Genomic DNA, 57671 nt, shown 5'->3' on the forward strand with positions numbered 1-57671 from the left:
GAGTGAGCGAACGCTCACCCTCGGCGGCATTGGCCTCGATGTAGAGCACGTCGCCGCCCAGGCCGGTGACGGCCAGCCCGGTCGCCACGCCGGGGACCGCGGTGCGTTCCACCGAATCCGGGGTGAAGCGGGGACGGCCCAGGTAGTCCTTCAGGTTGGGCAGGTCGATGGTCAGCGATGCCCCGTCGGCGTCCTCGTAGCCCAGCGATGGGTCGTAACCCAGTCCAGCACTGACGATTTCGACGAAGCCGTGCTGGGACAGCTTGGTCGCTGCCTTGCGCAGTGCCTTCGCGATCAACCGTTCCATCTGCCGCACACCGGCTTCGCGGGTGTAGTTCGCCGCGATCTCGCGCAGGGCCGCGTCGGTGATCGAGACCTCGTGCGGGGTCAGGGCATTGCGCTCCAACTGCCGCGGGATGAGGAAGTCCCGGGCGATGGCCACCTTGTCGTCCTCGGTGTAGCCGTCGACCGTGATCAGCTCCATGCGGTCCAGCAGCGGGCCGGGAATGGTCTCCATGACATTCGCGGTCGCGATGAACAGCACGTCGGACAGGTCCAGATCCAGATCCAGGTAGTGGTCGCGGAAGGTGTGGTTCTGCGCCGGATCCAGCACCTCCAGCAGCGCCGCCGCCGGATCGCCGCGGAAGTCGGAGCCGACCTTGTCGATCTCGTCCAACAGGACGACCGGGTTCATCGAACCCGCCTCCTTCATGGCGCGCACGATCCGGCCGGGCAGTGCGCCCACATAGGTGCGGCGGTGACCGCGGATCTCGGCCTCGTCGCGCACCCCGCCCAGGGCGACGCGCACGAACTTGCGGCCCAGCGCCCGAGCCACGGACTCACCCAGCGAGGTTTTGCCCACGCCGGGCGGTCCGACCAGCACCAGCACCGCGCCGGAACCGCGACCGCCCACGACCTCCAGGCCGCGCGCGGCCCGCCGGGCACGCACCGCCAGGTACTCGACCATGCGGTCCTTCACCTCGTCCAAGCCGTGGTGGTCGGCGTCCAGTACGGCCCGCGCGGCCGCCACATCGGTGCTGTCGGTGGTCTTCTCGTTCCAGGGCAGCTCCAGGACGGTGTCCAGCCAGGTGCGGATCCAGCCCGATTCGGGGCTCTGGTCGCTGGCGCGCTCCAGGCGGCCCACCTCACGCAGAGCGGCCTCGCGCACGTCTTCGGGCAGGTCGGCGTTCTCCACCCGGGTGCGGTAGTCGTCCGCGCCGTCGGGTTCGTCCTCGCCCAGCTCCTTGCGAATGGCGTTGAGCTGCTGGCGCAGCAGGAATTCGCGCTGGGTCTTCTCGACGCCCTCGCGCACGTCCTCGCTGATCTTCTCGCTGACCTCGGTTTCGGCGATATGCGCCTTGGTCCAGGCGATCAGACTGGTCAGACGGGTTGCGGTATCCGGTGTTTCGAGCAATTCGCGTTTCTGCTCATTGCTCAGCCACGACGCCCACCCGGCCGCGTCGGCCAGGGCGGACGGATCGGTCAGCTGGTTGACCGCGTCGATGACCTGCCACGCCTCACGACGTTGCAGCACGGCGACGACCAGCTTCTTGTACTCGTCGGCCAGTTCGGTGGTGCGACCGTCGACGGCGGGCGTCTCGACCTCCTCGGCCTCCACCCACAGCGCCGCCCCCGGCCCGGTCACGCCGTGTCCGATCTTGGCGCGCCGCTCGGCCTTCAGCACCGCGGCGGGCGCACCCCCACGCATCCGGCCGACCTGTTCGATGGTCGCGACCACACCGTAGGTGGCGTACCCCTCCTCCAGCCGAGGCGCGAGCAGCACCTGTTCGACCTTGCCGGCCCGCGCGGCATCGATGGCGGCCTGCGCGGATTCGTCCAGCTCGATCGGCACGACCATGCCGGGCAGCACGATCGGATCGGTCAGGAACAGGACCGGCAGGTTCTGTGCAGTACTCACGTCTTCGACCCCTTCCAAGGTTGAGCGTTACCTACTCAACCCGGCACCTCCCGGTCTTGTTCCGACCGACCGGTTCGCCCCTGGCGAACACGGGACGAGCTAGGAGACAGACGCCGAGCGCCCGGTCCGCAGCCGGGCAGTCCGATCCCGATCGCTCCGGCCACCGGGGCCGTCGAATCCGCCTGGTCCACCGCACCGATTGTCTGGTTCGCCCAGCCGAAATGGGGGGATTCGTGGCAGCATGGCTTGGCATCCACGTCCTCCACCGTTCGGGGAGATCGACTATGAGCAACAGTCCCAATACTTCCGGTGAAGTGGTGTTCGATTACACCGCTTCGGCCGCCTATACCGCTGCTGCCGCCCAGGCTGCCGAGCTGCTGACCGCGGCGTCGGGCGGGGCCGCGCGGGCTGCCGCGTTCGACCTGTCCGGGTTGGGGGCGCTCGGCGAGGATTTCGCCGTGGCGTGGGCGGCGGCCTGGGGGAATCTGGGGAAGACCGTGGGGACGGCGGCGGTGCTCACCGATGCCTACGGGCAGGCCGTCAAGGCTTGGGGGGAGGTCATGGCGGCCACGGACGCGCACAATGCCGGAGCGATCGGGGGCGCGGTGGCCGATACGACGGTGCGAGAGGTGTAGTCGTGGTCAGGAGCGACGCGGATACCACCACGGTGGTCACCGAGCCCACCATCGTCTCCACGCTGGTCGGACCGCTGCTGCGACTACGGGCGGCGCTCGGTGACGGGGCGCGGCCGGACGCGGTCACCCTGGCGGCGCTCGGGGCCGTGCCCGCCGCCATTCGGGATTCCGACGAACCGCATCGAGTGGGGGCCACCGGACTGGAATCGGCGCGGACGGCCGTGGCGGCGGTGCCCGCCATCACCCGCACGCGCGACGAGGTGTCGGCGCTGGCGGACACCTCGACGGGGCTGGGGGCGACCCTGGCCGCCGCCTACGCCACCCGCGACACCGCCGCGGCCGAACTCGATCAGCTCATCGCCGACTTCCGGGCCAAGGCAACCGTGTTGGCGAACAACGCGCGCTCGCAGGCCGACGCCGACCAGATCGTGGAACTCGCCACCGACTACATCCGCGACGGGGTGCGGGTGGTGCAGACCGCCAACGGCGAGATGGACTCGCACACCGCCACCGTCAACGCGCTCGGGCTGGGTGAGCACGCACCCCGGGTCAGCGTGCCCACCGGTTTTCATCCCGGCGCGCCCACCTGGAACGGCATCGGCGGCACCGGCGGCGGTTACTACGGCACCCCGACATACGGAACCCCGACGCTGACCTACCGCCCCGACACCGCCACGACCTCCGATCCCGTACTGGCCGCGCAGCACGCGCTGCAACTGGCACTGATCAACGGCGGAGTGACCCTGGGCTCGAGCCTCATCGACGCGGGCGTCTCGGTCGGCACCCATCTGATCGACACCGTGGCCGGCGTGATCACCCACGCCATGGACAAGGGCGTGGAGGTGGCGACCACCGGCATCGACGCCCTCGCCACGGTCGGCACCACCGCCGTCACCCAGGCCGTCAACCCCGCCGCCGCCAACCAGAACAACAACGGCACCGGCACCACGCCCGGCGGCGAACTGTTCCCCGGCCTGGCACCCGCGGAGCCCGAGATACCCGACGATACACCGGATCTGAGCTTCAACCTCGGCGACGAACCGGTGGAACTCGCCCCGTACCCGACCGCGCCGGATACCGGAAACAGTGTGCCGCAGCAGGATTCGGCCCCCTCGGCGGGACTGCCGGAGGAAGACGCCGGTCCCGGCCCCGGCGGGGTGCTGCCGCCCCCGATCGTCGCCCAACCCGCACCCCAGGAGGAACGCCCACCCCGGCGCGACGGCCAGCTCGGCGTGACACCGGCGGCCCGCACCAGCTGAACCGCCCGCGGACCCCAGGGGGAATCACGTGACCAAGGATCAGACCCCGAACCCATTCGTCCTGGGCGGCGGGACGGGCCTGCCCGCCTACGCCGGAATGCCCGACCTCGCACCGGCTCCCGCACCCGAACCGGAGCCCGCGAAATCCGAGGAGCCGGAACCGGATTACGGCGGCCCTGCCGCCAGCGTCACCGACAACGGCGACAGCTGGGGGCAACCCACCAACGCCCACTACGCGGACCACGACCACGAGGACGGTCCCGCCGCGAGCGTGACCGACCGGGGTGAGAGCTGGAACGTGCCCACCGGCCGCGGGCGGCACGCCATACCCGACCCCGAGGACGAGGAATTCGTCTACGGCGCACCGAACCGCGCCGTCGATCCCGTGCTCGGAGCCGACACCACCGGCGTGGATCCGCCCGCGCCGATACCGGCCAAAGTCGCCGCCCACACCGGCAATTGGGATGAATGGCTCGCCGGACCCGCCCGGGGCCGCGGCGCGGAACACCTGCCGCGTGACACCACCGCGCGCGCCGACGACGAGCAGGACACCACCGACGACGACACCGGCTACTCCGGTTACAGCGCCACCGCGCGCCGCAGCGTCGTCGACCGGACCGGCCGCATCAAACCGGTACTCGGCCGACTGACCCCCCGCCGCGACCACGACGACTACGAGGGCACCCGGACGCGCGGCACCCTGGTGGCCGTCGCCACGGTGGGCGCCGCCGCCCTGCTGATCGGTGTCATCGTGGCGGTCAACGTGAACCTCGGCGGCACCGCCGACACCGCGGCCGTCACCAGCACGGTCACGCTGGTGCCCGCCACCACCGACAGCGTCGCGCCCGTACCGGAGAACTATCCGCACGCCACCGCCAACTGCTTCGCCACCCGCACCGAGACCACCGTCGTCGGTGCGGGACCCGGCGACCCAGCCACCGCGCCCGGCGCGATCCTGGCCTTCGAATGGGCGTACTACGTCGATCGCAATGCCGCCCGCGCCCGCGAACACGTGGCCGCCGACGCCACCGTGCCCGACGCCGCCACCATCCAGGCCGGAATCGACGAGGTGCCCGACGGCACCCGCTACTGCGTATTCCTCACCCGCGCCGACGCCGACGGCAACACCTGGCAGGTCGAACTGCACGAGCAGTACCCCACCGATCCCAGCCCGCAGAGGTTCGCGCAGATCGTCACCACCCGCACCGACGGGGAGCGGGCCCTGATCACCGCCATCTCGAAACGCTGACCGGGCGAATCTCACTCCCAGACGGCGGTTTCCGGGTCGATGCCGTGCGCACGGGCATTGCTCTCGACGATGGCGCGCAGCCAGGCGGCCAGACCGGGCGCCATGGCGTCGTAGTAGGCCGCGAAGCCCGGATCCTCGGTGTAGCCGCGCGCCAGCAGCACATGCATGGAGTGGGTGCAGTGGAAGTACGCGCACAGGGAATCGCGATGGCGTTCGGCAAGTTCGGCGGCCGCGGCGCTGCCGGGGGCGACGCCCGCGCGGAACGCTTCGACCAACTCGGCGTGCAGCGCTTCCACGGACGCGACTATGTTTCGCCACTGTTCGGGCGAGCGTTGCGCCGACTGTTCGGCGTACTGCGCCCACTGCGGCGTATCGCCCCAGCGTTCCCGCGCCTCGCCCACCCAGGCCGGTTTCCAGTCGCCGCCGAATATCGCCACCTGCTCTTCGGGGGAGAGCAGCAGCCCGGACTCGCGGGCTTCGATCAGCCGGTCCAGGGCCGTGCTCATGCGCTGTAGTTCGGCAATGCGCTCACGCAGATGATCCCGTTGGCGCAGGAGCGATTCCAGGGCGTCGTCGGCGTCGGCCTCCAGTAGCGCCGCGATCTCGGTGAGGGGGACGCCGAGCTCCCGGTAGACCAGCACGCGGTGCAGGCGGGCCAGATCGGCGGGCGTGTAGAGGCGATAGCCGGAACCGCTGCGGTCGGAGGGGCGGACCAGGCCGATGGAATCCCAGTGGTGCAGGGTGCGGACGGTGACGCCGACCAGGGTGGCGACGGCACCGACCGGGAGAGCCCGCGGGGGTTCGGTCACTCGGAAGGCCCTTCGATTCCGACGGAGCGCAGATATTCGGCGGATGCGCCGTTCGGATCGTACGGGCGCGCGGCGGTCATGACGACGCGGGCGCGCTCGGGGGTGACGATCTCGAGTTCGACCGAGTTCCAGGGCATGACGCGCGGTCCCGTGGTGCAGCCGGGCGACAGCCGCTCACACGCCTGGGCGATCCCGTCGAGCTGCCCGAGCACACAGGAGAACGTGACGCTCTGCACCGGTGCCGCGGCCGGTGGTTCGCCCGGAACCAAAAGCACGTCCTGGAACATCCAGCGCCGCAGGTGAGTGACCTGCCCGGGCACGGTGAACAGGTCGAAGAAGCCGAGGCCACGCTCCCAGAAATCCACCGACGCGGACAGGTCCGAGGTCGGCAGGGTGACGAACATGGGCATGCCGTAGATACCGCGGAACAGTTCCGGCGGCTGGGCGTCCGGACCGGGCACGGGCACGGGGCTGACGTCGAAGGCGGGGTAGGTGTCTGTCATGACCACAGCGTCGGGCCTGACGTCGCGTGAGGGTCAAATCACGTCGTTTCCTGAGAGAAACCGTAGGAAACGCACAGGCTATGTCCAGACGCGCCGGGCACCCTGGGCAGTGATGGAACGTGCCGATGTGAGCTAGGGGTGCCGAATGGTCGAGCTGGAGATCGAGGGAACCACCGCGACGGTGCATGTCACCGGTACCCACCGGGTGCTGGCCCTGCGCGAACACGTGCGCTTCGACTTGGCCCACGTCACCGGGATCGGACCCGCGCCGGTGGATATGCGGCCGCCGTGGCTGCGCGCACCCGGCACCTTCTTCCCGGGTGTGATCGCCGCGGGCATCTTCCGGGGCAAGGGCCGCAAGGAATTCTGGGACACCCGCTTCGACGGCCGCGCCGTGCTCGTCGAACTGGCGGGCACCGACTTCACCCGCCTGGTCGTGGACGTGGAGGATCCGGAGGCGACCCTGCGCACGCTGACCCGCGCCGCCCGGGCCGCCTGAGGCTCGCCGGTCCGCCGATGCCGAGCAGATCGGATCAGGCCGGTGCGGCCCGGTGCAGCTCCAAGGTGCAGCATTTGACGCTGCCCCCGGCCTTGAGCAGCTCCGACAGGTCGATGCCCACCGGGTGGTAGCCGCGCTCGCGCAGCTGATCCGGCAGCGTCGTGGCGCGATCGGTCAGGAATACGTGGTAGCCGTCGCAGACTCCGTTGAGCCCCAGCACATCCGCGTCGGCCTCGGTGGCGATCAGGGCGTCGGGGAACATGGCGTGCAGCAGGCGCGCACTGTCCGCCGAGAAGGCCGGGGGATGGAAGGCGATGGTGTCGCCGAGCGGCATGAGCGCCGTATCCAGGTGGTAGAAGCGGGGATCCACCAACTCCAGCGAAATCACCGGACGACCGAAGAACCGCTCGGCCTCCCGGTGCGCGGCCGGTGCCGTACGGAAACCCGTGCCCGCCAGGATGCGCCCGCCGACGACCGCGAAATCGCCTTCGCCCTCGTTGATTTCGGTCGCGGCGCGCACCCGGGTCAGGCCGCGGGCGCTGAACCAGCGGTGATAGGCCGGGCCCTCGGGCACCCGTTCGGCATTGGCGAAGCGGGCCGAGAGCGCCGCGCCGCCGACCACCAGGCCGCCATTGGCGGCGAAGACCATATCGGGCAGCCCCGGTTCCGCGGCGATGACGTCCACCCGATGGCCGCACCGCTCGTAGGCGGCGCGCAGGGCGTCCCACTGGGCCAGGGCCAGCGCCCGGTCCACGGGGGCGGAGACGTCCATCCACGGGTTGATGGCGTAGGTGACGTCGAAATGCTCGGGGCGGCACATCAGGTAGTGCCGGGAGATCGGGCGACGCGCGCCGGGGGGTTCGGGGGCGCGCAGCGTGGCTATCGAGGTCATCGACACTCCGTCCGAATCGGTGACACAGCAGTGATCACGACGGTATTGGGCGTATCGTTGCGTAGAAAACACTGATCTGTTGCGCAGATTCGGACAAGAACAGCGAATCATTGCGCACCGACGAAACGGACGGCGCCCGTGGACGAGATCGACCGCCGCATCCTCGCCCATCTGCTGCGGCACGCCCGCGCGTCCTTCCAGGAGATCGGCGCGACCGTCGGACTTTCGGCCCCGGCGGTGAAGCGGCGGGTGGACAAGCTGGTGGCGGGCGGCCAGATCACCGGATTCACCGCCCTGGTCAACCCGTCGGCTCTGGGTTGGCGCACCGAGGCGTACGTCGAGGTCTACTACCGCGACAACATCACCCCGGCCGAACTCAAACGCAGTCTCGAACCCATCCCGCAGGTGGTGGGCGTGTGGACCATCGCGGGCGAGGCCGACGCGCTGGTGCACGTCATGGCGACCGATATGGCCGAGATCGAGCGGACCGTGGAACGCATCCGGGAGAACACCCGCGTCGGACGCACCCGCAGCAGCATCGTCATGTCCCGCATCCTGGAACGACCGCGCACCTGACCGCGTCGCGCATACGCTGGGCCCGGCGGGGGACGACCGTCGGAAGGAGCCGATGACCATGCTGGCCGCGCGACTACACCTGGGACCGCAGCGACGACTGGAACTCGACGAGGTGCCGGTTCCGGAGCCTGGCCCCGATCACGTGCTGATCAAGGTGGAGGCCGCGGGCGTATGCCTGTCCGACGTGCATCTCATCGACGGCACGCTGACCCCGCTGTTCCTGCAGGGCGATGTGGTGACCCTCGGGCACGAGGTCGCGGGCACCGTGCACGCGCTCGGCCCCGGCGTCACCACCGCCCGGGTCGGTGACCGAGTGGTGTTGCAGGCCGGGGAACTTCGCGACGGAGCCACCTTCACGCGGGGCGTGGACTACGACGGCGGCTGGGCCGAGTACACCCTCGCCCGCATCGACACGCTGGTGCCGATCCCGGACGATCTGCCGTTCGAGCAGGCATGCTTCATCCCCGATGCGGTCTCCACGCCGTGGGCCGCCATCACCGCCACCGCCGAGGTGAAACCGGCCGAGCCGGTGGGTGTCTGGGGCGTGGGCGGGCTGGGCGTGCACGGGGTGCAACTGCTGCGCATGATCGGTGCCGCGCCCATCATCGCCGTCGATCCGCTGCCCGCGGCGCGGGAACGGGCGCTCGAACTCGGCGCGGACCTGGCTCTCGACCCAGCCGATCCGGAACTGCGGCAGCGGATCTGGGCGGCGAGCGAGACCGGACTGGCGGCCGCCTTCGACTTCGCCGGGGTCGCGGCGGTTCGCGAACAGGCCGTGACCTGCCTGGCGCCGCAGGGGCGGCTGGTGCTGGTCGGACTCACCGACAAGCCGATCACCATCAAGGGCGGCACCGCGTTCAGCTTCTTCCAACAGCAGTTGCGCGGGCATTACGGTTCCCGGCCGGAGCATGTGACCGAGCTGGTGCGGTTGCGGCGACTGCACCGGATCGACTTCGCGCGCTCGGTCAGCGCGGTGCTGCCGCTCGCGGACGCCCCGAAGGCCGTGCACGCGCTGGAGGCCAAGGAGGGCAATCCGATTCGGCTCGTCCTGAAGCCGTGATCGGGCTAGGACAGGCGGCGCCGGAAGGCGGTGGTGCCCGCACCCGTGGCGAGGTCCACCGTCACCACGCTCAGGTCGGCGGCGGCGCGGTTCAGGTCCAGCACCATGAAGCCCAGGTCGTCGTAGTTCTCGTAGAGCGCGGGCGTCGGCTGCTGTCCACGCGCGCGGTCGCCGTGCACGGATTTGGCGGCCGCGCCGGAGATGAGCTGGCGGGTGCCCTTCGAGGCCGTGGTCGGGTCGAGGACCTGGAGCGAATGATCGTGGCCGGACAGGATGAACTGGCAGCGGCCCAGCACATGGTTCTCGAAGAAGCGCTGAACGTGGATTCCGTTGATGGGATCGATATTCAGGCCCTCGTAGTTCCCGGCGTTCCCGTGCGGGCCGTTGTTCAGGTACGGGTGGTGGGTGCAGGCGATCTTCCACGTGGCCGGTGAGGCGGCGAGGGCGCTGTCCAGCCACGCGGCCTGTTCGGTCATGAACTGGCCGTCGGCCGCCCAGTAGGGCGCGAACAGCGGCGGCAGGTAGGCCGCGATGGGATTCAGGTCCAGCACGAAGAATTCGACGACCGGATTCTCTTCGGGGACGCGCACCGAGTAGTAGCGGGCGGGCATGTACCAGCGGGCCGATCGCGCGTGATAGGCCACCTCGTGGTCGCCGCGCAGCAGCCAGCCGCCGTCGCCGGGCAGAATCGAACTGTTGTCGTGATTGCCCTGCACCATGAGCCAGGGGAAGTCGAGCCCGTGATTGGGATCCTCGAATTTGGCGGCGAACTGGGCGTCCTCGTCCGACCAGGGGCCGTTCTCGTACACATTGTCGCCGAGCGCCAGGGCCAGCGAGAACGGAGTGCGGGCGTGCAGGGCGCGAGCGGCGTCGGCGACCTGCCATTGCGGGCGGGCACCCGTTCCCGCATCGCCGGTGACCAGAACGCGCAGCGAATCGCCGGTGGGGAAGGCGGCCTTGGTCACCACGGGAACCGGTGCGGCCTGCGCGGTCGCGGTTCCGGCCAATGTGGCGATTCCGGCGGCTGCGGTAGCTCCGGTGAGGAAGCCGCGGCGGTCCAGACTCATCCTGTTCACCCCTACCTCTCATAGCTTTGACACCACCCCGGCCCGGTGAGAGTGTTATGCGCACTATTTCTCACCCACCGGCACCGTAGGGGGACGCTGCGATGACCATACTGGCCTCGGGGCTCTTCATCGATTGGGAGCACCTCACCGGCCAGTCCAAGCTCGTGGTCGATCTGGTGAGTTTCCCCCTGTTCAGCGCCGTGGCCGGCTGGCTCACCAACTGGACCGGCGTGCTCATGCTCTTCTGGCCGGTCTACTTCCGCGGCTTCCGGGTGCCGGGCCTGGATGTGCTCTACCCCTACTTCCCGCGCCGGGTGCAGGTGCTGCCCACCTTCTCCGGTGACGGCAGACAGCTCGGCTTCCAGGGCTTCATTCCCGCCCGCGCCGAGAAGATGGCCAGTATCTGCGTGGACAAGGCGCTCATGCGGATCGGCAGTCCACGCGACTTCATCCACGAACTCGATCTGGACGGCATCGCCGACTACATCGCCGAGATCGCCCGCAAACAGGTGCAGCCCATCGTGGACGAGATCATGGTGCGGGAGAACCCGGATCTGTGGGCCACCGTGCCGCGCGCGGTGAAGCAGATCATCTATCAGCGGGTGGAACGCGAGCTGCCGCTGCTGTCCCGGCGGGCCTTCGATCACCTCGGTGACAATGTCGAACAGCTCATCGACATCAAGGATTTCGTCATCCGCTACCTGCGGGACAATCCGACCATCCTCAAGGATCTGACCACCACCATCGCCGCGCCGGAACTGCGCTTCATGGTGCGGATCGGCCTGCTCGGCGCGCCCTTCGGCCTGCTGCTGGCGCTGTACCTGCATGTGCACCACGACATTCCGGTCGTCGGCTGGCTGCCCAGCTGGTTCGTGGTGCTGGTCGCCACGGCGGCCATCGGCGTGATCGTCAATGTGATCGCGGTGAAAATGGTCTTCGAACCCGGCGATCCGCAGCCGCGATACAAGTACCTGTGGAAACAGGCGCTGCTGGCCAAGCGGCAGCCCGAGGCGGCGCAGGATCTGGCCAAGATCCTGGCCTACCAGGTGCTGACCCTGCCGAATCTGGCGAAGGAGCTGCTGGACGGACCCAATGGGGACAAGACCCGGCGGCTGCTGGAGCGGCTCATCTCCGATTCCATCCATCGACAGCTGGGACCCACCCGGTCGGTGGTGCGGGCGGCCTTCGGGCGGCGGCAGTTCGACAATCTGAAGGTCGGGGCGGTCGGCGCGGCGGTGGGGCTGGCCCCGAGCCTGGTCGAGGACGAAGCCTTCGCGGCCGAACAGGCCGAGAAGATCGACGAGTTCGCGGCCCGCAAACTCCAGCAGCTCACCCCCGGCGAGTTCATGGAGATGTTCTACGCCTCGGTGGAACAGGACGCCTGGCTGCTGTACCTGCACGGCGCAGTCCTCGGCCTGGGCGTCGGCGCGATCCACCTGATTCTGTTCGGCTGGTAGGGACGGCCGCACAAATACAAGCACGCGTGCTTGCATTTTTCTCGCCGCACTGCGATGCTGACCGACATGGCCGACGTGGAGGCGCTGCTCGACGATTTCGCCGCCGAGTGCGCGGAGCTGGATGCACTGGTGGCGGATCTCGATCCCGCCGAGTGGGGGCGGGACACGCCCGCGCCCGGGTGGAGTATCGCGCATCAGATCGCGCATCTGACCTGGACCGACGAGGTGGCAGCAGTCGCCGCCACCGACCCCGAGCGGTTCGGGAAGCTGGTCGAGGAGGCCGGACCGCGCGCGCTGACCTTCGTGGACGAGGCGGCGGCGGCGAAGGCCCGCACTCCGGCGCCGGAACTGCTGGCCGAATGGCGTTCGCGCCGAACGGCACTGATCGACGCGCTGCGACAGGTGCCCGCCGGGACCAAGCTGCCCTGGTTCGGGCCGCCCATGAGTCCGGCGTCCATGGTGACCGCGCGCCTCATGGAGACCTGGGCACACGGGCAGGATGTGGCCGATGCGCTCGGTGTGGTGCGCACACCCACCGCCCGGCTGCGGCATATCGCCCATCTCGGCGTGCGCACCCGGAATTACGCGTATCTGGTACACGGCCGCACCGCACCCGCCGAGGAATTCCGGGTGGAACTCACCGCCCCCGACGGCAGCCCGTGGACCTGGGGTCCGGCGGACGCTAGGCAGCGCATCAGCGGTTCGGCTCTGGACTTCTGCCAGCTGGTGACCCAACGCCGCCACCTCGACGATCTGGATCTCGCGGTGGTCGGTGACGATGCGGCCGAATGGCTGAGCCTCGCACAGGCTTTCGCCGGTCCCCCCGGAGCCGGTCGTACGGCGGGCCAGTTCGCCTGACCCGCCCTACGTTTCGACCTCCGACCTCGGCGTAGACGAGAGCGGGCGAGCGTCACTGTAGATGCGCCGTGCCTGGTGCCGACCGGACGCCGTTGGCCGGGGGTCTTCGTGGCAGTCGAGATGACGCTCGCCAGCTACCCGAATATTTACCCCGCCGTCAGACGGCGGAAACGCACTAATGCGTTCGGTTGTCGAGCTGTGATCCTACTCTCACGAGGGACATGTGTAACCCGACGGCACCGTAACCTGGACGGGCGTACGACTTTCAACGGTGCGGGTCGTACGCCGCAGGGGAGCAGGGGGACGAGGGGAGATGGAAAGGACCGCACCAGATGTCGCACGATCCGGCGACGCGGGGCGCGGCTACCAGTAACACTCGGCGCGCCGCACAGTTCCTCCGCCACACCGCCGTCGTCGGCGCGGGCATGGCCAGCATCGGCCTCACCGTCGCCGCGGGCACCTATATCGCCAACGAGCTACCCGGGGCACAGCGTCCCGACCCCGTCATCGCCGCACCGCCCGCACCGCCGCACCCGCGCGGGGGCACCGGGAACGTCCCGGGACTGCCGGAACGCCCGGTCGTCACACCCATTGCCGAAAAGATCGAACTCACTTCGCTTTTCGGTCCGCTGACCGACTCGCCGACCCAGTCGGCCGTGACGGCCGCGCGCCCCAGCATCCTGACCTCCGGCCAGCAGCCCGCGGATGGGCCCGGCCTGGCCGGACGCATTCGCGTGGGCGACACCTTCGTGGGTGCGCAGGTCGTCCCGGACCCACGTAATTCGGTCGCCATCACGGTGGACACCAATGTCTTCGGCACCGTCGCCGATCTGGTGCTGCCCGCCACCCGCGGCGACGGGATCGACCTCGGACCGGCCGGTACCACCCGACTGCACACCGAGCTCGACACCAGGAGCGGTGAGCTCACCCTCACGCTCTCCGACACCGAACTCGGCGAGGTCGGCGTGCGGCTCACCCGCTATCCCGCACCCGCCGCGGCGACCGCGCCGGAACCGGCCGAGATATCCCCGGGCACGGCGAACACATCGACATCGGACGAGCCGGACACCGCGCTCGGGCGCACCGGCGCACCCCAGCAACCCGTCACGGCCGAGGCTCCCGCTCCGCGACCGGTCGCGCCCGTGGAAACCCAGGCCGAGCGGCCGCGCACCCCTGTCGCACCGGAGGTCGGCGACCTCACCACTGTGTGACACTTGCTGCGTGTACGACTACTGCGTGATCGGTGGCGGCATCGTCGGCGTGGCCACGGCCCACCGGCTGCTGTCCCGCCACCCCGGGGCGAGTCTGCTACTGGTGGAGAAGGCTGCCGCGCTGGGCACCCATCAGACCGGGCACAACAGCGGCGTCATCCACTCCGGCATCTACTACGCGCCGGGCAGCCTGAAGGCGCGGCTGTGCCGAGAGGGGGCGCGGCGCACCAAGGAATTCGCGGCGGCACACGACATTCCGTTCCAGGTATGCGGAAAAATGCTGGTGGCGACCGATTCCGCCGAGCATGCCCGGATGCTGGCGCTGTACGAGCGGTCGGTCACCAACGGCGTGGACGTGGAACTACTCGACGCCGCCGAACTGCGGCGGCGCGAGCCCCGGGTGACCGGGGTGGGCGCGCTGTTCGTCCCCGACACCGGGATCATCGACTACTCCCGGGTGACGGCCGCGCTGGCGGCGCAGGTGCGGGCCGCGGGCGGCACCGTGGTACTCGGCGCGGAGATCACCGCCATCGACGAAACCGGCGACGCGGTCACCGTTTCCGGCCCGGCCGGAAGTTGGCGGGCCCGGCGGCTGGTGGTGTGCGCGGGTCTGCAGGCAGATCGGCTGGCACGGCTGGCGGGCCTGCGGACCCAGCTGCGCATCGTGCCGTTCCGGGGCGAGTACTACCAGCTGCCGCCGGCCCGCAAAGATCTGGTGCGCACCCTCATCTATCCCATCCCGGACCCCGAATTGCCCTTCCTGGGTGTGCATTTGAGCCCCACCATCGACGGCAACCTGACCGTCGGGCCGAACGCGGTACTGGGCCTGGCCCGCGAGGGCTACCGCAAGGGCAGCGTCGATCTGCGTGATGTGCGGGAGATCCTGGGATTCCGGGGTTTTCACCGGGTGGCGGCGGCCAATGTGCGGACCGGCGTTCGGGAGCTGCGCAATTCGCTGTTCAAGCGCGGCTACCTGGCCGAATGTCGGCGCTACTGCCCGGAGCTCACTCTCGACGACCTGCTGCCGCGCGAGGCAGGCATCCGGGCGCAGGCGGTGCTGCGCGACGGCACGCTCGTCCACGATTTCCTGCTCGAGAGAACGGAGCGGTCGGTTCACGTCCTGAACGCCCCCTCGCCCGCCGCGACATCGGCGCTGCCCATCGCGGCTCACATCGTCAAAGAATTGGACGGTTGATCACATATCGGGAATGCGGCAAAGGCTCGGTAACCCTGACAATAAAGAGGACGGATGTAGTACTTTTAACCGCAGCCGTGGGACAGGGAGCACCTATGGGCCATATCAAACTCGCGAGCGACGTCGGAGCGCCCGTGGAGGTCGCGTTCAGATACACGGACAACCATCAGTTCGTGCCGGACTGGGCCTTCGCCGTCGCCGCCTTCGAACCCGTCGGGGAGACCGACCACGGTGCGGGGGCGACGTTCGCGTGCACCCTCCGGGTGGGCCCGTGGCATCCGACGGTCGAGTGTGAGATCACCGAGTACCGCCGCAACGCGGTCATCGAGTACACACTCCGCAGGCGCCGACCGGGGAAGGCGGCGCCTGCGGACTCCCCGCTCGCGGTGATCAGCCTGCGATTCGATCCGCTGGGCTACGGTCGTTCGGTGATCACCTCCGAGGCGGAGTATTTCAAACCGCCAGGTCTTCTAGGCCGCCTGTGCTCGCGAATGCTGCATCCGGCCGTACAATCGGCGGTGCGACGGACCGAATCGCAATTGCGAAGGGAGATAGAGGGATTCCACGGAACGGATCTTGTCGGCCGGATTGCGTAGGGTGCCAAGCATGATCATCGTGAGCACCGACGGATCGTGCCTGCGTAACCCGGGTGGCGCCATCGGGTGGGCCTGGGTCAATCACGCGGGCGGATCGGCCAGTGGCGGGGCTCCCACCGGCACCAATCAGATCGCCGAGCTACGCGCGCTACTCGAGGCGGTACGCGCCCATCACGGATCCGAACCCCTGCTCATCGAGAGCGATTCCCTCTACGCCATCAAATGCGCCTCGGAGTGGATCAACGGCTGGCGACGCAATGGCTGGCGCACCTCCACCGGTGGCGCGGTCAAGAATGTCGAACTCATCCGCCTGATCGACGAGGCCATCTCCACTCGCCCCGGGCCCGTGCGCTTCCGCTGGGTACGCGGACATGTGGGCAACTACTTCAACGAACAGGCCGACACGCTGGCGGGCCAGGCCGCGCGCAAGGTCGCCGCGGGCGCGCTGCCCGATCCGGATCTTCCCGAACCGGACCTCACCGAACCCGCCGCGGCGGAGTCCGCGAGACCGCCCCAGACCCGCGCCGCCGACGCCACCCCGCCGACCACCCCGATTCCGGTGGTGCCCGCCCATGCGGCGGCCACGGCCGCGACCGTGGCCGATCCGGCGGCATTGCAGGACACCATTCCCGCCCCGCCGCCGATGCGCCGCCGACCGGCCACCGCGGCACCCGACCCGGACGCCCTGACGCTGTTCTGAGGCGACCGCCCCCGGACGACGGACGCCCCACCCGCCTGGTTGCGAGTGGGGCGTCCGCTTTCAGGTGTGGTCAGTTACCGGGTGCCGGGGTCTCGGCGTCGGGGGCGGGCTGCTCGGGCTCGGTCTGGTCGGGCTGCGGGCCGGTGGGGGCGACCGGGTTCAGGCCCTTGAGCGTGGGGGAGTCGAAGTTGGCCACCAGCCACTTGCCGTCCTTCTTCTCCATCTCCGCCACACCGGGCACGGTCAGCATGTCCGGCTGCGGCACCACCGAATTGGAGCGGACCTGGGTGATGATCAGCACGATGGACGCCTTGTTCTCGTCGCCGGACTCGTAGGCGCAGTGGATCTCGTCCAGGGTGGAGCGGGCGTTGACGCTCTTCATGGCCGTTTCGAGGGTGTCGGCCGCACCGCTGAAGAACTGGCCCCACTGTCCGGTGGACCGCGACTTCACATTGTCGAAGTAGTCGCCCAGATTCGCGGCGTCATAGCTGGAGACCGCCTTGCCGAATTCGCAGGCGGCCGCGGTGGCCTCGTCGCGGGCGGCGAGTTCGTTCTCGTGCGTGCGGTTCTGCAGGAAGAACCACACGCCGGTGGCGATGGCGGCGACCAGCAGCACACCCGCGGTGAACGCGGCGATGAGCGGTAGCGATCCACCACCCGATCCGGCACCGGCGGCGACGGGGGCCTGCGGAGTCCGCGGCGGAGTCGGCTGGGCGCTCTTGGCTGTCGAGACCTTCGCCTCGGGGGTCTTGGGCTCGCCCGCATCGGCCTTGCTCGGATCGGCCTTCGACTCGGCGGCGGGCTCGGCGGCGGCCTCGATCTTCTCCGTAGCAGCAGTGTCGGCGCTGCCCACGGCATCGGCCCCGGCCGTCGAATCGTCTTCGTTTGTCTTCTTCTGGGCAGCGTCATCCGACATGGAAATTGCTCTCACTTTTCCCGGTGCGCTGCGGACGCACCGTCTAGGTTCTGCTCGGCGAGTAAGCCCGGCCCGGTGACCCACACCACCGTACCGGGATACGCGCGCTCACTTCACAGGCGGCAGGGTGCGCTCGTTCAGGTCGACATCCGTGGGCGGATTGGCGCCGTTGTTCGGCACATCCGGCCGCGGTGCGTTGGCGGAACCGCGAATCTGCTGATCCGCCGGGGGGTTCAGGCAGGTGCCCGTCCACCGGGGGAAGGTGTTCTCGGTGGCGACCTCGGGCCGCACCGTCTTGGCCGGGTACTGGCAGTACGGGCGCGGCCAGATATCCACGATGGTATAGAACTCGCCGTCGTGCGCGGGTACGCCCATGGCCGAGGTGCCCACCACGAGCGAGGGGAACAGCGCCCGCAACGCGGGAACCCGCAACTGCGCGGCCTTGGTGATGGCCGCGAAGTTCTGGGCCAGGCTGGTCATCGGATCGGCGGTCTTGTCGAGCACCGCACCGAGGGTCTCCATCTGGCCCGGCGCCTGCTCCAGGATCCGCTGGAGTTCGGCGTTGGCATCGTTGAACTGCTGGAACAGCACACTCGAATTCGCGGTCAGCGTACCCAGATCCGGCTGGGCGAGCGACGTGGTCTGGGTGATGGTGCGCAGATTCGCGATGAGATTCGTGGTCTGCGGCAGCAGTCCGTCCAGGCCGGCGGCGGCCAGGCTGATGCCGTTGATCATGGCGCGCAGCTGGTCCTGGCCACCGGACAGGGCGATATCCAGCTCGTTGAGGATGACGCTGAACTTGTCCGGATCGACCTGGGCGATCAGCTCGCTGGAATTGTCCAGCACCGCCCACACGGGCGTGGGGGTCCGCACGGCCTCCGGATCGAAGGCCACCACCGAACCGTCGCGCAGGTACGGGCCCTGATCGGTATTCGGCCGGAAGTCGATGTACTGCTCACCGGCGCCCGAGAGCGCCTGCACGGCGATCCGGGTGTCGGAGGAGATCTTGTACTTGGTGTCGATCTCCGCGATGGCGGCGATCCCCGCGCCATTGTCGACCAGCGAGATCTCGGCGACCTTGCCGACGCGGTAGCCACGCAGGGTCACGTCGTTGCCCGGTTGCAGACCACCGGAGCGGTCCAGGTTGACCGTCACCCGGTAGGTATCGCGCAGCGGGTTCACCCGCATGACGCTCACCGCCAGGTAGGACGCGCCCACCAGCAGAATGAGCACCAGCGCGGCGTTCGACACCAGATTCTTGTGCGCCTTCACCCAACTCATCGGTGGCCCCCCGAGATCCGGCCCTGGACGATCTGCAACACCTGGATGAGGCTGCCCGCGAAATCGCTGAAGTCCTTCAGATCCGGGAACTTGCTGTTGGCCGGATCGGTGAGCAGGCCGATGTCGAGCATGGTCAGGGTGGCGGCCACGGCGAGGGTGTTGCCCTTGAAGGACGCGTCGGCCATGGGCCGGATCTCGCGCAGGGCGTCGAGCGCCGGTCCGAGATTCGGTTCCGTCTGCGCCAGTGCGTCCATGAGCTGCTGCACGTTGTCGAGCAGGCTGGCCAGTTCGGCGGAGGTGGTGTCGGCGTAGTCGCCCAGGGCCGCACTGGTTGTCGAGACCTTGGTGAGCAGTTCGCCGAGGGCCTGGTTGTTCTCGGCGATGGCGCCGATCATGTTCGGCAGGCTGTCGGCCACCTGGCCCAGTTCGTTGTGATTGGCCTCGAGGGTGGTGGCCAGCGCGCTGAATCCCGCGAGGGTCTGGTCCACCCGGGCGCTGTTGTCGTTGAGGCTGGCGGTGATGCCGGTCATCTGGGTGATGAGGTGGGCCAGCTGCGGGCCCCGCCCGCCCACAATGGATTCCAGCTCGTTGGTGATCTTGGTCAGGCTGGCGATGCCGCCGCCGTTGAACAGCAGCGAGACCGACAGCAGCAGTTCCTCGACCGTCGCGCCCGCCGAGGTCTGCTCGCGGCTGAGGGTGTCGCCGTCCTCCAGGACCTGCTGCCCCGGTTCGTCCTTGGGCTTGGACACCGCCACGAACACATCGCCGAGCGGAGTGGCCTGGCGAAGTTCGGCGGTGCTGTTGGCCGGAAGTTCGATATCGGTGCGGATCGCCAGATCCACATGCGCTTCGAAGTTCTTGGTCTCGATCTTGGTGACCACGCCGACGTCGGAGCCGCCGATCTTGACCTTGGCCTGGTCCGGCAGATTCAGCGCGTTGTCGAAGACCGCGTGGATCGTGTAGGTGTCGCGCCCAGCGCCGGGTTTCGGCAGCGGCAGGTTCTCGACCGTGACGCCGCAGCCGGAGACCGCCAGCGTCGAGACAGCGGCCGCCAGCGCCACGACCGAATGGCGGCCTCTCCTATGTTCGCGGCCCGCCCCGGTTCTGGACTGAGTGGAGCGGGGGAGCGAAGCGGAGGAGCGGAGGGAGGGAAGAACCGGGGTCACGAGGGCCGCGAACCGCCGGAGCGGAGCGGAGGCAGAAAACACCGTCAGTCGGTTGCTCATCGTGTCAGTCCCAACATTGCCGCGGTGAGCCCGAGATCGGGTCCGAAATCTTCAATCTTGCCGGTGCGGCAGCCGTCTGCCCGCATCTGGATGCGCTCGCAGAACAGGCTGACGATCTCACCGGAGAGCGCGGTGCCGAGCACGGCGTGCAGGCGGATGAACCGGCCCTGACGGTTGACCGAGCGGTCCAGGTTCTGCATGAGCAGCGGTGCCACGTCCACGATCTCGACCACGCCGGCCGCGTTGTCGCGCAACTGCTGGGTGACATTGGTGAGACCGGTGAGAGTGCCGTTGAGTTCGTTCTGGTACTCCGCGAACGCACCGCTGGTATTGGCCAGAAAGGCATTGAGCTGATCCAGCGTGGCCTGCAGGCCGGGCGCCTGCTCGGCCAGCAGCGTGGACATCTGGGTCATCTTGTCGCTGAAATCCCGGACCGCCTGGTCGTTCTCGGCCAGCATGGTGGTCAGCTCATTGAGCTTGATGATGATGCTGGAGACCGCGTCCTTGTTGTCCACGCCCACCTTCAGCGCACCGGAGAGGGCGTTGAGGGTGTCGCGCATCTTCTCGCCCTGGCCGTTGAGCATCGGGTAGAGCACCCGACCGGACAGCGGGCCGATGCCCTCCTGTCCCTCCTGCGGTTTGAGCGCCTCGGCGAAGGCGTCGATGGTCTTGATCATCTGGTCCAGCTCGACCGGCGTCCGGGTCTGCTGGGTGGTCAGGTGCGCGTCCTCGGGCAAGGTCTCACCGCCGGTGTACACCGGGGTCAGCTCGATGTGCCGGTCGGTGACGATGGAGGGTGAGATGAGCGCCGCCGTCACGTCCTTCGGGATCTTGATGCCCTTGTCCACGGTCATGTGGACCTCGACGTACTCACCCTTGGGCACGATCTTGTCGACCTTGCCGACCTCGAGGCCGAGCACGGTGATCGGGTTGCCCTCGAACATGCCCGCGATATTGAGGAAGTCGGCGGTGAAGTGTTGGGTCTGTCCGACGGCGTCCTTCACCCCGATCGGCACGACGGAACAGCTGCCGACGGCCAGGGCGGCCGCGCCGATCATGACGGCCTTGGCGATTCGCGTGAACTTGGTCATTACTGGCACCCCTCTGCCACATGCGCGAAGCACAGCCAGTTGTCCGGGAACAGCCACGGCAGACCGACCTCGCCGTAATTGCCGTTGCCGAACACATTGTTGAACTGCCGAACCGACGGCGGCATGATCGACAGCAGCCGGTCCAGGTTGTCCTTGTTCTTCTGCAGACCCTCGGCCATGGTGTTGAGCTGCTGGAGTGTCGGGCCGAACTGGTTGTCGTTCTGCGCGCCGATCTCCTGCAGCTGGCGGCTGAGGGTGGCGATGTTGTCCAGCAGCGAGCGCAGCAGGCCCTGGCGTTCCATCACCCGATTGGCGATGGCCTCACCCTGGGTGATCACCAGCAGCACGCTGTTGCGGTTGTCGGCCAGAATCCTGGTGACCTTGTCCAGATCCTTCAGCAGCTGGTCGACGTCGTTCTTGCGGTCGTTCATGGTCTTGGCCAGCGCGCCGACCGCGTCCAGGGCCTGCACCGTGAGCTGCGGGGTGTCGCCGAGCTGCTGGTTGATCAGGTTCAGCGATTCGGCCAGCTTCTGGGTGTCGAGGGCCGCGAACTTGGGCGTGCCCTCCTGCACCACATCGGCCAGGTTGTAGGGGACATCGGTGTTGTTCAGGGGGATTCGGTCGTCCGGCAGCCCGGAGCCGTCACCCGGATCGAGATCGATGTAGCGCGCGCCCAGCAGGGTGGCCATCTTGACGGCCGCGCGCGCGTCGGGTCCGAGCTTCACGTCATTGCTGATCTGGAGGGTGATCAGCACGTGACTGCCCTCGAGTTCCATACCGGCCACCCGGCCCACCGGAACGCCGGAGACATCCACCTTGTCGCCGACCTTCACACCGGCGGTCTGGGCGAACTCGGCCTCGATGGACTGCTCACCCACGCCGATCAGGCGAAAGGCATTGGAGGCCAGCAGCAGCGCCACGATGACCAGTGCACCGATCAGGCCGAGCCAGAAATTGCGATTGCTGTTGAAACGGTTCTTGATTGTCTCGATCATGGCCGGCACACCGCCGAGTGGGAGTTGCCACCGATCTGGTTGAACAGACCGCGCGGGAAGAGGACGCCGTACAGGGATACGTCCAGGGAGCACACGTACGCGTTGGCGTAGGTGCCGTTCTGGGTGAACTTGCCGACGTTGGACAGGATGGCGGGCAGATCGATCGCGGCCTGGTCCAACTTCGCGCCATTGGCGAGCAGCAGGGTCAGGGCGTCGCGCGTGGAGCTCTGCGCCAGCGCCAGTTTCGGCTGGATCACGCCGAGCATGTTCACCAGCGAGCCGGTGGCGTCGGCGATCTGCACGGTGGACGCCTGCAGCGACTGACCCTGCGCGTACAGCCCGCCGATCAGCGCCCGGGTCTGGGCGACCAGGGTCTCCAGTTCGCCGCCGCGCCGGGCCAGGCCGGACATCACGCCGGACAGATTCGTGATCACGTCCGACAGGATGGCGTCGCGGCGCTGGAAGTCGGTGGCCAGGGCCGCGGCCTGGGTGATGAAGGCGCTCAACGAGACTCCGTCACCCTGCAGCGCCAGGATGAAGGTCTCCGACAGGTTGTTCACCTGCTCCGGGGACAGCACCTGGAACAGCGGCTGGAAGCCGTTGAGCAGACCCGAGATGTCGAAGGACGGCTCGGTGCGCTCGATCGGGATGGACCCGTTGTTCTTCAGCTGCGAGGTGTCGCCGCCCTCGCCCGGTGCCAGCGCGATGTAGCGCTGGCCGATCAGGTTCTGGTAGCGCACCAGCGCCTTGGTGTTGTTGAACAGCGACTGGTCGCGCTGCACGATGAAGCTCACCCGGGCGTTGTTGTCGGAGTCCAGCTCGATCGACTCGACCTTGCCGACCCGCACGCCCGCCATGCGCACGTCGTCCCCTTCGCGCAGCCCGAGGACATCGGAGAAGGTGGCGTTGTAGGTGTTGGTGGAGCCTTCCACGGTGCGCGCGAGGGTGTTCCAGATGACCGTGGTCACCAGGATCGCGACGACCGCGAAGAGACTGAACCCGATCAGCGGTTTGCGAATGCTCATCGGCCGCCTCCGGTTTCGGTCACTTGCAAGGTTCCACCCCTCAGGATCGAGCTCAACAGCAGGTACTCGGCGATGGTCGGCTTGCGACCCAGCAGGGCCACGATGGCGTCGTCACCGGCGTAGGAGATCGGCCCGGCCGCGGCCGGCGTCGTCTGCGGCTGCGCTGCGGGATCCGGCGCGGGCGCGGGCGCGGGGGCCGGTGCGGCGCCGAACAGGTTCGGGAACAGCCCTTCCAGCGGCGTGCCACTCAGCGGGTTGCCCGGCTGCGTGCCCGGTGCACCGGGCACGCCCGGCTCGGTGGTCTCGGCGGTGGTCAGCCCCGGAATGCCCGGGAAACCCTCCGGCAGCTGCACCGGCGGCAGTCCGGCCGCCGACTCCAGGGCCCTGGGCCGCAACGACTCCGGCAGCTCGCCCGGACTCGACTCCACCGGCGCGGTGGCGCAGCTGGGCGCGGCCAGCTCGCCGTAGCGCGGGCAGTCGGCCTGGGTGTAGGGCTTGTACGGCGTGAAGGTGAGGCCCATGTTCCACACCATCTGCCGCTGCGGACCCCAGTGGAAGGTGCTGGCCAGCGCGCGCACCGAGTTGTTCAGATTCTCGATGGCCTGCGGAATGGCGCCGGGATCGTCGGACATCGCGCCGAACAGCGCACTGGTGCCGACGGTGACCTCCTTGCCCACATCGGGGTTGCGGGCGAACAGGTCGTTGACCTTGTCGACGGTGCCGCCCGTGCCCGTGATGAGCGCGGCCAGTTCGCTGCGCCGGTCGGAGATGGTCTGCGCGGTCTGCACCGAGTCCGCCAGCACGTTCATGAGTTCGGGCGCCGACTGGTTCAGCGCCCGGAACGACTGCGAGAAGTCGTCCAGCATGATGCCGAGGTCCGGAATGGACTCGTCCACCGCCAGCAGCCAGCGGTCCACCCGCTCGACGGTGGAGCCGGGCACGCGCCCGCTGCCGTCCAGGGCGTAGGACAGGGTGCCCAGCACTCGGCCGAACTGGATCGGATCGATCTTGCTGAGAATGTCGCGCACCGTGGTGAGGGTGTCCTGCAGCGCGATGGTGCCCTTGGAGCGATCCTCCGGGATCTCCGAACCCTCCTTCAGGTGCGCATCGGCGGGATCGGGTCCGTTGTAGACCAATTCGACCGAGGTCACGGCGAACAGGTTGGAGGGCACCACCCGGGCGGTGACATTGGCCGGGATGCCGGAGACGTACTCCGGCTTCATCTCGATGTGCACCTTCTGCAGCTCGCCCTTGGCGGCCACCGACACCTCGTCGACCACGCCGACCAGCACACCGCGGAACTTCACGTCGGCGTTCTGCGGCAGGCCGTCACCGGTGGTGGTGAGATTGGCCGTGACATTGACCTTCTCGACGAAATAGCCCTGATAGCGCGCCATCAGGAAGCCCAGGATCAAGGCGAAGACGGCCAGCCCGCAGATGCCCGCGATGAGCAGCTGGCGCATGGTCGGACCACGCCCGCTCGGATCGATGATCATGCTCGCCCCCTATCCCGAGATCCGAATGCCGGGGTCGACGCCCCAGATGGCCAATGTCATGAACAGGTCGGCGAACACCACCGCGATGATGCAGAGCTTGATCGCGCGACCGGCCGCCACGCCCACGCCCTCGGGACCGCCGGAGGCGAAGAAGCCGTAGTAGCACTGGATGAAGGTGGTGATGGCGACGAACAGGATCGCCTTCAGCATCGAATACAGTACGTCCTGCGGTACCAGGAACTGGTAGAAGTAGTGCTGGAACGTGCCCGCGGCGGTGCCGCCGATCAGCTGCACGGTGATCGAACAGGAGATGTAGGCCACCGGCAGCGCCAGGCAGTACAACGGCACGATGGCGATCATGGCCGCGATCATGCGGGTGCTCACCAGATACGGCAGCGGCCGAATGGCGACCGACTCCAGTGCGTCGATCTCCTCGGAGATGCGCATGGCGCCCAGTTGCGCGGTGAAGCGGCAGCCCGCCTGGGCCGCGAAGGCCAGCGCCGCCAGCAGCGGGCCCAGTTCGCGGGTGGTGGCGAAGGCCGAGATCGCGCCCGTGATCGGGCTCAGGCCCAGCAGGTTCAGGGAGGTGTGCCCCTGGATGCCGACGGTCATACCGCCGAAGGCCGACAGGATGATCACCACGCCGATGGTGCCGCCGCCCACGACGAGATTGCCGTTGCCCCAGGTGACGTCGGACAGCAGCCGCCAAACCTCCTTGGGGTACTGCTTGAAGGCCAACGGGATGGAGGCGAGCGAGCGCAGGAAGAAGAAGACCTGGTGGCCCACCCGCGCGATGAAGTCGACCGGGGCCCGCCCGGTGCTCCTGATCTTCTGGAACGGCCGCAGCAGCGGCGGAACATACGTTGCTGACACGACTCAGACCATCTGTGGGGGGAAGAGGGTGTTGTAGACCTGGGTGAGGATCAGGTTCACGCCGAAGAGCATCACCGCGGACATGACGACCGCGGTGTTCACCGAGTTCGCGACACCGCCCGGGCCGCCCCGGGTGTTCAGGCCGGTGTCGCAGGCGATGATAGCTGCGAGCAGGCCGAAGATGAGCGACTTGATCAGCGCGACAAGCAGATCCAGGGTCACCGCGAAGGATGAGAAGGTGCCGACGTAGGAACCCGGCGTACCGCCCTGGGCGAAGATGTTGAACACGTAGCCGGTGAGGAAGCCGACGAAGACCACGAAACCGCACAGCAGCACCGACACCAGCATGGCCGCGCCCAGGCGCGGGGCGACCAGGCGGCGCATGGGGTCGACGCCCATCACCTTCATGGCGTCGATCTCCTCACGGATGGTGCGCGAACCGAGATCGGCGGTGATGGCCGAGCCGACCGCGCCCGCGATCATGAGCGAGGTGACCAGTGGCGCGCCCTGTTGAATGATGCCGAGGCCGTTGGCCGCGCCGATGAACGAGGTCGCACCGACCTGTCCGGCCACCGAACCGACCTGGATCGACACGATGACGCCGATGGGAATGGCGACCAGCAGGGTGGGCGCCGCGGCGACATTGGCCATGAAGGCGCACTGCCGGACGAACTCACCGAACGGAAAACGTTTGCGGAAGATGGCGATGAAGAGTTCGGCAACGGCCGAGACCCCCATGGCCATCATGCGGCCGCCGGTCTCCAGGGACCGCTTCGGATGGTCTTCCCAGTACCTCTTGGTCCAGTCAACCGCTGTGTTCAGACGTGATTCCGTTGATGACCCCGCCCCGCCCGGACTCTTGGTCAACTGCACCACTGGCTACCCCTCTCGACGCCGGTGACCTGCCTCCGGCGACTGTTGCTTGACGCACCTTACTACGGAGTTAGGAAAAACACATCACGCTCTTGTGCCGTCCGTCATAGAGCCGGATCACTTTCCGTGAACTGATGTGAACAGCGACAACATGGTTGGGAAATATCACAAAGAACCAGGCAGCAGTCTGGAACCGGTTCTAGTTTCTGAATAATTGTTCACCGATCTCAACACAATCACGAACCCCGCCCTGCAATTAATCGGAAAGAATTTATCTGAAATCCACCCGGTGTGCGTAATGATTCCGCGCGTTGATGTCGAGTCGGCAACATCCGACCGGTCCGCAGCGATGAGTCCGGACACGGCTACGCAACATGTGGCAGTACAAGCGGCGATCGGGGACGAATACTGACAGGATGTGCTGACACCGTTGACAGATCGGCATCCGACGTCTGGAGGGACATGATCAGGAAACTCGCCAAGGTGGCCCAGGCCACCTTCGCCGTCGCCATGAGCGCGGCGCTGCTCGGGTCGGGAGCCGGGACCGCACTAGCAGACCCCGCACCCCCCGTGTTGGGCGGCGGCTCCGGAATCGTCATCGACAACGAGTACGAATGCACCCTCACGACGATCGGGCACGACGCCGCCGGCCGACTGGTCGGACTGACCGCCGGACACTGCGGTGACCCCGGCGCGCAGGTGTACGCCGAGGCGGCCCGCGGCTACGGCGTGATCGGGAAGTTCGTGTACTCCGATCACGCGCTCGACTACGCCGTCATCGAATTCCAGCCCGGTCGGGTCATCCCGGTCAACCGGATCGGCAACGTGACCATCACCGATCTCGGCGCACCGCCGCAGTTCCCGATGATCGTCTGCAAGGAGGGCCGGACCACCGGCAACACCTGCGGTGTCGCCTGGGGCGACGTCTTCGCCACCAACTACGAGACCTGGACCCAGATGTGCGTGGTCGAGGGCGATTCCGGTGCGCCCGTCGTGGTGGGCAGCACCCTCGTGGGCATGGTGAACGCCTACCTGGCCATCGCCTGCTTCGGCCCCGAGGTGGGCACCAATATGGACGCCATCATGGCGGATATCAATGCCCGCGGCGGCGCGGGCGCCGGCTACCACCCGATCTGAGCGGCGGGCGGCAGCACCGACGAAAGCCGAGCGGGGCGGTGATCCATCCGGATCACCGCCCCGCTGCTGTGTCGACCCACCCGGCCCGACGCAAGCCCTGTCTCAGAGCGGCGTCACGCAGACGACGAAGCGCCGCTCGTCGTAGACGTAGCCCTGGTCGCCCTGGGTGCAGTCGTCGACGCTGGTGGTGTTGCGCTCGATGGCCAGCACCTGCACGCCCTCGATGGCGGTGGTCGAGGAGCAGTCGATGCGCTCGGGATCCTCGCCGCCGAGTTCCAGGCAGCCGCCGATGACCCAGTCGATGTCCAGGCACAGCGCGCCGGTCTCGATGCCGTTCAGCGTCTCGTAGTACGCCTGGTCGACGTCGGTGGGGCACTGGTCGTTGGTGCGGGCCTTGCCGACCACCTTGTAGTTGGAGCTCTGCGAACCGCAGGACGCCCGCTCGATGGTGGCGTTGTCGGTGGTGCCGCCCAACTGCACGCAATCACCGATATTGGCCTGGAAGTCGGTGGACCCGCCCTTGTTCACACCGGTGGTGGGCGCGGCACCGGTGGTGGTCGGAGAACCGGCCGAGGTGGTGGGCGCGGTGCTGGCGGGTCCGGCGTTGTCGGCCGCCAGCGGAGTGCCGGTCACGGTGGACCCACAGCCCGCGAGGACCAGGGCGGCCGCTGCTGCGAACGCGGAAACGGCGACCCGGAGAGAGAACGACTGTCGCGACACGATGAGTCCTGTATTTCCTTAGTAACGTCAAGGTTCTGCTTCCTGGAATGCATACACCACTTGCCGGGGAACCGTCACCCCGAGAATCTCGGGGCAGGCGAACATCCCGCGACCGGTGGCGGACCCGCGGTTCTCGATCGAGAACCGCGGACCACTCGGTAATCGGGCGCGGCCGGGCGGATGTGAACACCGCGGCGGAGAACGTGCCCGGCGTGGTCCGGATTCGAACCCGCGCGGGGCCCACAACGTAGTGGAGGACATGAGCGCTGGAGCCGGGACCCGAGGGACCCCGTCGGTCGCACCGTTGCGGGGGCCGCGGCCGGTGCTGTGGCACGCGCTGCGGGCCGGTGTGGATTTCGAGGGGTACTTCCGGTGGCGGCGCGGCCGCGACGGAGATCCGTTCGCGGTGGGGTTTCCCGGCTTCGGGACGGCACTGTTCACCGGGACGGCGGCGGGGGCGCGGGAGCTGTTCCGTGCCCCCGCGGACTCGGTCGAACCGCCGCTGCCGAATCCGATCGAGCCGATGGTGGGGACGGGCTCCCTGATATTGACGGCGGGAGCGCGCCACCGGCGGGATCGCACCATGCTCGCGCCGGCCTTCCACGGCAGCCGAATTCGCGCCTGGGGCACCGTCATCCAGGATGCGACGGTGGCGGAGCTGACCGGCGAGCGCACCGGTGCGCCATGGCGGGCAGGCGCCCGGGTGGATGCGCGGGCGGCCGCGCGCGCCATCACCCTGCGGGTGGTGCTGGCCGCCGCCCTTGGCGTGCACGATGCTCGCGCGCGCGGTGAATATACGAGCGCGACAACGGAATTCCTGCACGCCTACGGCGGGCCGCTGATGCTGCTGCCCGCACTGCGGCGCGGCGCGTTCGGTCTGTCGCCCTGGGATCGGTTCATCGCCGCGCGCGAGCGGCTCGACGCCCTGATCGACACCGATATCGCCGCTCGCCCCGTCGACGCACCGGGTGCGGACGTGCTCGGCACGATTCTCGCCGCCCGGTGCGCGGACGGCGGCCGCCTCGGTGCGGCCGAGGTGCGTGATCAGGTGCGCACCCTGCTGGTGGCCGGACACGAGACCACGGCGACCGTCCTGGTGTGGGCGCTGTACCGACTGCATCGGCATCCGCCCGTCCTGGCGCGGCTGCGGGCCGAACTGGCGGCACATGCGGGAGCCGAACCCGCCGAGTTGGCGCGGCTGCCGTACCTGGACGCGGTGTGCCAGGAGACGCTGCGACTGCATCCCCCGGTGCCGATCGTGCTGCGTCGATTGCGGACGGGGTACACGCTGCGCGGCCGGGAATTGGCGGCGGGCGACACCATGGGCCTCGCGGTGCCGCTGCTGCACTCCGATCCTCGGGTGTGGGAGCGACCGGAGCGGTTCCGGCCCGAGCGGTTCCTGGAACGGCGGTACGGTCCGTTCGAGTTCGCGCCGTTCGGGGGCGGGCATCGACGCTGCATCGGTGCCGCGCTGGCGGATTACGAACTGCGCATCGTGCTCGCGACACTGCTGAGCCGGGTGCGGCTGCGGCTGTCGCCGCGGTTCGACACGGGCCGCGTCCCCATCTCGGTGCCGCACAATATCGCCACCGGCCCGCGGGCGGCCATCACCTTCGATGTGCTCGAATCCGACGGCGCTAACGGTGATTTCGATCACACACAGGTTTGAGATCACATCGGTGGGGTTCAGGCCCGCCACTCGGGACGTGACGGCGAATCGCCGGGGCGAACAGCGTGTCGCCTCACGGTGAGTCACCCACCTCCGTGAGTGTGTCGCGATTCACACCAGTTGGTCGGTATGTATAACCGCCAGAACGTGATTGGAATGCCGGTGATCGCACGGTAGGAATGAATGCGGGGTTGGGGCCTGCCGCGAGATACCTGCTCGCGCTCTGCGCGCGTGGCGCACATCCGCGCGCGAACCGAAAGACCGGAGAGGACACCGCCTTGCGCACGACCACGTACCGGAGAACGGGACTGCTTTCCCTCGCCGCCACCGCGGCCGCCGGACTGGTGCTCGCCGCCCCCGCACAGGCCGCCCCGCTGTGGCCGGGCGGACCCGACATCCCGGGCGTTCCCTCGGCCGTCATGCCGCAGCCGGAACCCGGTGACACCCCGAACTCACCCAATGCCAAGGCTCCGGTGCCGCCGGCCAACTTCGCCGCGCCGAACATCAGCCCCGGCGACGGTGAGGTGGTGGGCGTCGCCCAGCCGATCATCATCAACTTCAAGGAACCGGTCACCGATCACGAGACCGCCGAGAAGGCCATCCGCATCACCTCCACCAACAAGGTGAGCGGCCACTTCTACTGGTTCGGCGACAAGCAGGTGCGGTGGCGGCCCGAGTCGTTCTGGCCCGCCGGTTCCCAGATCACCGTGGAGGCGGGCGGCACGCACGTCGCCTACGAGATCGGTGACGAGTTCATCGCCACCGCCGACGACAGCACCCACGAGATCACCGTGACCCGCAATGGCGAGGTGGTGCGGGTGATGCCGACCTCGATGGGCAAGCCGGGTCACGAGACCCCGAACGGGACCTACATCACCAGCGAGCGCAATCGCAAGATGATTATGGATTCCTCCACCTACGGGGTGCCGGTCACCGATCCGGAGGGCTACAAGCTCGAGGTCGAGTACGCGGTGCGCATGTCCAACAGCGGCATCTTCGTGCACTCCGCCCCGTGGTCGGTGGCGCAGCAGGGCGTATCGAACGCCTCGCACGGATGCCTGAACGTCAGCCCCGCCGATGCCCAGTGGTTCTTCGAGAACGTGAAGAAGGGCGACCCGGTGGTCGTGGTGAACACCAACGGCGGCACCCTCAACCCGGGCGACGGCTACGGCGACTGGAACTAGTTCCGGAGCGACTGCGGCGCTGAGAGTTTCGTGCCCCCTGCCCTATCGGGCAGGGGGCACTTTCATGGCGGGGCCGCGGTCTTCCCGCCCTGACCGGCAGGTACCCGTGTTGTTCGCGGTCCGTACATTTCAGATTCCGGGCATCGAGTGGTAACCGCGCGTTTGCCCGTACCCGTCAGGCTGCGCCGGTGCGATCGAGGCCCGAGCGAGTACTGCCGCAACCGAAGGTCCGCGGCTGGCGGGGTCGGCCGTGGTCGGACTACGCGCTGTTCGTCGTGCTGGTCGCGCCGAATCTGATCCTGCTGTCGGTCTTCGTGTATCGGCCGCTGCTGGACAATATCCGGCTGTCCTTCTTCGACTGGAACATCTCCGACACCACCGCCATCTTCATCGGTTTCGACAACTACCGGGAGTGGTGGGGCCGCGCCGATTCGTGGGAGGTGGTCACCAATACGGTGATCTTCACCCTCGCCGCGGTGGTCGGCAGCATGGCCCTCGGCCTCGCGCTGGCGCTGCTGCTGGACCGGAAGCTGTTCGGCCGCAATGTGGTCCGTTCCGCGGTGTTCGCGCCGTTCGTCATCTCCGGCGCGGCCATCGGCGTCGCCTTCCAGTTCGTCTTCGATCCGGGATTCGGCCTGGTGCAGGACCTACTGCACCAGGTCGGGCTGCCGGTGCCCGACTTCTACCAGGACCCGAACTGGGCCCTGTTCATGGTGACCGTCACCTACCTGTGGAAGAACCTGGGCTACACCTTCGTCATCTATCTGGCGGCGCTGCAAGGGGTTCGACAGGATCTCATGGAGGCCGCCGAGATCGACGGCGCGAGCCGCCGGACCACCTTCACCCGCGTGCTCATGCCGCAGCTGCGGCCCACCACCTTCTTCCTGTCCATCACCGTGCTGCTCAACTCGCTGCAGGTGTTCGACATCATCTACACGATGACCCGCGGCGGGCCACTGGGCACCGGCACCACCACCATGGTGGTCCAGGTCTACCGCGAATCCTTCGTCAACTTCCGTGCCGGATACGGCGCGACCGTGGCCACCATCATGTTCGTGGTGCTGCTGATCGTGACGCTGGTCCAGGTGCGCATCATGGATCGGGACGAGCGATGAAACGGCTCGGCAGCACCGGACGGACCATCGACAGGGCCCGGTGGGCAACGATTTTCGGCTACTGCGCCATGACGTGCGTGCTGATCGTCATCGGGGTGCCGCTGCTGTGGATTCTGATCACCTCGTTCAAGGACCGCGGCGACATCTATGTGCAACCCGCCGTGTACTGGCCGAACACCTGGCATCCGGAGAACTACTCCTACGCCACCACCACGCTGCCCTTCTGGACCTTCCTGAAGAACTCGATCATCGTGACCGCCGTGGTGTCGGCGGTGAAGTTCGCGCTCGGCGTCTTCAGCGCGTACGGGCTGGTGTTCCTGCGCTTCCCGGGCAAGAACGTGGTCTTCCTGGTGATCATCGCGGCGCTCATGGTGCCCAACCAGATCACGGTCATCTCCAACTACGCGCTGGTCTCCCAGCTGGGTTGGCGAAACACGTTGACCGGCATCATGGTTCCGCTGTTCGGCGTCGCCTTCGGCACCTTTCTCATGCGCAACCACTTCCTGTCGCTGCCCGGCGAGATCATCGAGGCGGCGCGCATGGACGGGGCGGGCTGGTGGCGGCTGCTGACCCGGGTGGTGCTGCCCATGTCGGGGCCGACCATGGTGGCCTTCGCGGTGATCACGCTGGTCAACGAGTGGAACGAATATCTGTGGCCGTTCCTCATGGCCGACGGTCCCGAGGTGGCCACGCTGCCGGTGGGCCTCACCCTGCTGCAGAACACCGAGAACCCCAGCGTCACCAACTGGGGTCCGGTCATGGCCGGAACGGTCATGACCATGCTGCCGATCCTCGTCATCTTCCTCGCCCTGCAACGCCACATGATCAAGGGCCTCACCTCCGGTGCGGTCAAAGGCTGAGTTCCACAAGGAGATTCCCGTGTCCGATCCACGTTTGCCGTCCCTGTCGAGGCGCGGCTTCCTCGGCCTGGCCGGTGCCACCGCGGCCGGTCTCGCCCTGACCGCGTGTGCGGGCACCGGAGGCGGCGGTTCCCAGGGCGGTGACCCCAACCAGCTCACCTTCTGGTCCAACCACCCGGGCACCTCCAAGGATCTGGAGGCCGATCTGATCGGCCGCTTCCAGCAGCAGTTCCCGGAGATCACCGTGAACCTGGTCGACGCGGGCAAGAACTACGAGGAGGTGTCGCAGAAGTTCAATGCGGCGCTGTCCGGCGGTGAACTGCCCGATATCGTGGTGCTTTCCGATGTCTGGTGGTTCAACTACGCCTTGAACGGCACCATCGAACCGCTGGACCACCTCTTCGCCGACGCCGGGGTGGACTCCTCCGACTACGTCACCTCGCTGCTCGAGGACTACAAGTTCGACGGCAAGTACTGGGCGCTGCCGTACGCCCGCTCGACCCCGCTGTTCTATTACAACAAGGACGTCTGGGCGCAGGCCGGGTTGCCGGACCGGGGTCCGGAGACCTGGCAGGAGTTCGACGAGTGGGGTCCGAAGATCCAGGAGGTCGTCGGCGAGGGCAAGCTCGCGCACGGCTGGGGCAATGCCACCGACTATCTGGCGTGGACCTTCCAGGGGCCGAACTGGACCCTCGGGGGCGCGTACTCCGACGAGTGGAAACTCGCCTTCAACGAACCGGCCTCGCTGAGCGCCGGAAACTTCCTGCGCGACATGATCAACACCAAGAAGTACGCGGGTGTCCGCAAGCAGATCGAAGCCGACTTCAGCACCGGCAACGTCGCCTCGGCGCTGGCCTCCACCGGCAGCCTGAGCGGCATCGTCAAGGACGCGAAGTTCGCCCTCGGCACCGCGTTCCTGCCGCATCCGGGCGGTCCCGGCTGCACTACCGGCGGCGCGGGGCTGGCTATCCCGTCGCGCATCTCCGCTGAGCGCAAGGTGAACGCGCTGAAGTTCATCAATTTCCTCACCGGCACCGAGGGCACGGTCGCCTTCTCCCAGGGCACCGGGTACATGCCGGTGCGCACGTCGGCCCTCGGCGATCCGAGCGAGCAGCGGTACCTGGCGCAGAACCCGCACGCCAAGACCGCGATCGACCAGCTGCCGCTGACCAGGTCGCAGGATTACGCACGGGTATTCCTGCCCGGCGCGGACCAGATCATCGGCGCGGGTTTCGAGAAGATCTGCCTGCAGAACGCCGACGTCACCACCACCTACGCCGACGTCACCAACCAACTGCAAGCCATCCTCGACCGGCAGATCCTGCCGAAACTGCCCAAGTAACACTCTCTTTCGGAAGAAGGTCCGGCCACTATGGCGACTGTGCGGTTCGACGGTGTCACCCACCGGTACCCGGGAGCACCCCATCCGGCGGTCGAGGAATTGGAACTCGATATCGCCGACGGGGAATTCCTGGTGCTGGTGGGGCCGTCCGGCTGTGGGAAATCCACCAGTCTGCGCATGCTGGCCGGACTCGAATCCGTGGAGAGCGGGCGGATTCTCATCGGCGACCGGGATGTGACGGCGCTGCCGCCGCGCGCCCGCGATGTCGCCATGGTGTTCCAGAGCTACGCGCTCTACCCGAATATGACCGTGGCCGAGAACATGGGCTTCGCACTGCGCAATGCGGGAACGAGCAAGGCCGACACCAGGGCTCGGGTGGCGGAGGCCGCGGCCATGCTGGAGCTGGAACCGCTGCTGGACCGCAAGCCCGCGCGGCTGTCCGGCGGCCAGCGCCAGCGCGTCGCCATGGGGCGCGCCATCGTGCGGCGGCCCCAGGTGTTCTGCATGGACGAGCCGCTGTCCAATCTGGACGCCAAGCTGCGGGTGAGCACCCGCTCCCAGATCGCCGCGCTACAACAGCGTTTGGGCACCACCACCGTGTACGTCACCCACGACCAGGTCGAGGCCATGACCATGGGACACCGGGTGGCGGTGCTGCGCGACGGCATCCTGCAGCAGGTGGCCGCGCCACGCGAACTGTACGACGACCCGGTCAACACCTTCGTGGCCGGATTCATCGGCTCACCGGGGATGAACCTGCTCACCGCGCCGATTCGCGACGGCCACGCGGTGCTGAACGGACTCTCGATCCCGGTGCCGCGCAACGCGATCACCGGTGAGCGGATCGTGGTGGGTATCCGGCCCGAGTCCTGGGAGGTCACCACCGATCCGGCCAACGCGCTGGCCGTGGAGGTGGAACTGCTCGAGGAACTCGGCGCCGAATCCTTCCTCTACTCACACGGTGTCACCGACACATGGTCCAGCCGCTCGGGCAAGGTCGTGGCGCGGGTGGACCGCCACTTCCAGGTGGCCCTGGGTGACCGCCTCCGGCTGACGCCGAAGCCGGACGAGGTGTTCTTCTTCGACGCCGAGACCGAGGCGCGTCTGCGCTAGGACCGGACTTACCAGATCTTCACGCGCTGTGCGGGTTCCAGGTAGAGGGCATCGCCCGGCTCGACGCCGAAGGCTTCGTGGAAGCTGTCGAGATTGCGGATGACGCCATTGCAGCGGAACTCCGGCGGCGAGTGCGGATCCACCGCGAGGCGGCGGATCGCCTCCTCGGGGCGCGCCTTGGTGCGCCACACCTGCGCCCAGCCGAAGAACACCCGCTGCAACCCGGTGAGCCCGTCGATGACCGGCGGCTCCGCCCCCTCGAGCGAAATCTTGTACGCCTCCAGGGCGATCGAGAGACCGCCCAGGTCACCGATGTTCTCGCCGATGGTGAACTCGCCGTTGACCTTGTGATCGTCGGAGAGGTCCTTGGGGGAGAGGGCGTTGTATTGGTCGATCAGCGCCCTGGTGCGCTTGCCGAATTCGGTGCGATCCGATTCGGTCCACCAGTCGACCATATTGCCGTCGCCGTCGTACTTGGAACCCTGATCGTCGAAGCCGTGCCCGATCTCGTGGCCGATGACCGCGCCGATGCCGCCGTAGTTGGCGGCGTCGTCGGCGTTCATGTCGAAGAACGGCGGCTGGAGAATGGCGGCCGGGAAGACGATCTCGTTCATGCCCGGGTTGTAGTAGGCGTTCACGGTCTGCGGGGTCATGAACCATTCGCCGCGGTCCACCGGGCCGCCGAGCTTGTTCAGGTCGCGGTCGTGTTCGGCGGCGTAGCCGCGGCGGAAGTTGCCCACCAGGTCGGTCGGATCGATGGCGACGGCCGAGTAGTCGCGCCAGGTGTCCGGATAACCGATCTTGGGGGTGAACTTCTCCAGCTTGGCCAGCGCGGCCTTGCGGGTCTCCGGACTCATCCAGTCCAGCTGGGAGATATTGCGGCGGTACGCCTCCTGGAGGTTGCCGACCAACTCCACCATGCGGGCCTTGGCCTCGGGCGGGAAGTGCTCGGCCACATAGAGTTTGCCGACCGCCTCGCCCAGCAGCTCCTGCACCAGGGAGACGCCGCGCTTCCAGCGCTCGCGGTTCTCCTGCGCGCCGGTGAGGGTGCGGCCGTAGAAATCGAAGTTCTCCTCGACCAGATCGGCGGTCAGGTAGGCGGCACGGCCCTTCAGCACCCGCCAGGTCGCCCACGCCTGCCAGTCGGCCAGCGGCTCGGACGCCCACAGCCGGGCGAAGGTGCGCACGAAATCCGGCTGGTGCACCACGATTTCGGCGAACAGCTCCGGACCCGAGCGGTCCAGGCCCTCGGCCAGCGCGGACGTCCATGCCGCCCAGTCGAATTCCGGATGCTCGGCGGCGAGGGCGTCGAAGGTGGTGAGGTTGTAGGACAGTTCGGCATCGCGGCGGCGCACCACATCCCAGTGCCCGGCGGCCAACTTCCGCTCCAGCTCGAACACCCTGTCGGCGTCGACCTCCAGGCCCGCCAGCTCGAACATGCGGCGGATATGGGCAACATACTTGTCGCGGATCTCCGCGTAGTCGTCCTGGCGGTAGTAGGACTCGTCGGGCAGGCCGATCCCGGACTGGGTGGCGTGCACCAGGTAGCGGGTCGAATCCTTGTCGTCGGTGTCGACGTAGTACGCCAGCGCGCCACCCACACCGGTGCGCTGCAGTCGGCCGAGCAGGGTCGCGAACTCACCACGGTCCGTGACCGCGCGCACGGCCTCGAGTTCCTCGGCGATCGGGGTCAGTCCCGCGGCGGCCACGGCTGTCTCGTCCATGAACGACGAGTACAGGTCGCCGATCTTGCGCTCCTCGGTGCCCGGTTCGGCATTCGAGGCCGCGGCGTTCTGGATGATCCGCTGCACATCCAGCTCGGCCTGGTCGTAGAGGGTGCGGAAGGCGCCGTCCACCGCCCGGTCGGCCGGTATCTCGTAACTGTCCAGCCATTGGCCGTTGACATGCGCGAACAGGTCGTCCTGCACCCGCACGCTCGCGTCGACATGGGAAAGATCGATACCGGAGGGAGCCTGCTGCGTAGTCACGATCTCCAGTATGCCCAGGGCGGGCCGAGTCGGCCGTTCGCGCTCAGGCGACGAGGGCGATCCGGTCGAATTCGCCGTCTCGGGCTCCGGCGGTGAATGCCGCCCATTCGCCGGGGGTGTAGACGAGGGTGATCTCGCCGTCGGTGAGGGTGGTCGAGCCGTCCGGGGCGGTGTGGTGGGTGAGGGTCGAGGGGGTGGACGGCCGACCGGTCACGGCGGCGAGGAAGCGCATCCATTCGGTCGCGGTGACGGTGATGATGGGCTCGTCGTCGAGGCGGTGCGCCGGATCGCGGCGGTACTTGCTGTCCCGAATGAGCACCGCAGCACCGTCGAAACGGACCTCGACGCATTGATTGCCGTTGTTGGTTCGAGACGATGTGAACCATCCGGTGGATTCCGGATGAAGCCTCGCTGTGGTGGACATGGGCTGCATTTTACGGTACGAAATGCTCTCATTCCCCTTTCGCATAAATTCTGATCATCTCCAAAGATTCTGCGCGATCGAGAGATTGGTCGAGTGCACGCACATAGGCGAACGACAGATCCCGCACCTGGTCGGGATCGTCCACCGCACCGCCGAACACCGCGCTCTCGACCCAGCCGAAAGTGGGCAGGGCCGCGGCGGTGAAATCGAGCAGATGGAAACTCGAGCCGCCCAGCACCGCACCCGCCGTGGCGGTGAACGGAATGACCCGCACGGTCACCGCGTCATTGTCGTCCAGCAGCCGGGCCAGGTGTTCGAGCTGGCCGCGCAGCACCTTCGGACCGCCGATCTGCTGACGCAGCGTCGCCTCGCCGACCACCGCGGTGACCTCCGGCCGGTCGTCTTCGGACAGCCGCTGCTGGCGGCGCATCCGCACGGCAACCAGCTGTTCCACCTGCACCGGACGAATCATGACGTCGGCGCTGATCAGGGCCCGGGCGTACTCCTCGGTTTGCAGCAGGCCCGGAATCACCAGGCTGTCGTAGCTGCGGATGGCCTCCGCGCCGTACTCCATGCCGTAGTAGCGCTGCAGTTCGGTGCCGATCAGGGCCGAGGACTTGGCCCACCAGCCGCGCTCCTTGCTGGCGGCCAGCAGGGCCAGCAGTTCCTCGCGTTCCTCACCCTCCACCTCGAGCAGTTCCAGTACCGGACCGATGGTGTTGACGGTGAGGACGCGGCGGCCCTTCTCCACGTGGGACCAGTTGGCCGGGGTGAAGCCGACCCGCTTGGCGAAGGTGGCGGAATCGAACCCGTGCTGCTCGCGTAGTTCCCGCAGACGCAGGACCAGTTCCCAGCGGGCGACGGTCGGAGAGACGGGTGCCATGACTGCCGATGCTACGCCTGGCAACTCCCCAGCGTGTGACTATTGTCATTTCGATTGCCGGGGGTTACGGTCTGATAACCCATCCCGACGAGTGGTCCGCACCGAGACGAGTTCGCCCATGAGCACGCTCGACCCCACCTTCCATACGGACACCGAGGACGCCTTCGACCGCTGCCGCGGCTATCGCGCCGAGCACGGTCTCTACGGCGTCGTCGACCCCGGCCTGGGCCGGATCATGCTGGAGGTCGGCGCGGTCGGAGCCGTCACCATGCCCGCCGAACTGGGGCATCGTGTCCGCGCTCGACTGCGTGCCCGCTGCGGGCCGGTCATCGCGCATCCGCGCTCGGCGCGCTGGACCTTCCTCACCGGCCCCACCGACAACTCGTATCTGGATATGACGCTGGTCGCCGACCTGTTCCGGGACTGCGCGGGCGTGGCGCTGCCCGGCAGCCGCATCGTGCTGCCCTCACCCGCCGACGAGCGCGGCGGCTACCGCCGCTGGATCTGTCCGCCGGAAGGGGACTTCCGGCCCGAACTGGCGGAGGTGCTCGACGCGACGCGGGCCTGCCGCATCACCAACACCGACCGCGAGGGTTCGGCCTGACCGTCAGCGGGTCGGCTCCGGGGTGATGGTGATGCCGAACCGGTCGTCGAGATTCTGCTCGAAGTCCCGCTGGCACTGCTCGATCTTGGCCTGATCATTGCCCGCGGCATTCATGCAGTCGAGGAAGTTGTCGAAGCCCGCCTCCTTGGCGACGCCCCAGAAGAACAGACCCACGACCAGGGAGACCACCACGCCGATCAGACCGAGGACGATACCGGTGACGGCCATTCCGGTGCCGCCGGACTTCTTGCTCAGCAGGGCGATGAGGCCGAAGATCACGGCCAACGGGCCGAAGAGGAAACCGAGCAGGATGAAACCCGTCGGAATGGCGATGATGCCGAGCACCAGCGCGGTAATGGCCAGGCCCTTACCCTTCGGGGGCTCCTGCCAGTACTGCTGGCCGGGTTGGGGCTGATAACCGCCCGGCGGCGGATAGTCACCAGGGGGCGGGTATTGGCCGGGCGGCGGATACTGCGACATGGTGGCATCCTTCCATCGGTGCTCGCTCCCGGTATCGCGCGGCCGCGCGGAGACCGTTAACGCAGGTGACGCACATCGCCCATGGTATTGGCGCGACCGCCCCGACGCCGGTTACTGCCCGCCGAGCCGCGCGTGCATTTCCCAGACCAGCACCTCAGCGGGCATATTCGCGGTGATGCGCTGACCGCCGCTGCGTGTCATGCGCACGGCGTCACCCTCGTAGAGGGTGCCGACGCCCTCCACCTCCACCTCGCCCCGCGCCACGAAGACATGCAGGTACGGGGCCTCCGGTAGGCGCACCTCGGTGCTCGGTTCGGCCACCGTGCTCGGTTCGGCCATCCGCGCGACATGCAGCGCGGAATGACTGCTGGCGATGGCGATGGCGGTGCGGTCGCGGTAGCGCGGCAGCCCCGAGGCCACGGTCACCAGACCGCCGCCCGCCAATTCGTCGTCGATCTCCAACTGCTGATAGCCCGGTTCGATGCCGGGTTCGTCGGGCACCACCCACATCTGGACGAAGTGCACCGGTTCCTCGTGTTCGGCGGCATTGCTGATCCGCCACGCGTCGTTCTTCTCCGAATGCAGGATGCCGGTGCCCGCGCTCATGCGCTGGGCCAGGCCGGGATAGATGACACCGGCGTGCCCGAGCGAATCCTGATGCACCAGGCTGCCGCTCAACACCCAGGTCACGATCTCCATATCCCGATGCGGGTGGGTGTCGAAACCCTCGCCGGGCAGCACGATGTCCTCGTTGTTGACCAGCAGCAGGCCGTGGTGGGTGTTGTCCGGATCGTAGTGTTCGCCGAAGGAGAAGGAATGCTTCGAATCCAGCCACGCCACACGCGTTTTCATGCGGTCGCCGCCCCGATGGACATCGATGTGTGGTGTCGTGAGCGTGGACACCGCCGTCTCCTCTCACCGGCGAGCACCGATCGACTTCCAGGGTAGAAGCCCGTTCGGAACCCCTGCCTGAATTCCCGGTAAATTCTATCGTGCGGGCAGCAATCATCCGCACGGCCCCGACCAGGCATTACCGAACGGCGCATCCGGCCGGCGAATTGTCGCCCCGCGGGCGCGCCCGAAAGCCGCCCGCTGTGCCGCACCGGGGCGGCGACCGTAACATGATGTGCCGCAAGCAGAACCGGAGGGAGGGGGACGGATGAGACCTGAGGTACTCGCGGGTATCGAACGCGAACTCCGGCAGCAGGCGGGCAGCGAGGGCATCACCCATTTCGTGGTCGGCGTCGCCGTGTTCCGCAATGGCAAACTACTGGTCGTACGGCGTGTCGCCGATGACTGGCACGGTGGAATGTATGAACTGCCGGGCGGCGGCGTGGAATCCGGGGAAACATTCGCCGAATGCGTGGAACGCGAACTTTTCGAGGAAACCGGACTTCGCCTGGTGCGAATCACCGACGTACTCGGCGGATTCGACTACGCCACCCGCACGAAATCCCGCGTCCGCAAATACAGCTTCGTGGTGGAAGCCGAATACGGTGAGATCGCACTCGATCCGAGCGAACACGATCAATACCAGTGGGTCGACGCCGACGGACTGGACAACCTGCCGATGGCCCCCGATATGCGCGCCGCCGTCTACGCCCTCGTGACCACGCATCCCGCCCGGTGAACGTCCCGGCGACGGGGCGAGGATTCGGATCGGGCCAGGGTTTCGGCGCACTCGCGCGCACGGTCCGCGCGGCGCTGCGCGGCAACCCGGGGGTACTGCGACTGGCGGTCGTCCGACTGGCCGGTCCGTTCGGCGACGGCATGTTCCAGGCGGCGCTGTCGGGGGCGATCCTGTTCAACCCGGAACGGCAGACCGATCCGGCGGATATCGCGGCCGGATTCGCGGCCCTGCTGCTGCCGTACTCGATCATCGGCCCCTACGCGGGCGCGCTGCTGGACCGCTGGGACCGGCGCACCGTCCTGCTGCTGGCCAATATGCTGCGGGCCGGGCTGATCGCGGTGACGGCCGCACTGCTGGCGGGCGGGATCGCCGCCACGCCGCTACTGCTGCTCGCGCTCGCCGTGGTCGGCATCGGACGGTTCGTGGGCGCGGGCTGCGCGGCGGCACTGCCCAAGGTGCTGGAACAGCGCTGGCTGGTGCCGATGAACTCGATCATGGCGACGACGGCGGCCGGCTGCGCCATCGCGGGCGCGAGTCTCGGCTTCGGGATCATCGGGCTGATCGGGCCCGGCGACACCGGATCGGCGGTCGCGGTCGCGGGCAGTGCCGTCGGATCGGTGCTCGGCGTCGCCGCGGCGGCCGGATTCCGGGGCCGAATACTCGGACCCGACCGGGCCGAACGCGACGCCCGCAGCTCGGTGCGCGCCATCGCGGGCGGGCTGCGCGGCGGCGCGGTGGCGGCCGGACGGTCCCGCCAGGTCACCACCGCCATGATCGGCATCGGCGCACACCGCATGGTGTTCGGGGCCGACACGCTGCTCATGGTGCTGGTGTTGCGGCGCGGCGTCGAGGACGGCTCCGGGGTTGCCGAGCGGCTTGCCGGTTTCGGTGTCGCCATCACCAGCACCGGGGCGGGCATGCTGAGCGCGGCCGTGCTGGCGCCGCTGCTCATCCCGCGCCTGGGCCGCATCCGCACCGTCGTGGCGGGGCTGGTCACCGCCATCGTCGTGCAGCTGACGCTGGTCACGCCGATCACCGTGGCCACCGGCGACGACGAGGCACGCGCCCGGCTGGCGCTGCTGGCCGCCGCCTTCCTGCTCGGCCTGGCCGGACAGACCATCAAACTCACCGGTGATGCCGCCATGCAGATCGAGATCGACGACGCGCACCGCGGACAGGTGTTCGCCCTCCAGGACACCGTCTTCAACATCGCCTTCGTGCTGGCGCTGGCGGCCACCGCGACGGTGATACCGGCCGATGGGCGTGCACCCGCGGTGGTGGTGGCCGCGGCCGGGATCTACGCCTGCGGACTCGCCGCCATCGCGTTCGACACGCGGTGGCGGGGCGGGGGCTCGTGCTAGACCGGTCTCGTTTCGGTCGCAAATCGGTTGACGGCGCGGACGACTCGCGCGTAACCGCACGCGGACCGATACTGTGACACGGTTGTCGATCTCGAGTGACGCGGTACGCCGCGCCCCCGGACAGGAGACGCACAAAGCAATGGGATTTCCGCAGCACGCGCCGATCCCGACCCCGCTCCGCACCGCATCCGTACTGACCGGCGTCGTCGCGGTCGGTCTGGCGCTCACCCCGCCGGCGGCCGCGGCCCCCGCGCCGTGGGCGCCCGCCCCCGTGAACAGTTGCGGCGAGGTGGGATTCGACCCGCTGGCCCGCGAACCCCAACCGGATGCCACGCCGTGGAGCCCGCCGCCGACCATCCGAATCCCGGTCCCCGTACCGGAGTTCGTGCCCGTGCCGATACCCGGGCCCGCGCCGGACGACACCCGGATCGACCCGGCCCCGCTGCCGCCGGACCCGTGCGCCTCACCGTGCCCGGACCTGCGGCACAATCCCAGTGCCACAGGGACTCCCGCCACCCCGAGCGGTACGCCGCCGGAGCTTCCCGACAGCGAGCGCCCGCCGGAATCGACACCGACGCCCACCGCGCCGCCGGAACCGGCACCCGAACCGCAGACCTCGCAACCGCCCGTACCGGCCCTGCCGCGGCTGCCCGAGATCGAGATCGTCCCGGAGACCGAGCCGATTCCCATCCCGGTCCCCGGAGGGGAGCCGCCGGAGCCGCAGCCCGCGCCGACGCCGACACACGTCCCGCCCGCACCCGGACCGCTCGCCGCACCCGTCGCACCGCCGCGCGTCACCGAGGTCCGGTTGGTCGAGCAGCTCACCGGTCCGGGCTCGGAGAACCGCACCGATATCCGCTGGCAGGTGGACGGCACCGACCTCGGCCTCATGTGGGAGAACCGGCCCGGCGAGGTGGCCGTGGTCTTCGGCGACACCTTCGGCGAGGGCTGGGTACCCGACAGCGTCGGAGGCCCGGACTGGCGCAGCAATGTGCTCGCCTACAGCACCGACCGCGACCTCTCCGACGGCCTCACCCTGGACTCCTTCGTCCAGGACAGCCGCTGCCACGCGGCCGAACTGCTGGGCAGCCGCAAGATCAAGAACTTCGAGACCACCACCATTCCCACCTCCGGATTCGCGCTCGGTGACCGGCAGTACCTGACCTACATGTCGGTGAACCGGTGGAGCCGGATACCGGGCATGTGGTGGACCAACCACGGCGGCCTCGCCTGGTCCGACGACAACGGCCGCACCTGGGTGAAATCCCAGCATGCGCAGTGGGACAACCTCTTCGGCATCGGACGCTTCCAGGTGGCCACCATGGTGCCGCACGGCGACTGGGTGTACATGTTCGGAACTCCCAACGGGCGCATGGGCGTCATCGGCCTGGCACGGGTGCCCGCCGCCGAGGTGCTGAACAAGACCGCCTACCAGTACTGGGTGGGCGGCAACTGGGTGCCCGCCGACGGACCCAACGAATTGCTCGCCACCCCACTGGTTCTCGGCACCGCCAGTGAACTGTCCATCCACTACGACCAGGGCAGCGGGCAGTGGCAGATGGTGTACCTGGACGCGCCCGCGCACCAACTCGTGCTGCGCACCGCCGCCGCACCGCAGGGCACGTGGAGCGATCCGATTCCGCTGGTGAGCACCCGGGACTATCCGGCCACCTACGGCGGATTCATCCATCCGTGGTCTACCGCCGAGGATCTGTACTTCACGCTGTCGGCGTGGGGGAGCTACAACGTGTATCTCATGCACGCGAAGCTGGAGCACTGACGGGGTTCCGCCGCGTGCGAGCCGACCGCCGCTCGACGGAAATCAGCACCGCCGGAATCGGATTCGGCTGCCGGGGCGCGCCTGCGCCAGCGCGTCGACGTCGGCGTCGACCACCACCGCGATCACCGGGTAGCCGCCGGTGATCGGATGGTCGGCGAGGAACACCACCGGCTGGCCACTGGGCGGCACCTGGATGGAGCCCAACGCGACGCCCTCCGTGGGCAATTCGCGGTCGTTGCGGCGGCGCAGCGGTGGGCCGGTGCGACGGTCCAGCCGCGCGCCGATGCGGTCGGTGTCGGCGGAAACCGTCCACTCCCCGGCGCACAGATCGCCAGGGGCGGTGAACCAGTCGTCGCGGGGGCCGAGCAGCACCCGGACGGTCAGCGGTTCGTCGCCGGGCGGTGCGACGGGGGCGACATCGACGATCGGATGGGTGCGCGGGGGAGCGCCGACCGGCAGCACATCTCCGGGCCGCAGCGGTTCCGGGCCGATGCCCGCCATGGTGTCGCGACTGCGCGACCCCAGCACCGGCGGCACGTCGATACCGCCCCGCACGGCCACATAACCGCGCAATCCGGTGCGCGCCAGGCCGAGCCGAAGACACTGGCCCTCATCGATTTCCAGCACACTGGCAATGCCGACGGGGCGGTCGTCCACGAAGGTGGGTACGGGCGCACCCGTGACCGCCACGGTCAGGTGGCGCTGCGCACGCAGTTCCACACCGCCGAGCAGCACCTCGATTCCGGCCGCACCCTCCGGGTTGCCGACCAGCCGGTTGGCCAGCCGCAGCGCGGCGCGGTCCGCCGCACCGGCCGTCCCCACGCCGGAGCCGAACCAGCCGGGACGGCCCAGGTCCTGAATGGTCGCCAGCGGCCCGACCCGCTCCACCCGGATCATCGGTCCACCGCCGCGAAACGCACCCGGGTACCGGGGCGGATGAGGGCGGGCGGATCACGATCGACATCCCACATGTGCAGCTCCGTGGTGCCGATGAGCTGCCAGCCGCCCGGACTGCGGCGCGGATACACCGCCGAGTAGCCGCCCGCCAGCGCGACCGCACCCGGCGGAATGGCGGTGCGCGACTGGGCGCGGCGCGACACGGCCAGGCGGCCGTCCGAGGATTCCAGATAGCCGAAACCGGGCGCGAAACCGACGAAGGCGCACTGCCATTCGATACCGGTGTGCTGGGTGATCACCTCGTCGACGGTCAGCCCCAGCAGCTCCGCCACCTGCGGCAGATCCGCGCCGTCGTAGCGCACCGGTACCACCAGCGGTTCGGTGCCAGCGCCGCCACCGCCCACCGCGTCGGTATCGCCCACCGTGGCCGCACCCGGCTCGGCGGGATGGGGAGGCGTCGGCTCACCGGCTGCGCCACCGGCGGTAGCGGCGAGATCGGCCAGCACGCCGGACAACCGACGGCGCACCGGTTCGGCGGCGGCGGGCGCGGTCAGCGTCACCAGCACGGTCTCGGCGGCGGGCAACACATCCACCACGCCGTCGGGCCGTGCCCCGAGCGCCGCGAGCAGATGCGGGATGAGGGCGCGCGACGGCGGAATCACCAGCAGCGCCCGGTCGCCTGCCGCACGGATATCCCCGGCGGGTGCCTCCCGCGCGAGCGCGGCGCGGTGCGCGCCCGGCCGGGCCGACGCTGCGGCGCCGCTACCGGAAGCGGTGCCACTCGGGCGCGGGATCCGACGATCTGCATTGTCGACTGTGGTCGCGGCATCGCGAGCGGCATCGTCGCCGGGCATGTGCGTGGGATCGTGCGCGGGCACTACGACCCGCCCCCGCGAGATGCCGTCGGCGGTTCGAGCCGGGGGCGGGGGATCGGTGGTACAGCCGTCATGGGCGGTCTCCCCTTCAGCAGAACGCGCCGACGGGGATGCCCGCTTCGTCCAGGGTCGAGCGGATCCGGCGCGCCATCTCCACCGCGGCCGGGGAATCGCCGTGGACGCAGATGCTCGTGGCGCGTACCGCCACCGCGCCGCCGTCCACCGTGACAGCCTTGCTGTCGCGGGCGATCGACAGCGCCTGGGTCACCGCGTCGTCGGGCCACAGCACCGCGCCCGGCTGGCTGCGCGGCGCCAGCCTGCCGGAGGACAGGTAGGCGCGATCGGCGAAACCCTCACCGACGAACGCGATTCCGCGCGCCCGGGCCGCCGCCTCCAACTCGGTCCCGGCCGGGCCGAGCAGCGACAGCTCCCCGCCGAATTCCGCCATGGCCGACAATACGGCCTCGGCCAGCTCCCGATCCGCGGACGCGGCGTGATACAGCGCGCCGTGCGGCTTCACATATCGCACCCGGTCACCCGCGCTGCGGGCGAAGACATCCAGACTGCCGACCTGATACAGGGTTTCGTCGCGCAATTCGTCCGCGGTCACCGCCACATGTCGCCGCCCGAAACCCACCAGGTCCCGGTAACCGATGTGCGCGCCGATCCGCACACCCTTGGCAACCGCCAGCTCACAGGTGCGCCGCATGATCGACGGATCACCGGCATGGAAGCCACAGGCGATGTTCGCGCTGGTCACGATGTCCAGCATGGCCGCGTCGTCACCCATGCTGTACGCACCGAAACCCTCACCGAGGTCGCTGTTCAGATCGAACGCCATAGCTCCAGCATGGCACCGCGGCGGCCACCGACACACCCCACGACCGAATCCGCGCCACTACCGCCGCCCCGACGTCGCCGCACACCACCGACACTGCCTGAATCGTCGCGCCGCCACCGCTACCCGATCTCGCGCCGCCGCTGCCTGACCCTCGCGTCGCCGCTGCCGGACTCGCCGCGCGGGCCATGCCGGGCGACCGGCACCGCCCGACTCGGTGCGCGGTCACCGCGACACGCCTCAGCAGGGGTACACCTGTACCTCGGCAGCTTTGACCGAGAAGTAGACCTCCGTATCCGGGGCCAGCCTCAGGTCCGCCACCGCGCCCGGCGTCAGGTCCGCTGTCAGTGCGACGGGGCCGCTCGCGGCGACACCGTTCGTCGCCGCGTCGCCGCGCTTCCGGCCGCTTCGGCCGGTTCCGGTCAGATCGGCCCGGATCCGGATGATTCCGCCGCGATCGGTCAGCTCGGCGATCCGCACCGGAAACACATTGCGGGGGCTGCCTTCCGGTTGCTCGCGGTACACCGCCACCGCCGTGGGCGCGAAGACGGCGGCCGCCCGGCCGGTGGGCGTCCACCCCGCATCCGCGCACCCGTGAACGCGCATCCCGTCCGCATCGACGGCGTGCACCGGGTCGGCGACATCGGCCGCCGCGACCGCCTCTCCCACCACCAGGTTCATACCGGCTATCCGGGCCGCGAAGGCGCTGCGCGGGCGGGCCAGCACGGCGGCCACCGGACCCGACTCCACCACCCGGCCGGATTCGATCACCACCAGGCGATCCGCCAGAGTGAGCGCGTCGATCATGTCGTGGGTGACCAGCACCGTGCCGGTGGGGGCGTGCGGGCTGTCGCGCAGCACCCGGCGCAGCAGGGCGCGCATGGCGGGAGCCACGGTCACGTCCAGTGCCGCCATGGGTTCATCCAGCAGCAGCACCCGCGGTCGCACCGCCAGCGCCCGCGCCAGAGCCACCCGCTGGGACTGCCCACCCGACAGCGAACCCGGTGCGCGATCGGCGAATTCCTCGGCGTCGACAGCGCGCAGCCAGTCACGCGCCACCCGTTCGGCCGCCCGGCCCCGCAGTCCCTTGCTGCGCGGCCCGAATGCCACATTGGCCAGCACCGACAGGTGTGGGAACAGCAGCGCTTCCTGCGCGAGCAGGCCGATATCGCGCCGGTGCGGCGGCACCGCGATGCCCCGCGCGGTATCGGTCAGCACCCGCCCGTCGAGCCGAACCGTGCCCGCGTCCGGCGGCAGCATTCCCGCGATCACGTCCAGCAGCGTGGACTTCCCCGCACCGTTCGGTCCGAGCACCGCCAGCACCTCACCCGGCGCGACCGCCAACTCCACATCCAAGGCGCGAGCGGCCACCCGCGCCGATACGTGCAGGCCGCTCATGCATTCTCCGCCAAGTCCCGGGCGTGCAACTGCACGATGACGCCGCGCTGCCTCCTCCGCGCCCGACCGCTCATGCTGTCCGCCCGTTCGCCGCGGCACCCACGCGCCGGTAGGCGATGAGCACGATGAGCACCGCGACCAGTACCAGTAGCAGCGACAGCGCCACCGCGGCGTCGGCGTCGGTCTCGCGTTGCAGGTAGATCTCCAGTGGCAGGGTGCGGGTGCGGCCCTGGAGGCTGCCCGCGAAGGTGAGCGTCGCACCGAATTCCCCTAGGGCACGGGCGAAGGCCAGCACCGAACCCGAGATCAGGGCCGGGCGCAGCAGGGGCAGGGTCACCCGCCACCACACCACGGTGGGGCGCGCGCCGAGGGTGGCGGCGATGCGCTCGAAGCGGTCACCGGCCGTGCGCATGGCCCCCTCCAGGGTGATGACCAGGAACGGGAGGGCGACGAAGGTCTGTGCCAGCACCACCGCCGTCGTGCTGAAGGCGATGCGGATGCCCGCCGCCTCCAGTTCCCGACCCAGCAGACCGTTGCGGCCGAACAGGTAGAGCAGCGCCAGACCGCCGACCACCGGCGGAATCACCAGGGGCAGCAGCACCAGCGAGCGCAGCACGGGCAGCGCCCGCCAGCGGGCGCGGGCCAGCAGCACCGCCATCGGCACACCGAGAGCGATGCACAGCAGCGTCGCGGCCGCCGCCGTCCGCACGCTCAGCGTCAAGGCGTCCCGCGACGCGGGCGAGGTGATGAGACCGAAGAAGTTCGCCCAGTCCACGGCCGTGGTCAGGGCCAGCAGCGGGCCGATGACCAGTGCGAAACCGATGACGGCGGGCAGCAGCAGCCACGCGGGCACCCCCGGCCCGGGGGAGACCGAACCGGACAGGCCGCGCGGTCGCATCGAATGTTTCACGGGGAACCGAACCCGGCCTCCGCCAGCAGCTTCCGGCCCTCCGGCCCGGTGACCAGGTCGAGGAACTCCCGCGCGCGCTCGGGGTTCGGCGCATCCGCGACCACCGCGATCGGATAGCTGTTGACCGCCGCCGCGGCCTCCGGGAAGGGCACCGTCACCACCCGGTCCCCGGCCGAGGCGGCATCGGTGACGTACACCAGACCGGCGTCGGCCTGCCCGGTGGTGACCTTGGCCAACACATCGGTCACCGCGGACTCCTCGCTCACCGGGGTGATGGCGACGCCCGCGGCGGCGGTCACCGTCCGGGTCGCCGCACCGCACGGCACCTGGGGGGCGCAGACGACGAGCCGCAGGTCGGGGCGGGACAGGTCCGCCAGGGTCGCGATACCGGCCGGATTGCCGGGCGGGGTGACGATGGTGAGCGTATTGGTAGCGAAGGTGGTCGACGTCTCGGTGATCCGGCCACTGCGCACCGCCTTGTCCATATTGGCCGGATTCGCGCTGGCGAAGACGTCGGCCGGGGCGCCCTGCTCGAGTTGTGCTGCGAGCGTGGACGATCCGGCGAAGGAGAATTCCACCGCGGTGCCCGGGTGCGCGGATTCGTACCGCGCACCGAGTTCGGTGAAGACGTGCTGCAGCGAGGCGGCCGCGAAGACGGTCACGGTCGTGCTGGACGTGGAATCGGAAGTGCCACAGCCGGACAGCGCCGCGACCCCGAGCACCGCCAGCGCGGCCGCTCCCGCTCCGGCGCGAAAACCTATGCGGCCCCGCCGGAATCGGCGTCGGTCTCGACCACCACGGTGGTCGCCTTCACACTCGCCACCGCCACGCTGCCGGGCCGCAACCCCAGCTCCCGCACCGATTCGCTGCTCATCAACGACACCACCGTGAACGGCCCGCATTGCATCTCCACCTGTGCCATCACCGTATCGGTCACCACCCTGGTGACCAGCCCGGGAAACCGATTGCGTGCCGAGGAGGCACTGCCCAGTCGCGCCCGCGGGGTCCGGGCGTGCTCGACGGCCAGGGCCGCCAACTGCTCACCGTCGACCACCAGGCGGCCCGATCCGTCCTTGTGAGCCGCGAGCGATCCGGCGTCGATCCAGCGGCGGACGGTGTCGTCACTGACACCGAGCAGCTGGGCGGCGTCGCGGATGCGAATATCGGGCATACGAGCACCATAGCTCCGCATATGCGGGTGCAACAAGGAGAAAGTCCCGCATCTGCGGATACTTTCCGGTCTGATGCGACCGGCGTCACAGCGTTCGACCTGGCGCTGTCACCTGCTGCCGGTACGCTCGGGGCAATCATGGCCACGTATTTCGATCCGAAGGCCTGGTCACCTCTGCGGGCGGTGGACCTCGGCATGGACCTGGGACGACGCCTGTTCGACCAGAGCTGGCTGGATCAGTGGACCACCTTCACCACCGCCTGGCTGGATCCGGTCGCCGACTTCGGTGCGGGCACCGTCACCGCGCTCATGCCCGATGTACTCATGACGCTGCTGTCCGAGGGCATCCTCAGCCAGTTCGGCGGGCAGGAGGTGAGCGCCACCGTCCTCGGCCACGACCTGCGCGCCACCCTGCACACCCTCAAGGTGCGACGGCGCGGGGCGCACTTCCAGTCGAAAACCGTGCTGACCGATCTGTATTGGAACGAGCAGCCGATCAAGGAACTCACCGTCATCGCGCACGGCGTGCGGCTCATCCCGGGGGTGCCCACCAAAATCCGCTCCGCCCAACTGGATCTGCGCGGCACCATCCACATCGAGGCGCTGGTGCAGTGGATCAACAGCTGGCAGCCGGACTGGCTGCTACGAACCGCGCCGGACGGAATGATCCTGGCGCGGCATCGAAAACGAAGATTGCGGGCCCTGGCCACCGCGGAGATCAAGGACAATATCCTCACCATCAAGCTGCACCGGGCCAACTGGTGGGGCATCCGGATGCCGCGGCGCGCGGTGCGGCTACAGCCGATCCCACTGACCGATCTGCCGAATCACGCGCGCATCACCCGCGCCGAAAGAATCGGCGACGACGTACTTTTCGAGGCCGATCTGCCCGGCCTCACCGGTTCCTTCGACCTGGCGCAGATCCGCGCCGCCATCGTGGCGGGCACCACGCTCATCGTCTTCTGACAGCGGCGATCAGGACGCGGACTGCTGGCCCTTCCACCACTTCAGCAATTCCGTCTCGGCTTCCTCGCGGGTGAGAGGGCCGCGGTCGAGTCGCAACTCCTTCAGGAACTTCCACGCCTTGCCCACCTCGGGGCCGGGCTGGATGCCGAGCAGTTCCATGATGGCGTTGCCGTCCAGGTCCGGGCGCACCCGCGCCAGATCCTCCTGCTCCTGAATGCGGGCGATCCGCACTTCCAGATCGTCGTAGGTGGATTGCAGCATGGCCGCGCGGCGCTTGTTGCGGGTGGTGCAGTCGGCGCGCACCAGTTTGTGCAGGCGCGGCAGCAGCTCACCGGCATCGGTGACATAGCGGCGCACCGCCGAATCGGTCCACTGCCCCTTGCCGTAGCCGTGAAAGCGCAGGTGCAGATACACCAGACGCGCCACATCCTCGGTGAACTGCTTGGGGTACTTCAAGGCGCGCATGCGCTTTCGCACCATCTTCGCGCCCACCACCTCGTGATGATGGAAGCTCACCCCGCCGCCCGGCTCGTTCTTCTTGGTGGGCGGCTTGCCGATATCGTGCAGCAGCGCGGCCCAGCGCAGGATCAGGTCCGGGTCGCCCTCCTCCTGATCGATGGCCTGGCGCAGCACCGTCAGCGAATGCTGGTAGACGTCCTTGTGCTGGTGGTGCTCGTCGATCTCCAGCTTCATGGCCGGCACCTCCGGCAGCACCCGCTCGGCCAGGCCCGTCTCGCACATGAGGTCGATGCCGTCGGTCGGGTACTCGCCGCCGATGAGCTTGTCGAGTTCGGTACGCACCCGCTCGGCGGTGATGCGGTCGAGCTCCGGGGCCATGGCGACAATGGCCGCCCGCACCCGCGGCGCCGGGGTGAAACCGAGCTGTGCGACGAAGCGCGCCGCACGCAGCATGCGCAGCGGATCGTCGTGGAACGAATCCTGCGGCGCCGCAGGGGTATCCAGCACCCCCCGGAGCAGGGCCGACATCCCGTCGAGCGGATCGACGAATTCCAGTTCGCCCAGCGCCCCGATGCGCACCGCCATGGCGTTCACCGTGAAGTCGCGACGCACCAGATCGCCCTCGAGGGAGTCGCCGAAGGTGACCTGCGGATTGCGGGACACCCGGTCGTAGCTGTCGGCGCGGAACGTGGTGATCTCCAGCTGCTGCCCGCCCTTGGCGGCGCTCACCGTGCCGAAGACCAGGCCGCCGGTATCCCACAGGTGGTCGGCCCAGCCGCGCATCAGCTCCTGCACCTGCTCGGGCCGGGCGTCGGTGGTGAAGTCCAGATCCGTGCCCAGCCGGCCCAGCACCGCGTCGCGCACACTGCCGCCCACCAGGTACAGGTGATGGCCGTGCGCGGCGAAGAGTTCGCCGAGCGGGGTCAGGACCTCGGACAGCCGTCCCAGTGTGATCGCCGCCGCCGCGAGCAATCGGGTACGGCGTTCCTCGTTTGCTGCGTCGGACTCAGGCGAAACCACGAAAACGCAGCTTAGTGGAGTGGCGCAATCCGGTAGTCGCCCCGTCGGGCCGAAACTCGGCGCGACGCGCCGCCGGACCCGGTGGACTCCCCCGAAGGTGCTCTCCGGACGGCGCGGGGGAGCGGTCGCGACACCCCGGCCGAGGGGTGTTTACAGCGGCGTTCCGGCAGCTCGACGCAGCGAGGCGGCACCTGCGCCCTTGCCCGCTAGACTGACGCAGTGTCTCCTCCGGCCGATCGCGCGAACAGTCGACGCCGCCAGCCCCGGCGCCGCGGTTCGGCCGGTAATGCGGCGAAACCCCGCATGCGTACCGTCCGGGAGACCTCGGCGGGCGGACTCGTGGTCGACGGCCTCGACGGCCCCCGCGACAAAGCCTCCGCCGCCCTCATCGGACGCACCGATCGGCGCGGCCGCCTACTGTGGTCGCTACCGAAAGGACATATCGAAGAGGGGGAGACGGCCGAACAAACCGCGATCCGCGAGGTCGCGGAGGAGACCGGTATCCACGGCACGGTGGTCGCCGAACTGGGCAGCATCGACTACTGGTTCGTCACAGAGGGCCGCCGGGTACACAAGACGGTGCATCACTACCTCATGCGGTCGATCGGCGGGGAACTGTCCGACGCCGACGTGGAGGTCACCAAAGTGGCCTGGGTTCCCTTGAGCGAACTCGATTCCCGGCTCGCGTACGCCGACGAACGCAGGCTGGCGGAGGTGGCGAACCGGCTGATCGATCGGATGGAGAACGGCAGACAATGACGCGTGCGGGGTCCCTGCGTCCGAACAGGCCGCTGCACCGCTGGCTGCTGTCGCTCGTCACGGTGATTCTGGCCGTCGTGGCGACCGGCGTCTGCGCCGCGCCCGCCGTCGGCCAGCCCGACGGCAACGGCTACGGCAGCAGTACCGGCCCGAAATTCCTGAAGCTGTCCCTGGATTCGGTGACGCCCACGGTCATCACCACCAGCAGCGACCCCTACTTCGTGGTCTCGGGCACCGTCACCAATATCGGCGACCGCGTGGTCGACGACATCAGCATCCGCGTCCAGCGGGCCCGGCCCGTGACCGCGGCCGGCGAACTGCGCACCGCGCTGCAGCTGGATCAGATCAACTACGACGTCACCGGGGCGTTCCGAGCGGTATCCGACCGGCTCAGTCCGGGCGACCATCAACAGTTCAGCTTCACCGTGGCCCTGCGCAGCGGCGGCGATATGCCCAGCGACGTCACCGACCTCCAGATCACCGAGCCCGGCGTCTACCCGCTGCTGCTGAACGTCAACGGCGAACCCGCCTACGGCAATCAGGCCCGCCTCGACGACGCGCGCTTCCTGCTGCCCGTACTCGGCGTTCCCGCCACCGCCGACACCTCGGTCGACGCGCCGCCGCCGGTTCCGGCCACCCCCGCCGCGCCGCCGGTGGCCACCACCATGCTGTGGCCGCTGGCCGACCGGCCCCGGCTGATGGCCGGCATTCCCGGCTCGGTGGACGGTCAGGCGCTGCTCACCGACGACGAGCTGGCCTCCTCGCTGAGCGCCGGCGGGCGTCTCGACCAGCTGCTCTCGGCCCTGGAATCGGCGCTGCGCAACGACAGCCGCTCCGGCGGCGGGCTGGCCTCGGCGCTGTGTCTGGCCATCGACCCGGACCTGCTGGTCACGGTATCGGCGATGATCACCGGCTACCGCGTGCTGGCCAGTCCCTCGGATCCGGACGGACCCACCCGCGTGGGCTCCGGCGCGCAGGCCGCCAAGACCTGGCTGGACCGGCTGCGCACCATCGCCTCCGGATTGTGCACGGTGGCACTGCCGTTCGCACAGGTCGACGAGACCGCGCTGGCCGCCGTCAACGATCCGGCCCTCACCCATCGGGCGCTGGTTGCCCCCGCCGACGTGGTCGACTCCCTGCTCTCGGTCACCTCGCTGCGCGGGGTGAATCTGCCCGACGCGGGCACCATCGACGCCGAGGCGGCGAATCTGCTGGCCGCGCACGGCGTCACCACCGCCGTACTCGCCGACAACGCGGTCGTCCCCACCGACGGCCGGTCCACCGCCACCGCCGACGACACCATCGACGCACCCGCCCCGGCCGGGAATCCGGACATGGTGCGGCTGCCCGACATCCCGCTGAACCCGGTGGCGGGCGCGCCGCCGCCGATCGATCCCGGACTGCGGGTGGCCACCTTCGACATCTGGTCGGCCACCGCGCTGGCCGCCATCGGCTCTCATCCGCCGACGCCGTCGTTCACCCCGCAGTCGGTGCGCTACGACGTCAACGCCGACTCCCGCCCCGCGCGACTCCAGGACGCCCTCGGCGCCATCTCCTGGTCGGCGTTGAATCCGCGGCCGGACCGGCCGGGGGCGGCGCTGTTCATGCCGCCGCAGCAGTGGGGCGCGAATCGGGAGGAGGCCACCGCGCTGCTCGAGCAGCTGCAACTGCTCTTCCGCGACAATCTCGCCGTCCCGCGCCCGTTCACCGATCTGCTGGCCCAGCCCGCCGACCCGCAGCCCTACGAGCTCGACTATCTGAGCCAGGCCGCCGACGAATCGGTGCCGCGGCATTTCGTGGACCCGGTGCGGGCGCAGGCGCATCGCATTACCGAACTGATGAACGCGCTGGTGGAGGTGCCGCAGCAGGAGCTGAGCCCGCGCGCCTTCCTCACCCCGCTGCGCGACGATCTGATCCGGACGCTGACCCTGTCGGATCGGCGCAGCGGCGGCCAGCCCGACACCGTCGCCCAGCGCCGCCTCGACCAGACCACCGGCACCCTGCACGAACTGTTCGGATCGGTGACCGTGCTGCCGCCGGGCGGCGTCTACACCCTGGCCTCCGAACAGAGTCCGCTGCTGCTGGTGGCGCGCAACGACCTGCCGGTCGCCATCCGCATCAAGTTCCGCATCGACGCGCCCGCCGAGACGAAGATCACCGATGTCGGCGAGGAGGTATTGCCCGCCAAGGGCACCCGCTCCTTCCAGATCCCCACCGAGGTGAGTGACAGCCGAAACCTGGTGATACCCATCGCACTTACCACGCCGGACGGGGTGCCGCTCGGCAATGCCGTAACGGTATCGGTGCGTTCCAACGCCTATGGTCAGGCGTTGGCAATAATTACCGGGTGCGCGGGCGCGCTGCTGTTCCTGCTGGCCGGACGCCGCCTGTGGCACCGCTTCCGCGGGCAGGCCGATCCGGCCGATGAGGGGTTCGATCCGGAGACCCGACGTCGGGTGAATCGGTTCCGGCGTGCCCGCAAGCGGGAGATGCAACGACAGGAGGACCGATGAGCGAACACGGTGAACCGCGCTCATCGGGCCGCGAACCCGAGGGGCCGCCGTCGCGGCGCGCCCCCTCCGCACCCTGGGAGCGAGGCGTGGGACGACAGCCCGGTGGACCCGGAATGCCGCCGGGCCGACCGCAACCGCGGCAAGGACAGCCGGGGCAGCCACAGCCCAGACCGGAGCGACCCGCACATCCGCAACCGAGACCGGGACAGCCCGGCCACCCGCAACCCCGGCCCGGCCAGCCCGGCCAGCCGCAGCCACGGCAGGGGCAGCCGGGGCGACCGCAGCCGCGCCCCGGCCCGCCACCGGGTCAACCGTCCGGTCCCCCTTCGGGACCCGGGTACCCCGCGCCCGAACCACCCATCATGCGGCGACCGGCCGGCGTACCGCCCCGGCCACAACCGCCCCAGCGTCCGGAATCCCAGCACCCGGAACGCGCGCGCCCCGAACCCCAGCGCCCCGAACCCCAGCGCCCGCGCCACGCCGCCCACGGGCAGGTGCCGCCGGAGGAGCGCTATCACTGGGGACACGTCACCCCGCCGCCGCAGCGGCCCGTCCAACCCCAGCGCTACCCGACGCCGCCCTCGGACCGCCAGCCGCTACCGCGCACCACCGTGGTGAAAACGGCCGAGCAGGCCGAGAGCTCGAACGCCCGCCTGGTCAAGGAATCCGGGTCCATCGCGTTCGCCACGCTGATCAGCCGCATCACCGGATTCGGCAAACAGCTGCTGCTGCTGACCGTGCTCGGCCCGGCCATCGCCAGCGCCTACACCGTCGCGGCCACCATCCCGACCATGATCTCCGAGCTGCTGGTCGGCGCGGTGCTCACCGCCATCGTGGTGCCGACCCTGGTGCGTGCGGAGAAAGAGGACCCCGACGGCGGCGCGGCCTTCGTCCGGCGGCTGTACACCGCCGCCCTCACGGTGCTGGGCATCGGCACCCTGCTGGTGACGGCCGCCGCGCCGGTGCTGGTCACGCATGTCTTCCTGTCCGACGACGGTGAGGTGAACGTCGCCCTCACCACCGCGCTGACCTTCCTGCTGCTGCCCGCCATCGTCTTCTACGGCATGACGGCGCTGCTCACCGCCATCCTCAATACCCACCAGGTGTTCAAACCCGGTGCCTGGGCTCCGGTGCTGAACAACGTCGTGGTGCTCGTCGTCCTGGTGCTGTACGCCGTGACGCCGGGGGAAATCACCCTCGATCCGGTGCGCATGGGCGAGCCGAAACTGCTGCTGCTCGGACTCGGCGTCACCATCGGCGTGATCGTGCAGGCGATGAGCCTGCTGCCCGCCATCCGCCGCGAGGGCATCAGCCT

The 57671-nt window shown here is 68.8% G+C and carries 54 protein-coding genes and 1 pseudogene (2 of these 55 cut by a window edge); 27 read left to right on the forward strand and 28 right to left on the reverse strand.

Features of this window, described 5'->3' with window-relative positions; translation table 11 throughout:
• Positions 1–1858: the 5' portion of an endopeptidase La gene (lon, locus tag ON31_RS00325; protein WP_370450451.1), read on the reverse strand. Its footprint begins 488 nt before the window's first position; 1858 of the gene's 2346 nt are visible here — the first part of the coding sequence; the start codon lies at positions 1856–1858; the stop codon falls past the left edge of the window.
• 344 nt (positions 1859–2202) lie between these two features.
• On the opposite strand from lon, the gene ON31_RS00330 reads away from it, so the two are divergent.
• The 3 genes from ON31_RS00330 to ON31_RS34375 are packed head-to-tail and all read left to right on the forward strand — an operon-like array spanning position 2203 to position 5061.
• Complete coding sequence (locus tag ON31_RS00330) at positions 2203–2553, forward strand: hypothetical protein (protein ID WP_147287016.1); 351 nt, start codon at positions 2203–2205, stop codon at positions 2551–2553.
• A 2-nt stretch (positions 2554–2555) separates the two neighbouring features.
• On the forward strand, positions 2556–3812 hold the full coding sequence (locus ON31_RS00335) for a hypothetical protein (protein ID WP_039808011.1): 1257 nt from the start codon (positions 2556–2558) through the stop codon (positions 3810–3812).
• Between the two features lie 28 nt (positions 3813–3840).
• Positions 3841–5061: a DUF8176 domain-containing protein gene (locus tag ON31_RS34375; protein WP_051036567.1), complete on the forward strand. Its 1221-nt coding sequence runs from the start codon at positions 3841–3843 to the stop codon at positions 5059–5061.
• 11 nt (positions 5062–5072) lie between these two features.
• Here ON31_RS34375 and ON31_RS00345 read toward each other — a convergent pair whose 3' ends face one another.
• The gene (locus tag ON31_RS00345) at positions 5073–5870 is read right to left on the reverse strand and encodes a MerR family transcriptional regulator (RefSeq protein ID WP_039808013.1); all 798 of its coding nucleotides are present in this window, start codon (positions 5868–5870) and stop codon (positions 5073–5075) included.
• Complete coding sequence (locus tag ON31_RS00350) at positions 5867–6373, reverse strand: VOC family protein (protein WP_039808016.1); 507 nt, start codon at positions 6371–6373, stop codon at positions 5867–5869. The genes ON31_RS00345 and ON31_RS00350 overlap by 4 nt, the downstream gene beginning before the upstream one ends.
• Positions 6374–6518: 145 nt before the next feature.
• On the opposite strand from ON31_RS00350, the gene ON31_RS00355 reads away from it, so the two are divergent.
• The gene (locus tag ON31_RS00355) at positions 6519–6872 is read left to right on the forward strand and encodes a hypothetical protein (protein ID WP_029932418.1); all 354 of its coding nucleotides are present in this window, start codon (positions 6519–6521) and stop codon (positions 6870–6872) included.
• A gap of 34 nt (positions 6873–6906) precedes the next feature.
• Here ON31_RS00355 and ddaH read toward each other — a convergent pair whose 3' ends face one another.
• Entirely contained in the window at positions 6907–7764 is an 858-nt protein-coding gene (gene ddaH / locus ON31_RS00360; RefSeq protein WP_051036568.1) for a dimethylargininase, read from the reverse strand.
• A gap of 138 nt (positions 7765–7902) precedes the next feature.
• On the opposite strand from ddaH, the gene ON31_RS00365 reads away from it, so the two are divergent.
• Together ON31_RS00365 and ON31_RS00370 are read left to right on the forward strand one after the other, a co-directional pair.
• A complete protein-coding gene (locus ON31_RS00365; protein ID WP_039808019.1) occupies positions 7903–8340 on the forward strand; it encodes an Lrp/AsnC family transcriptional regulator in 438 nt (145 codons plus the stop codon).
• Positions 8341–8392: 52 nt separating this feature from the next.
• A complete protein-coding gene (locus tag ON31_RS00370; RefSeq protein WP_029932421.1) occupies positions 8393–9400 on the forward strand; it encodes a zinc-binding dehydrogenase in 1008 nt (335 codons plus the stop codon).
• A gap of 5 nt (positions 9401–9405) precedes the next feature.
• Here the strand turns inward: ON31_RS00370 and ON31_RS00375 are convergent, their stop codons facing one another.
• A complete protein-coding gene (locus tag ON31_RS00375) occupies positions 9406–10467 on the reverse strand; it encodes a metallophosphoesterase (RefSeq protein WP_039808022.1) in 1062 nt (353 codons plus the stop codon).
• Between the two features lie 101 nt (positions 10468–10568).
• On the opposite strand from ON31_RS00375, the gene ON31_RS00380 reads away from it, so the two are divergent.
• From ON31_RS00380 to ON31_RS37665, 6 genes and pseudogenes are all read left to right on the forward strand, one after another.
• Positions 10569–11924, forward strand: coding sequence for a DUF445 domain-containing protein (locus tag ON31_RS00380; RefSeq protein WP_039808024.1), 1356 nt, complete (start codon positions 10569–10571; stop codon positions 11922–11924).
• A 66-nt stretch (positions 11925–11990) separates the two neighbouring features.
• Positions 11991–12782 carry a TIGR03084 family metal-binding protein gene (locus ON31_RS00385; protein ID WP_039808360.1) on the forward strand — a complete coding sequence of 264 codons (792 nt, stop codon included), beginning with the start codon at positions 11991–11993 and terminating at the stop codon, positions 12780–12782.
• Positions 12783–13114: 332 nt separating this feature from the next.
• On the forward strand, positions 13115–13993 hold the full coding sequence (locus tag ON31_RS00390; protein WP_039808027.1) for a hypothetical protein: 879 nt from the start codon (positions 13115–13117) through the stop codon (positions 13991–13993).
• Positions 13994–14003: 10 nt separating this feature from the next.
• Positions 14004–15188 carry an L-2-hydroxyglutarate dehydrogenase gene (gene lhgD / locus ON31_RS00395; protein WP_039808030.1) on the forward strand — a complete coding sequence of 395 codons (1185 nt, stop codon included), beginning with the start codon at positions 14004–14006 and terminating at the stop codon, positions 15186–15188.
• 95 nt (positions 15189–15283) lie between these two features.
• Positions 15284–15784, forward strand: a complete 501-nt coding sequence (locus tag ON31_RS00400; protein ID WP_029932427.1) for an SRPBCC family protein — start codon at positions 15284–15286, stop codon at positions 15782–15784.
• A gap of 10 nt (positions 15785–15794) precedes the next feature.
• A pseudogene (locus ON31_RS37665) lies at positions 15795–16316 on the forward strand (ribonuclease H family protein); the annotation flags it as partial.
• 238 nt (positions 16317–16554) lie between these two features.
• Here the strand turns inward: ON31_RS37665 and ON31_RS00410 are convergent.
• The 9 genes from ON31_RS00410 to ON31_RS00450 all read right to left on the reverse strand — a co-directional run bounded on the left by ON31_RS00410 (position 16555) and on the right by ON31_RS00450 (position 26209).
• Positions 16555–17400, reverse strand: a complete 846-nt coding sequence (locus ON31_RS00410; RefSeq protein WP_115061494.1) for a hypothetical protein — start codon at positions 17398–17400, stop codon at positions 16555–16557.
• Between the two features lie 108 nt (positions 17401–17508).
• On the reverse strand, positions 17509–18681 hold the full coding sequence (locus tag ON31_RS00415; RefSeq protein ID WP_039808033.1) for an MlaD family protein: 1173 nt from the start codon (positions 18679–18681) through the stop codon (positions 17509–17511).
• Entirely contained in the window at positions 18678–19742 is a 1065-nt protein-coding gene (locus ON31_RS00420) for an MCE family protein (protein WP_039808036.1), read from the reverse strand. Before ON31_RS00420 ends, ON31_RS00415 begins: the two co-directional genes overlap by 4 nt.
• Before the next feature lie 161 nt (positions 19743–19903).
• Complete coding sequence (locus tag ON31_RS00425; RefSeq protein ID WP_039808039.1) at positions 19904–20998, reverse strand: MlaD family protein; 1095 nt, start codon at positions 20996–20998, stop codon at positions 19904–19906.
• Positions 20998–21993 (reverse strand): MCE family protein, encoded by a 996-nt coding sequence (locus ON31_RS00430; protein ID WP_039808369.1) that lies wholly within the window; start codon positions 21991–21993, stop codon positions 20998–21000. Before ON31_RS00430 ends, ON31_RS00425 begins: the two co-directional genes overlap by 1 nt.
• The gene (locus ON31_RS00435) at positions 21990–23018 is read right to left on the reverse strand and encodes an MCE family protein (RefSeq protein ID WP_039808042.1); all 1029 of its coding nucleotides are present in this window, start codon (positions 23016–23018) and stop codon (positions 21990–21992) included. The genes ON31_RS00430 and ON31_RS00435 overlap by 4 nt, the downstream gene beginning before the upstream one ends.
• Positions 23015–24514 (reverse strand): MlaD family protein, encoded by a 1500-nt coding sequence (locus ON31_RS00440; RefSeq protein ID WP_039808045.1) that lies wholly within the window; start codon positions 24512–24514, stop codon positions 23015–23017. Before ON31_RS00440 ends, ON31_RS00435 begins: the two co-directional genes overlap by 4 nt.
• Positions 24515–24523: 9 nt before the next feature.
• Positions 24524–25387, reverse strand: coding sequence for an MlaE family ABC transporter permease (locus ON31_RS00445; RefSeq protein WP_029932436.1), 864 nt, complete (start codon positions 25385–25387; stop codon positions 24524–24526).
• Between the two features lie 3 nt (positions 25388–25390).
• Positions 25391–26209, reverse strand: a complete 819-nt coding sequence (locus ON31_RS00450) for an MlaE family ABC transporter permease (protein ID WP_029932437.1) — start codon at positions 26207–26209, stop codon at positions 25391–25393.
• Positions 26210–26722: 513 nt separating this feature from the next.
• On the opposite strand from ON31_RS00450, the gene ON31_RS00455 reads away from it, so the two are divergent.
• Complete coding sequence (locus tag ON31_RS00455; RefSeq protein ID WP_039808048.1) at positions 26723–27397, forward strand: S1 family peptidase; 675 nt, start codon at positions 26723–26725, stop codon at positions 27395–27397.
• A 102-nt stretch (positions 27398–27499) separates the two neighbouring features.
• On the opposite strand, the gene lppU is transcribed toward ON31_RS00455, so the two are convergent.
• Positions 27500–28120 (reverse strand): LppU family putative lipoprotein, encoded by a 621-nt coding sequence (gene lppU / locus ON31_RS00460; RefSeq protein ID WP_172544821.1) that lies wholly within the window; start codon positions 28118–28120, stop codon positions 27500–27502.
• 256 nt (positions 28121–28376) lie between these two features.
• Between lppU and ON31_RS00465 the strand changes: the two genes are divergently transcribed.
• From ON31_RS00465 to ON31_RS00490, 6 genes are all read left to right on the forward strand, one after another.
• On the forward strand, positions 28377–29786 hold the full coding sequence (locus ON31_RS00465) for a cytochrome P450 (RefSeq protein WP_039808374.1): 1410 nt from the start codon (positions 28377–28379) through the stop codon (positions 29784–29786).
• A gap of 278 nt (positions 29787–30064) precedes the next feature.
• Positions 30065–30970 carry a L,D-transpeptidase gene (locus ON31_RS00470; protein WP_039808055.1) on the forward strand — a complete coding sequence of 302 codons (906 nt, stop codon included), beginning with the start codon at positions 30065–30067 and terminating at the stop codon, positions 30968–30970.
• A gap of 212 nt (positions 30971–31182) precedes the next feature.
• Complete coding sequence (locus ON31_RS00475) at positions 31183–32085, forward strand: carbohydrate ABC transporter permease (protein ID WP_218007278.1); 903 nt, start codon at positions 31183–31185, stop codon at positions 32083–32085.
• Positions 32082–32945, forward strand: coding sequence for a carbohydrate ABC transporter permease (locus ON31_RS00480; protein ID WP_039808061.1), 864 nt, complete (start codon positions 32082–32084; stop codon positions 32943–32945). The genes ON31_RS00475 and ON31_RS00480 overlap by 4 nt, the downstream gene beginning before the upstream one ends.
• Positions 32946–32979: 34 nt before the next feature.
• Entirely contained in the window at positions 32980–34287 is a 1308-nt protein-coding gene (locus tag ON31_RS00485) for an ABC transporter substrate-binding protein (RefSeq protein WP_039808064.1), read from the forward strand.
• Between the two features lie 30 nt (positions 34288–34317).
• Positions 34318–35400 (forward strand): ABC transporter ATP-binding protein, encoded by a 1083-nt coding sequence (locus tag ON31_RS00490; protein ID WP_039808066.1) that lies wholly within the window; start codon positions 34318–34320, stop codon positions 35398–35400.
• An 8-nt stretch (positions 35401–35408) separates the two neighbouring features.
• On the opposite strand, the gene ON31_RS00495 is transcribed toward ON31_RS00490, so the two are convergent.
• Genes ON31_RS00495 through ON31_RS00505 form a run of 3 tightly spaced genes read right to left on the reverse strand, consistent with a single transcriptional unit; the run spans position 35409 to position 38695 of the window.
• Positions 35409–37388 carry a M13 family metallopeptidase gene (locus ON31_RS00495; RefSeq protein WP_085996313.1) on the reverse strand — a complete coding sequence of 660 codons (1980 nt, stop codon included), beginning with the start codon at positions 37386–37388 and terminating at the stop codon, positions 35409–35411.
• A gap of 43 nt (positions 37389–37431) precedes the next feature.
• On the reverse strand, positions 37432–37812 hold the full coding sequence (locus tag ON31_RS00500) for a DUF397 domain-containing protein (protein ID WP_039808072.1): 381 nt from the start codon (positions 37810–37812) through the stop codon (positions 37432–37434).
• Between the two features lie 28 nt (positions 37813–37840).
• Positions 37841–38695, reverse strand: coding sequence for a helix-turn-helix domain-containing protein (locus ON31_RS00505; RefSeq protein ID WP_029932448.1), 855 nt, complete (start codon positions 38693–38695; stop codon positions 37841–37843).
• Between the two features lie 118 nt (positions 38696–38813).
• Between ON31_RS00505 and ON31_RS00510 the strand changes: the two genes are divergently transcribed.
• On the forward strand, positions 38814–39299 hold the full coding sequence (locus ON31_RS00510) for a hypothetical protein (RefSeq protein ID WP_051036570.1): 486 nt from the start codon (positions 38814–38816) through the stop codon (positions 39297–39299).
• Between the two features lie 3 nt (positions 39300–39302).
• Here the strand turns inward: ON31_RS00510 and ON31_RS00515 are convergent, their stop codons facing one another.
• Together ON31_RS00515 and ON31_RS00520 are read right to left on the reverse strand one after the other, a co-directional pair.
• Entirely contained in the window at positions 39303–39779 is a 477-nt protein-coding gene (locus tag ON31_RS00515; RefSeq protein ID WP_029932450.1) for a DUF4190 domain-containing protein, read from the reverse strand.
• Between the two features lie 111 nt (positions 39780–39890).
• Positions 39891–40682 carry a pirin family protein gene (locus ON31_RS00520; protein ID WP_039808075.1) on the reverse strand — a complete coding sequence of 264 codons (792 nt, stop codon included), beginning with the start codon at positions 40680–40682 and terminating at the stop codon, positions 39891–39893.
• A 256-nt stretch (positions 40683–40938) separates the two neighbouring features.
• Here ON31_RS00520 and ON31_RS00525 point away from each other — a divergent pair, with 256 nt between their 5' ends.
• The 3 genes from ON31_RS00525 to ON31_RS00535 all read left to right on the forward strand — a co-directional run bounded on the left by ON31_RS00525 (position 40939) and on the right by ON31_RS00535 (position 44550).
• On the forward strand, positions 40939–41409 hold the full coding sequence (locus ON31_RS00525) for an NUDIX hydrolase (RefSeq protein ID WP_039808078.1): 471 nt from the start codon (positions 40939–40941) through the stop codon (positions 41407–41409).
• Entirely contained in the window at positions 41406–42770 is a 1365-nt protein-coding gene (locus tag ON31_RS00530) for an MFS transporter (RefSeq protein ID WP_039808081.1), read from the forward strand. The genes ON31_RS00525 and ON31_RS00530 overlap by 4 nt, the downstream gene beginning before the upstream one ends.
• A gap of 139 nt (positions 42771–42909) precedes the next feature.
• The gene (locus tag ON31_RS00535; protein WP_039808084.1) at positions 42910–44550 is read left to right on the forward strand and encodes a glycoside hydrolase family 183 protein; all 1641 of its coding nucleotides are present in this window, start codon (positions 42910–42912) and stop codon (positions 44548–44550) included.
• A gap of 42 nt (positions 44551–44592) precedes the next feature.
• On the opposite strand, the gene ON31_RS00540 is transcribed toward ON31_RS00535, so the two are convergent.
• The 7 genes from ON31_RS00540 to ON31_RS00570 all read right to left on the reverse strand — a co-directional run bounded on the left by ON31_RS00540 (position 44593) and on the right by ON31_RS00570 (position 50639).
• Positions 44593–45447 carry a 5-oxoprolinase subunit C family protein gene (locus tag ON31_RS00540; protein ID WP_039808087.1) on the reverse strand — a complete coding sequence of 285 codons (855 nt, stop codon included), beginning with the start codon at positions 45445–45447 and terminating at the stop codon, positions 44593–44595.
• Positions 45444–46301, reverse strand: coding sequence for a 5-oxoprolinase subunit B family protein (locus ON31_RS00545; protein ID WP_081592133.1), 858 nt, complete (start codon positions 46299–46301; stop codon positions 45444–45446). The genes ON31_RS00540 and ON31_RS00545 overlap by 4 nt, the downstream gene beginning before the upstream one ends.
• 109 nt (positions 46302–46410) lie before the next feature.
• Entirely contained in the window at positions 46411–47163 is a 753-nt protein-coding gene (locus tag ON31_RS00550) for a LamB/YcsF family protein (protein ID WP_039808090.1), read from the reverse strand.
• 237 nt (positions 47164–47400) lie between these two features.
• On the reverse strand, positions 47401–48558 hold the full coding sequence (locus tag ON31_RS00555) for a sulfate/molybdate ABC transporter ATP-binding protein (protein ID WP_039808092.1): 1158 nt from the start codon (positions 48556–48558) through the stop codon (positions 47401–47403).
• A 70-nt stretch (positions 48559–48628) separates the two neighbouring features.
• Positions 48629–49456 carry an ABC transporter permease gene (locus ON31_RS00560; RefSeq protein WP_039808095.1) on the reverse strand — a complete coding sequence of 276 codons (828 nt, stop codon included), beginning with the start codon at positions 49454–49456 and terminating at the stop codon, positions 48629–48631.
• Between the two features lie 8 nt (positions 49457–49464).
• On the reverse strand, positions 49465–50229 hold the full coding sequence (gene modA, locus ON31_RS00565; RefSeq protein ID WP_051036611.1) for a molybdate ABC transporter substrate-binding protein: 765 nt from the start codon (positions 50227–50229) through the stop codon (positions 49465–49467).
• Complete coding sequence (locus ON31_RS00570; RefSeq protein ID WP_039808098.1) at positions 50226–50639, reverse strand: TOBE domain-containing protein; 414 nt, start codon at positions 50637–50639, stop codon at positions 50226–50228. Before ON31_RS00570 ends, modA begins: the two co-directional genes overlap by 4 nt.
• 138 nt (positions 50640–50777) lie before the next feature.
• Between ON31_RS00570 and ON31_RS00575 the strand changes: the two genes are divergently transcribed.
• Positions 50778–51605 (forward strand): hypothetical protein, encoded by an 828-nt coding sequence (locus ON31_RS00575; RefSeq protein ID WP_039808101.1) that lies wholly within the window; start codon positions 50778–50780, stop codon positions 51603–51605.
• 9 nt (positions 51606–51614) lie between these two features.
• Here the strand turns inward: ON31_RS00575 and ON31_RS00580 are convergent, their stop codons facing one another.
• Positions 51615–53084, reverse strand: coding sequence for a CCA tRNA nucleotidyltransferase (locus tag ON31_RS00580; RefSeq protein WP_039808104.1), 1470 nt, complete (start codon positions 53082–53084; stop codon positions 51615–51617).
• 303 nt (positions 53085–53387) lie between these two features.
• Here ON31_RS00580 and ON31_RS00585 point away from each other — a divergent pair, with 303 nt between their 5' ends.
• The 3 genes from ON31_RS00585 to murJ form a co-directional block, all read left to right on the forward strand.
• Complete coding sequence (locus ON31_RS00585) at positions 53388–53843, forward strand: NUDIX hydrolase (RefSeq protein ID WP_029932464.1); 456 nt, start codon at positions 53388–53390, stop codon at positions 53841–53843.
• Positions 53840–56356, forward strand: coding sequence for a DUF6049 family protein (locus tag ON31_RS00590; protein ID WP_051036571.1), 2517 nt, complete (start codon positions 53840–53842; stop codon positions 56354–56356). Before ON31_RS00585 ends, ON31_RS00590 begins: the two co-directional genes overlap by 4 nt.
• Before the next feature lie 362 nt (positions 56357–56718).
• Positions 56719–57671 carry the beginning of a murein biosynthesis integral membrane protein MurJ gene (gene murJ / locus ON31_RS00595; protein ID WP_255221926.1) on the forward strand. It continues 3088 nt past the right edge of the window, so 953 of the gene's 4041 nt are visible here — the first part of the coding sequence; the start codon lies at positions 56719–56721; the stop codon falls past the right edge of the window.

This window comes from Nocardia otitidiscaviarum NBRC 14405, from assembly GCF_000308635.1.
Taxonomy (GTDB): Bacteria; Actinomycetota; Actinomycetes; order Mycobacteriales; family Mycobacteriaceae; genus Nocardia; species Nocardia otitidiscaviarum.

Bases quoted from the DNA above. Each gene is read 5' to 3' on its own strand.
- ON31_RS00500 (WP_039808072.1), bottom strand. From the start codon at position 37,812: ATGTCCACCACAGCGAGGCTTCATCCGGAATCCACCGGATGGTTCACA.
- ON31_RS00540 (WP_039808087.1), bottom strand. From the start codon at position 45,447: ATGATCCGGGTGGAGCGGGTCGGGCCGCTGGCGACCATTCAGGACCTG.
- ON31_RS00510 (WP_051036570.1), top strand. From the start codon at position 38,814: ATGAGCACGCTCGACCCCACCTTCCATACGGACACCGAGGACGCCTTC.
- ON31_RS00350 (WP_039808016.1), bottom strand. From the start codon at position 6,373: ATGACAGACACCTACCCCGCCTTCGACGTCAGCCCCGTGCCCGTGCCC.
- ON31_RS00375 (WP_039808022.1), bottom strand. From the start codon at position 10,467: ATGAGTCTGGACCGCCGCGGCTTCCTCACCGGAGCTACCGCAGCCGCC.
- ON31_RS00380 (WP_039808024.1), top strand. From the start codon at position 10,569: ATGACCATACTGGCCTCGGGGCTCTTCATCGATTGGGAGCACCTCACC.
- ON31_RS00560 (WP_039808095.1), bottom strand. From the start codon at position 49,456: ATGCGACCGCGCGGCCTGTCCGGTTCGGTCTCCCCCGGGCCGGGGGTG.
- ddaH (WP_051036568.1), bottom strand. From the start codon at position 7,764: ATGACCTCGATAGCCACGCTGCGCGCCCCCGAACCCCCCGGCGCGCGT.
- ON31_RS00430 (WP_039808369.1), bottom strand. From the start codon at position 21,993: ATGATCGAGACAATCAAGAACCGTTTCAACAGCAATCGCAATTTCTGG.
- ON31_RS00590 (WP_051036571.1), top strand. From the start codon at position 53,840: ATGACGCGTGCGGGGTCCCTGCGTCCGAACAGGCCGCTGCACCGCTGG.
- ON31_RS00370 (WP_029932421.1), top strand. From the start codon at position 8,393: ATGACCATGCTGGCCGCGCGACTACACCTGGGACCGCAGCGACGACTG.
- ON31_RS00385 (WP_039808360.1), top strand. From the start codon at position 11,991: ATGGCCGACGTGGAGGCGCTGCTCGACGATTTCGCCGCCGAGTGCGCG.
- ON31_RS00570 (WP_039808098.1), bottom strand. From the start codon at position 50,639: ATGCCCGATATTCGCATCCGCGACGCCGCCCAGCTGCTCGGTGTCAGT.
- ON31_RS00410 (WP_115061494.1), bottom strand. From the start codon at position 17,400: ATGTCGGATGACGCTGCCCAGAAGAAGACAAACGAAGACGATTCGACG.
- ON31_RS00440 (WP_039808045.1), bottom strand. From the start codon at position 24,514: ATGATCATCGATCCGAGCGGGCGTGGTCCGACCATGCGCCAGCTGCTC.
- ON31_RS00400 (WP_029932427.1), top strand. From the start codon at position 15,284: ATGGGCCATATCAAACTCGCGAGCGACGTCGGAGCGCCCGTGGAGGTC.
- ON31_RS00585 (WP_029932464.1), top strand. From the start codon at position 53,388: ATGCGTACCGTCCGGGAGACCTCGGCGGGCGGACTCGTGGTCGACGGC.
- ON31_RS00545 (WP_081592133.1), bottom strand. From the start codon at position 46,301: ATGCCCGGCGACGATGCCGCTCGCGATGCCGCGACCACAGTCGACAAT.
- ON31_RS00415 (WP_039808033.1), bottom strand. From the start codon at position 18,681: ATGAGTTGGGTGAAGGCGCACAAGAATCTGGTGTCGAACGCCGCGCTG.
- ON31_RS00330 (WP_147287016.1), top strand. From the start codon at position 2,203: ATGAGCAACAGTCCCAATACTTCCGGTGAAGTGGTGTTCGATTACACC.
- ON31_RS00525 (WP_039808078.1), top strand. From the start codon at position 40,939: ATGAGACCTGAGGTACTCGCGGGTATCGAACGCGAACTCCGGCAGCAG.
- ON31_RS00435 (WP_039808042.1), bottom strand. From the start codon at position 23,018: ATGAGCATTCGCAAACCGCTGATCGGGTTCAGTCTCTTCGCGGTCGTC.
- ON31_RS00555 (WP_039808092.1), bottom strand. From the start codon at position 48,558: ATGAGCGGCCTGCACGTATCGGCGCGGGTGGCCGCTCGCGCCTTGGAT.
- ON31_RS00390 (WP_039808027.1), top strand. From the start codon at position 13,115: ATGTCGCACGATCCGGCGACGCGGGGCGCGGCTACCAGTAACACTCGG.
- ON31_RS00490 (WP_039808066.1), top strand. From the start codon at position 34,318: ATGGCGACTGTGCGGTTCGACGGTGTCACCCACCGGTACCCGGGAGCA.
- ON31_RS00550 (WP_039808090.1), bottom strand. From the start codon at position 47,163: ATGGCGTTCGATCTGAACAGCGACCTCGGTGAGGGTTTCGGTGCGTAC.
- ON31_RS00515 (WP_029932450.1), bottom strand. From the start codon at position 39,779: ATGTCGCAGTATCCGCCGCCCGGCCAATACCCGCCCCCTGGTGACTAT.
- ON31_RS00535 (WP_039808084.1), top strand. From the start codon at position 42,910: ATGGGATTTCCGCAGCACGCGCCGATCCCGACCCCGCTCCGCACCGCA.
- ON31_RS00355 (WP_029932418.1), top strand. From the start codon at position 6,519: ATGGTCGAGCTGGAGATCGAGGGAACCACCGCGACGGTGCATGTCACC.
- ON31_RS00505 (WP_029932448.1), bottom strand. From the start codon at position 38,695: ATGGCACCCGTCTCTCCGACCGTCGCCCGCTGGGAACTGGTCCTGCGT.
- ON31_RS00465 (WP_039808374.1), top strand. From the start codon at position 28,377: ATGAGCGCTGGAGCCGGGACCCGAGGGACCCCGTCGGTCGCACCGTTG.
- ON31_RS00455 (WP_039808048.1), top strand. From the start codon at position 26,723: ATGATCAGGAAACTCGCCAAGGTGGCCCAGGCCACCTTCGCCGTCGCC.
- ON31_RS00425 (WP_039808039.1), bottom strand. From the start codon at position 20,998: ATGACCAAGTTCACGCGAATCGCCAAGGCCGTCATGATCGGCGCGGCC.
- ON31_RS00575 (WP_039808101.1), top strand. From the start codon at position 50,778: ATGGCCACGTATTTCGATCCGAAGGCCTGGTCACCTCTGCGGGCGGTG.
- ON31_RS00480 (WP_039808061.1), top strand. From the start codon at position 32,082: ATGAAACGGCTCGGCAGCACCGGACGGACCATCGACAGGGCCCGGTGG.